Annotated in this window: 54 protein-coding genes and 1 riboswitch (1 of these 55 running past the window's edge); of the genes, 34 read left to right on the forward strand and 20 right to left on the reverse strand. The window is 50.4% G+C overall.

Features of this window, described 5'->3' with window-relative positions:
• Positions 1-71: 71 nt before the first annotated feature.
• Complete coding sequence (locus tag B3007_RS10685; protein WP_272969925.1) at positions 72-827, reverse strand: enoyl-CoA hydratase/isomerase family protein; 756 nt, start codon at positions 825-827, stop codon at positions 72-74.
• Positions 828-1,291: 464 nt separating this feature from the next.
• Here B3007_RS10685 and B3007_RS10690 point away from each other — a divergent pair, with 464 nt between their 5' ends.
• The 4 genes from B3007_RS10690 (at position 1,292) to B3007_RS10705 (ending at position 4,266) form a co-directional block, all read left to right on the forward strand.
• Positions 1,292-2,347, forward strand: coding sequence for a DUF262 domain-containing protein (locus tag B3007_RS10690; RefSeq protein ID WP_272969926.1), 1,056 nt, complete (start codon positions 1,292-1,294; stop codon positions 2,345-2,347).
• Between the two features lie 3 nt (positions 2,348-2,350).
• Entirely contained in the window at positions 2,351-2,977 is a 627-nt protein-coding gene (locus B3007_RS10695) for a hypothetical protein (protein WP_301377615.1), read from the forward strand.
• 57 nt (positions 2,978-3,034) lie between these two features.
• On the forward strand, positions 3,035-3,514 hold the full coding sequence (locus B3007_RS10700) for a hypothetical protein (protein ID WP_301377613.1): 480 nt from the start codon (positions 3,035-3,037) through the stop codon (positions 3,512-3,514).
• 95 nt (positions 3,515-3,609) lie between these two features.
• A complete protein-coding gene (locus B3007_RS10705) occupies positions 3,610-4,266 on the forward strand; it encodes a hypothetical protein (RefSeq protein WP_272969929.1) in 657 nt (218 codons plus the stop codon).
• 32 nt (positions 4,267-4,298) lie between these two features.
• Here B3007_RS10705 and B3007_RS10710 read toward each other — a convergent pair whose 3' ends face one another.
• Positions 4,299-4,787: a transposase gene (locus tag B3007_RS10710; RefSeq protein WP_301377610.1), complete on the reverse strand. Its 489-nt coding sequence runs from the start codon at positions 4,785-4,787 to the stop codon at positions 4,299-4,301.
• Positions 4,788-4,918: 131 nt separating this feature from the next.
• On the opposite strand from B3007_RS10710, the gene B3007_RS10715 reads away from it, so the two are divergent.
• Both B3007_RS10715 and B3007_RS10720 read left to right on the forward strand, forming a co-directional pair.
• Positions 4,919-6,018 (forward strand): IS3 family transposase gene (locus B3007_RS10715; protein ID WP_414716224.1). Its coding sequence is split into 2 segments (ribosomal slippage): positions 4,919-5,453 and positions 5,453-6,018, totalling 1,101 coding nucleotides; the frame shifts between segments, so codons are not numbered across the junction.
• 114 nt (positions 6,019-6,132) lie between these two features.
• On the forward strand, positions 6,133-6,549 hold the full coding sequence (locus tag B3007_RS10720; protein ID WP_301377609.1) for a GFA family protein: 417 nt from the start codon (positions 6,133-6,135) through the stop codon (positions 6,547-6,549).
• A 304-nt stretch (positions 6,550-6,853) separates the two neighbouring features.
• On the opposite strand, the gene B3007_RS10725 is transcribed toward B3007_RS10720, so the two are convergent.
• The 4 genes from B3007_RS10725 to B3007_RS10740 form a co-directional block, all read right to left on the reverse strand.
• Entirely contained in the window at positions 6,854-8,260 is a 1,407-nt protein-coding gene (locus B3007_RS10725) for a DEAD/DEAH box helicase (RefSeq protein ID WP_301377623.1), read from the reverse strand.
• 337 nt (positions 8,261-8,597) lie between these two features.
• Positions 8,598-12,218: an urea carboxylase gene (gene uca / locus B3007_RS10730; RefSeq protein ID WP_301377608.1), complete on the reverse strand. Its 3,621-nt coding sequence runs from the start codon at positions 12,216-12,218 to the stop codon at positions 8,598-8,600.
• A gap of 2 nt (positions 12,219-12,220) precedes the next feature.
• Positions 12,221-12,859, reverse strand: a complete 639-nt coding sequence (locus tag B3007_RS10735; protein WP_301377606.1) for an urea amidolyase associated protein UAAP2 — start codon at positions 12,857-12,859, stop codon at positions 12,221-12,223.
• A gap of 12 nt (positions 12,860-12,871) precedes the next feature.
• Positions 12,872-13,603 carry an urea amidolyase associated protein UAAP1 gene (locus B3007_RS10740; protein WP_301377604.1) on the reverse strand — a complete coding sequence of 244 codons (732 nt, stop codon included), beginning with the start codon at positions 13,601-13,603 and terminating at the stop codon, positions 12,872-12,874.
• A 139-nt stretch (positions 13,604-13,742) separates the two neighbouring features.
• A riboswitch (guanidine-I (ykkC/yxkD leader) is annotated at positions 13,743-13,874 on the reverse strand.
• A gap of 437 nt (positions 13,875-14,311) precedes the next feature.
• Between B3007_RS10740 and B3007_RS10745 the strand changes: the two genes are divergently transcribed.
• The 8 genes from B3007_RS10745 to B3007_RS10780 all read left to right on the forward strand — a co-directional run bounded on the left by B3007_RS10745 (position 14,312) and on the right by B3007_RS10780 (position 20,572).
• Positions 14,312-15,295: an ABC transporter substrate-binding protein gene (locus B3007_RS10745; RefSeq protein WP_068441409.1), complete on the forward strand. Its 984-nt coding sequence runs from the start codon at positions 14,312-14,314 to the stop codon at positions 15,293-15,295.
• 119 nt (positions 15,296-15,414) lie between these two features.
• Positions 15,415-16,377 carry an ABC transporter permease gene (locus B3007_RS10750; protein ID WP_068441389.1) on the forward strand — a complete coding sequence of 321 codons (963 nt, stop codon included), beginning with the start codon at positions 15,415-15,417 and terminating at the stop codon, positions 16,375-16,377.
• A gap of 12 nt (positions 16,378-16,389) precedes the next feature.
• Entirely contained in the window at positions 16,390-17,289 is a 900-nt protein-coding gene (locus tag B3007_RS10755; RefSeq protein ID WP_068441386.1) for an ABC transporter ATP-binding protein, read from the forward strand.
• Positions 17,289-18,059 (forward strand): creatininase family protein, encoded by a 771-nt coding sequence (locus B3007_RS10760; RefSeq protein WP_301377601.1) that lies wholly within the window; start codon positions 17,289-17,291, stop codon positions 18,057-18,059. Before B3007_RS10755 ends, B3007_RS10760 begins: the two co-directional genes overlap by 1 nt.
• 19 nt (positions 18,060-18,078) lie before the next feature.
• Entirely contained in the window at positions 18,079-19,449 is a 1,371-nt protein-coding gene (gene glnT / locus B3007_RS10765; protein ID WP_068441382.1) for a type III glutamate--ammonia ligase, read from the forward strand.
• A gap of 20 nt (positions 19,450-19,469) precedes the next feature.
• On the forward strand, positions 19,470-19,916 hold the full coding sequence (nikR, locus tag B3007_RS10770) for a nickel-responsive transcriptional regulator NikR (protein WP_068441379.1): 447 nt from the start codon (positions 19,470-19,472) through the stop codon (positions 19,914-19,916).
• Between the two features lie 75 nt (positions 19,917-19,991).
• Positions 19,992-20,192, forward strand: a complete 201-nt coding sequence (locus tag B3007_RS10775; RefSeq protein ID WP_301377600.1) for a hypothetical protein — start codon at positions 19,992-19,994, stop codon at positions 20,190-20,192.
• Complete coding sequence (locus B3007_RS10780; protein WP_301377599.1) at positions 20,165-20,572, forward strand: hypothetical protein; 408 nt, start codon at positions 20,165-20,167, stop codon at positions 20,570-20,572. Before B3007_RS10775 ends, B3007_RS10780 begins: the two co-directional genes overlap by 28 nt.
• A gap of 33 nt (positions 20,573-20,605) precedes the next feature.
• Here B3007_RS10780 and B3007_RS10785 read toward each other — a convergent pair whose 3' ends face one another.
• Positions 20,606-21,502 (reverse strand): DMT family transporter, encoded by an 897-nt coding sequence (locus tag B3007_RS10785; protein ID WP_084188840.1) that lies wholly within the window; start codon positions 21,500-21,502, stop codon positions 20,606-20,608.
• A gap of 150 nt (positions 21,503-21,652) precedes the next feature.
• On the opposite strand from B3007_RS10785, the gene B3007_RS10790 reads away from it, so the two are divergent.
• Positions 21,653-23,209 (forward strand): methyl-accepting chemotaxis protein, encoded by a 1,557-nt coding sequence (locus B3007_RS10790; RefSeq protein WP_301377596.1) that lies wholly within the window; start codon positions 21,653-21,655, stop codon positions 23,207-23,209.
• Between the two features lie 17 nt (positions 23,210-23,226).
• Here B3007_RS10790 and B3007_RS10795 read toward each other — a convergent pair whose 3' ends face one another.
• Positions 23,227-23,742 (reverse strand): glycine cleavage system protein R, encoded by a 516-nt coding sequence (locus B3007_RS10795; RefSeq protein ID WP_301377594.1) that lies wholly within the window; start codon positions 23,740-23,742, stop codon positions 23,227-23,229.
• Positions 23,743-23,928: 186 nt separating this feature from the next.
• Between B3007_RS10795 and B3007_RS10800 the strand changes: the two genes are divergently transcribed.
• The 4 genes from B3007_RS10800 to B3007_RS10815 all read left to right on the forward strand — a co-directional run bounded on the left by B3007_RS10800 (position 23,929) and on the right by B3007_RS10815 (position 27,722).
• Positions 23,929-25,233: a homoserine dehydrogenase gene (locus B3007_RS10800; protein ID WP_301377592.1), complete on the forward strand. Its 1,305-nt coding sequence runs from the start codon at positions 23,929-23,931 to the stop codon at positions 25,231-25,233.
• 148 nt (positions 25,234-25,381) lie between these two features.
• Positions 25,382-26,140: a substrate-binding periplasmic protein gene (locus B3007_RS10805; RefSeq protein WP_301377591.1), complete on the forward strand. Its 759-nt coding sequence runs from the start codon at positions 25,382-25,384 to the stop codon at positions 26,138-26,140.
• Positions 26,141-26,209: 69 nt separating this feature from the next.
• The gene (locus tag B3007_RS10810; RefSeq protein WP_297532311.1) at positions 26,210-27,145 is read left to right on the forward strand and encodes a LysR family transcriptional regulator; all 936 of its coding nucleotides are present in this window, start codon (positions 26,210-26,212) and stop codon (positions 27,143-27,145) included.
• A 148-nt stretch (positions 27,146-27,293) separates the two neighbouring features.
• The gene (locus B3007_RS10815) at positions 27,294-27,722 is read left to right on the forward strand and encodes a bacteriohemerythrin (protein WP_301377588.1); all 429 of its coding nucleotides are present in this window, start codon (positions 27,294-27,296) and stop codon (positions 27,720-27,722) included.
• Here B3007_RS10815 and B3007_RS10820 read toward each other — a convergent pair.
• A complete protein-coding gene (locus tag B3007_RS10820; RefSeq protein ID WP_301377586.1) occupies positions 27,706-28,620 on the reverse strand; it encodes a D-hexose-6-phosphate mutarotase in 915 nt (304 codons plus the stop codon). The genes B3007_RS10815 and B3007_RS10820 overlap by 17 nt on opposite strands.
• Before the next feature lie 61 nt (positions 28,621-28,681).
• On the opposite strand from B3007_RS10820, the gene B3007_RS10825 reads away from it, so the two are divergent.
• Both B3007_RS10825 and B3007_RS10830 read left to right on the forward strand, forming a co-directional pair.
• Positions 28,682-29,161, forward strand: coding sequence for a GreA/GreB family elongation factor (locus B3007_RS10825; protein ID WP_301377584.1), 480 nt, complete (start codon positions 28,682-28,684; stop codon positions 29,159-29,161).
• A gap of 192 nt (positions 29,162-29,353) precedes the next feature.
• Entirely contained in the window at positions 29,354-30,169 is an 816-nt protein-coding gene (locus B3007_RS10830; RefSeq protein ID WP_301377583.1) for a lipase family protein, read from the forward strand.
• A gap of 39 nt (positions 30,170-30,208) precedes the next feature.
• Here the strand turns inward: B3007_RS10830 and yghU are convergent, their stop codons facing one another.
• The 4 genes from yghU to pyrC form a co-directional block, all read right to left on the reverse strand.
• Positions 30,209-31,051, reverse strand: a complete 843-nt coding sequence (gene yghU / locus B3007_RS10835) for a glutathione-dependent disulfide-bond oxidoreductase (protein ID WP_301377581.1) — start codon at positions 31,049-31,051, stop codon at positions 30,209-30,211.
• Between the two features lie 117 nt (positions 31,052-31,168).
• Positions 31,169-31,525, reverse strand: a complete 357-nt coding sequence (locus B3007_RS10840; RefSeq protein WP_068441355.1) for a YacL family protein — start codon at positions 31,523-31,525, stop codon at positions 31,169-31,171.
• On the reverse strand, positions 31,525-32,175 hold the full coding sequence (gene rnt, locus B3007_RS10845; RefSeq protein WP_297532301.1) for a ribonuclease T: 651 nt from the start codon (positions 32,173-32,175) through the stop codon (positions 31,525-31,527). The genes B3007_RS10840 and rnt overlap by 1 nt, the downstream gene beginning before the upstream one ends.
• A gap of 22 nt (positions 32,176-32,197) precedes the next feature.
• The gene (gene pyrC / locus B3007_RS10850) at positions 32,198-33,235 is read right to left on the reverse strand and encodes a dihydroorotase (protein ID WP_076515854.1); all 1,038 of its coding nucleotides are present in this window, start codon (positions 33,233-33,235) and stop codon (positions 32,198-32,200) included.
• Positions 33,236-33,388: 153 nt separating this feature from the next.
• On the opposite strand from pyrC, the gene B3007_RS10855 reads away from it, so the two are divergent.
• Entirely contained in the window at positions 33,389-34,348 is a 960-nt protein-coding gene (locus B3007_RS10855) for a flagellar protein MotY (RefSeq protein WP_301377580.1), read from the forward strand.
• Here the strand turns inward: B3007_RS10855 and pbpC are convergent.
• Positions 34,335-36,737, reverse strand: coding sequence for a penicillin-binding protein 1C (gene pbpC, locus B3007_RS10860; protein ID WP_301390989.1), 2,403 nt, complete (start codon positions 36,735-36,737; stop codon positions 34,335-34,337). The two genes, B3007_RS10855 and pbpC, sit on opposite strands and share 14 nt — an antisense overlap.
• A gap of 1 nt (position 36,738) precedes the next feature.
• A complete protein-coding gene (locus tag B3007_RS10865) occupies positions 36,739-41,727 on the reverse strand; it encodes an alpha-2-macroglobulin family protein (protein WP_301377577.1) in 4,989 nt (1,662 codons plus the stop codon).
• Between the two features lie 232 nt (positions 41,728-41,959).
• On the opposite strand from B3007_RS10865, the gene B3007_RS10870 reads away from it, so the two are divergent.
• Positions 41,960-43,189: an argininosuccinate synthase gene (locus tag B3007_RS10870; protein WP_301377621.1), complete on the forward strand. Its 1,230-nt coding sequence runs from the start codon at positions 41,960-41,962 to the stop codon at positions 43,187-43,189.
• Between the two features lie 67 nt (positions 43,190-43,256).
• Here the strand turns inward: B3007_RS10870 and B3007_RS10875 are convergent, their stop codons facing one another.
• Positions 43,257-43,463: a hypothetical protein gene (locus B3007_RS10875; protein ID WP_301377576.1), complete on the reverse strand. Its 207-nt coding sequence runs from the start codon at positions 43,461-43,463 to the stop codon at positions 43,257-43,259.
• 137 nt (positions 43,464-43,600) lie between these two features.
• On the opposite strand from B3007_RS10875, the gene B3007_RS10880 reads away from it, so the two are divergent.
• Together B3007_RS10880 and B3007_RS10885 are read left to right on the forward strand one after the other, a co-directional pair.
• Entirely contained in the window at positions 43,601-43,915 is a 315-nt protein-coding gene (locus tag B3007_RS10880) for a hypothetical protein (protein ID WP_301377575.1), read from the forward strand.
• Between the two features lie 73 nt (positions 43,916-43,988).
• Complete coding sequence (locus tag B3007_RS10885) at positions 43,989-44,549, forward strand: CBS domain-containing protein (RefSeq protein ID WP_301377573.1); 561 nt, start codon at positions 43,989-43,991, stop codon at positions 44,547-44,549.
• 69 nt (positions 44,550-44,618) lie between these two features.
• Here the strand turns inward: B3007_RS10885 and B3007_RS10890 are convergent, their stop codons facing one another.
• Complete coding sequence (locus tag B3007_RS10890) at positions 44,619-45,563, reverse strand: hypothetical protein (RefSeq protein WP_301392227.1); 945 nt, start codon at positions 45,561-45,563, stop codon at positions 44,619-44,621.
• Positions 45,564-45,774: 211 nt separating this feature from the next.
• On the opposite strand from B3007_RS10890, the gene B3007_RS10895 reads away from it, so the two are divergent.
• The 4 genes from B3007_RS10895 (at position 45,775) to B3007_RS10910 (ending at position 51,591) form a co-directional block, all read left to right on the forward strand.
• Positions 45,775-47,250 carry an amidase gene (locus B3007_RS10895; protein WP_301377570.1) on the forward strand — a complete coding sequence of 492 codons (1,476 nt, stop codon included), beginning with the start codon at positions 45,775-45,777 and terminating at the stop codon, positions 47,248-47,250.
• Between the two features lie 31 nt (positions 47,251-47,281).
• Entirely contained in the window at positions 47,282-48,046 is a 765-nt protein-coding gene (locus B3007_RS10900; RefSeq protein ID WP_301377568.1) for a sulfite exporter TauE/SafE family protein, read from the forward strand.
• 148 nt (positions 48,047-48,194) lie between these two features.
• The gene (locus B3007_RS10905; protein WP_301377567.1) at positions 48,195-49,517 is read left to right on the forward strand and encodes a hypothetical protein; all 1,323 of its coding nucleotides are present in this window, start codon (positions 48,195-48,197) and stop codon (positions 49,515-49,517) included.
• Positions 49,518-49,926: 409 nt separating this feature from the next.
• On the forward strand, positions 49,927-51,591 hold the full coding sequence (locus B3007_RS10910; protein WP_301377565.1) for an ATP-binding response regulator: 1,665 nt from the start codon (positions 49,927-49,929) through the stop codon (positions 51,589-51,591).
• Between the two features lie 30 nt (positions 51,592-51,621).
• Here the strand turns inward: B3007_RS10910 and B3007_RS10915 are convergent, their stop codons facing one another.
• Positions 51,622-52,227: a response regulator transcription factor gene (locus B3007_RS10915; RefSeq protein WP_068440355.1), complete on the reverse strand. Its 606-nt coding sequence runs from the start codon at positions 52,225-52,227 to the stop codon at positions 51,622-51,624.
• 62 nt (positions 52,228-52,289) lie between these two features.
• Positions 52,290-53,174: a LysR family transcriptional regulator gene (locus B3007_RS10920; protein WP_068441306.1), complete on the reverse strand. Its 885-nt coding sequence runs from the start codon at positions 53,172-53,174 to the stop codon at positions 52,290-52,292.
• 147 nt (positions 53,175-53,321) lie between these two features.
• Between B3007_RS10920 and B3007_RS10925 the strand changes: the two genes are divergently transcribed.
• The 5 genes from B3007_RS10925 to B3007_RS10945 all read left to right on the forward strand — a co-directional run bounded on the left by B3007_RS10925 (position 53,322) and on the right by B3007_RS10945 (position 57,545).
• Complete coding sequence (locus tag B3007_RS10925; RefSeq protein ID WP_068441303.1) at positions 53,322-54,095, forward strand: ferredoxin--NADP reductase; 774 nt, start codon at positions 53,322-53,324, stop codon at positions 54,093-54,095.
• Positions 54,096-54,235: 140 nt separating this feature from the next.
• On the forward strand, positions 54,236-54,682 hold the full coding sequence (locus B3007_RS10930) for a hypothetical protein (RefSeq protein ID WP_068441300.1): 447 nt from the start codon (positions 54,236-54,238) through the stop codon (positions 54,680-54,682).
• Between the two features lie 68 nt (positions 54,683-54,750).
• Entirely contained in the window at positions 54,751-55,773 is a 1,023-nt protein-coding gene (locus B3007_RS10935; protein ID WP_068441298.1) for a phospholipase A, read from the forward strand.
• Between the two features lies 1 nt (position 55,774).
• Positions 55,775-56,890 (forward strand): ATP-NAD kinase family protein, encoded by a 1,116-nt coding sequence (locus B3007_RS10940; protein WP_068441295.1) that lies wholly within the window; start codon positions 55,775-55,777, stop codon positions 56,888-56,890.
• 124 nt (positions 56,891-57,014) lie between these two features.
• Positions 57,015-57,545: a cytochrome b gene (locus B3007_RS10945; RefSeq protein ID WP_297532247.1), complete on the forward strand. Its 531-nt coding sequence runs from the start codon at positions 57,015-57,017 to the stop codon at positions 57,543-57,545.
• Between the two features lie 78 nt (positions 57,546-57,623).
• Here the strand turns inward: B3007_RS10945 and B3007_RS10950 are convergent, their stop codons facing one another.
• Positions 57,624-57,671, reverse strand: partial view of a methyl-accepting chemotaxis protein gene (locus tag B3007_RS10950; RefSeq protein WP_301377560.1) — the final stretch only. It continues 1,812 nt past the right edge of the window; only the last 48 of its 1,860 coding nucleotides appear in the window; its start codon lies off the right edge, out of view; its stop codon occupies positions 57,624-57,626.

Here is a 57,671-nt window from a genome sequence, read left to right on the forward strand (position 1 = left end):
CCAAAACTGTGGGACAGCAGTGGCTCAATGAGCGGCTTTTTTGTTTCATGGCTATCACCAACAAGCGTGGCTTACTTACCACCCTTAAGAACGTGTTGAATACGCATCTGGGTTTCTGGCGTTGCCAGCAGATCAGTGAACGCATCCATCTCCGCTTTTACTGCAGTATTCAGACGCTCTTGATGTCCTTCTGCACGGCCGAGCGCCTTGATTGCCTTCAGTGACCCCTGGTGATTCTTCAGAAGCTCAGCAGCAGTGGCCATCGCAGTTTCAAGAGCTTTGCCATCCTCAACTGCGGCATTCAGGAGGCCCCATTTCTCAGCTTCAGCGGCAGAGAAGAAGCGACCGGTAAGCAGCAGGTCTGCCGCGTTTTTAGGGCCGATCGCTTCAGCCAGCATCACAGAAGAACCGCCTTCCGCAGCAACACCAATTTTGGCAAACGGCAGACTGTAGCGGATGCTCTTACCAGCGTAAGCCAGATCGGCGTGCAACAGCAGGTTTGCACCGATACCGACAGCAACACCTTCCTGCGCAAGAATCAGCGGCTTCTCCAGGCCACCCAGGGTATCGAAAATACCGGCGACACCATCGCGTACACCTTCGAGATCACCGTCGGTCAGCAGATCACGAAGATCATTGCCCGCTGTAAACTTACCTTCTGCGCCCGTCATCACGATGACAGACACAGCATCATCGGCATCTGCTGATTGCAGCGCAGCAATGATGTCCTTATAGGTCTGAACACGAATTGCGTTCAACACCTTAGGGCGATTGATCGAAATAACCGCGATGCGATCGTTAACCTGATACTCGATATCCTGATACATAAGAAACCCTGACAGAAAGACCTTAAAGAGTCTGGATCATGGCAAAGGGTGCTTGTAAGAGCAATGATCAAAGATAACATCAGAATGATCAAATGTGTCGATTATGTGCTGCCCTGCGGAGGCGTCTGAATGTAAAGAGAGTGTGGATATCCAAACAGTATATTTTGGACTTTTCGAGCAAAACTGGCACGCTTTACATTCGCGCTTGCACGTTTTGCCGGTGGGGGGTACTGTAATCCTCAAGCGAATCAGATACTTACAAACTTGGTTTACAAGTTTATGTGCGCACGAATATCGAAATAACAGGCGTGCGCGTTTTTCTGGAAGGGAGATTTGAGTTATGGAAGATTCTTCAATTGAGTCAAAGAGTTACCCTGGAAACCTCGAAAGCGTGTTCCAGGATAAACGCGCACGCACACTAATAAGCTGTTAAGTGGAAATTCTAAATAACATCAGGAAGCATAATGAAAAATTTTGATTCTAGAACATACAGTATTAATGACTTCCTGGAGTGGTCTGACAATGATCAGCTAGAGTTGTCGCCAAAGTTCCAAAGGCGATCGGTATGGAATGATACGGCGAGATCTTATCTTATGGATACGATTGTCAGCGGAAAACCAATACCCAAAGTATTTATTAGGCAAAAATTAAACCCTCAAACTAGAAAATCTATCCGAGAGGTTGTGGATGGGCAGCAACGTTTGCGCACAATCCTGTCTTTTATGAAAGATGGTTTCATGATTAGCAAACGACACAATAAAACATATGGCGGGCTTTATTTTAGCCAGCTGAGTGAGGTAGATGACGACATCCAAAGTCAAATACTCAATTATGAAATATCGGTTGACTTGTTAGTTAACATGTCTGACCCAGATGTTTTGGACGTGTTCAGTAGATTGAATTCGTATTCAGTTACATTGAACGAGCAAGAAAAGTTAAATGCCAACCACTTTGGACCTTTTAAGACTACTGCAGATAGATTGGCTCATTTAAACAACGCATTCTGGATAAATAACAAAATTATTTCCGAGCAAAATGTTCTACGTATGTATGACGTACAAATGACTGCGGATTTGCTTATTGCGATGATAGAAGGGATTCGCTCAAAAAAACAGATTAAGAAGTTTTACGAAACATATGAAGATAACTTCGATCACGATACAGAGGAACTTGAAGAGAAGTTCCAGAACATTATAAATATCATTATAGAGCTCTTTGATTCTAACCTTAAAAAAAGAGAGTTCCGACGAAATCATGTGTTTTATTCTCTTTTTGTATCCATCTTTCACTTGGAATATGGGATAGCAAATCTACAAGCCAATAGGATTCCCGTTGAACAAGTGGGATATGCAAGGGTCTCTCAAAAGTTAGAAAGACTTGATTACATTTTCGAAGAAGATGACAAGGATAGGTTAAATGGCGAGGAAAGACAGTTTCTTGAGGACTGCAGAAGGGCGACAACAGACACAGCCGTTAGAATACGTAGAAGCGAATATATTGCAAAACTGATAACGGAGTAAATGATGCCGCTGTCAAATTCAATAGCAGAATTCAGATCTGGTGTTTCTCAGATCAATGCAATAATACAGAAAGCTTGTGATTCAGATTCTTCTGGAAATGATATTTTTGATGACTCGCAGAAAGAATTTATTATTTCTTCTGCATTTTTAAAAATGTTCATCTACTGGGAGTCGTTTGTCGAAGAATCTTTCGCTAGTTACCTTATCGGAGAAGTCTCGACAAATGGGACTGCTGTGACGACTCATGTGACGCCTGCTGACAAAGATCATGCCTTAAAAATGTTAATTGGAACGCAAAAGTATGTTGATTGGGCTAACCACGAAATTGTCCGTAGGCTTGCTAATTTATACTTAGAAAATGGAGAGCCTTTTTCTTCCAATATCTCATCTATTGCTAGAGATTTATCTGATTTGAAGACTGTCAGAAATGCTGCGGCGCATCTTAGTAGCACGACGCAACATCAGCTAGATGCTCTAGCAAGCAGAGTGTTGGGTCATACGGTTAGTAATGCTACGGTTGCAAATTTTATATTGCGATTGCGTCCGGATGACGCTACAAAAACAATTCTACAAAAGTACCAAGAACTCCTGGATTTGGCAGCTGAAAATATTGCAGGCAACGTCACTTAACAAAGCATTGCAGCGGACAAGCCTCTGAATGCGGCGTTAGTTGCCAAGGAGGAAGCTGTGGAGATATTTTTTACGATACTAGCTGGTGTACTTACTTTTGTACTCGGTCAGGTAGTTATTAAACTTTTTATCGAGCCTGTACACTCTATGAAGAGGGTTGTCGCTGACATATCTCACAAGTTAATTTTGTATGCAAACCTGTATGCGAACCCAAAGCCATTGGGAGATGAGTCACAAGATCAAGCTTTGAAAGAATTCCGAGAACTCTCATCTCGATTACATGCTGCAATGAGCTTGATCCCCGTCTACCCTGTCACCTCATTTATATTTGGACTACCCAAAAGATCTGATGTAGTTAAAGCTTCGAGTAACTTAATTGGCTTGTACAATGGTCATGATCATACCTTAGCAAATCAAGGTATATTGAATTCATACTCTGCACAACACGTCCGCATGGCTCTTGGAATATACATTCCTGAAGGAGAGTGGCTAGACCCAGAAAAAGAAAGTCACTTTGTTAAAGCCAAAGACAACTAACAAGCGGCCGTTGAGGCCACTGAAAAGCGTGGCGGGACGCGCAAAAAGCACGCGCCCCAAGGCCGGGCGTTATAAGCAATGAGGAACCATTAACAGTGGAGCAAAATATTATTTTAGGTCTTCAGGTTCTTATCTTGCTTGGGGTCGGCAGTATCTTTTTGTTTAGAAAGTTTCTTTTTTCATACAGCTCGGAAAAAGGGAAAAACTTAGCCACAAAAGAAGATATTGGAGAAATTACGAGTAGGATCGAAAAAGTAAAGCTGGATCACGCCACACAATTAGAGTCAGCTCGAGCTGAGCTTTCATCTCAAATTAACACGCATGGCTTTAGGTATGAAAAAGAGTATCAGGTTCTTTCAGAGCTATCTTCGCTCCTTGTCGACGTAAGAGATGCCAGTATTAGTTTGCGCCCCATTATGGATTTCAGAGACCCGAATAAAACAGATGATGAAATAAAGCAGGAAAGGCTTACACGTTTCTACGAAGCGCTGAGAGCATTGTATCTAGTAAGGGAAAAGAAGCGGCCTTTCTTCCCTGAGGATATTTATAAGTCCATCCGTTCGATTGAAAAGGAAAGCCGTTCTGAGTCAATCGAATATCAGTATCACGATCCAGCGGACGGAGAAAGACACTTAGACTATTGGGAGAAAGCGGAAAGCAACCAAGAGAAAATCACTGAACTAGCAGAGGTGGCAATGAAAAAAATCAGAGAGCGAGTAACAAAGTGGGAAGCTCTATCTGATGGCTTATAACAAGCGACTGTGGTTCAACCGTAGCTAAATAATTATTCATAAGACCACTCCTGACCATTCCGGATCATCGCATTCAGGATGGTTAGAAACTTCCTCATTGCGGCCGTTAAGGCAACTTTCTTGTGCTTTCCCTGCTTAACTAGGTGGCGATAAAAGTCACCAATAATGGGGTTGCATTGCGTCGCGCTCAATGTGGCCATATAAAGCGTTGTACGGACGTTATATCGACCACCCTGAATGCGTCTTTTCCCTTGCGACTTCCCGCTGTCGCGATTGATTGGAGCGAGACTGGCAAGGGCACTGATTTGTTTGTTGTTCAACGTACCAAGTTCTGGCATCTCGGAGAGTAAGGTCCATATAAGGGCTTTGCCTACACCAGGCACGCTTTCAAGTAATTCTTTTCTCTCCAGCCAGGAGGGCTCAGCCTCAACTGATTTGGAGAGTCTGTCCTCAACCCATTGGATCTCTTTCTCAAGGGCTTTTAGTATTCGGTTGTATGACCGTTCCATTTGCTTGCCCATTACTTTACTGCGATTGGATTCTTGGGTTCGTATCTGGATCAGCTGACGACGCCTTGTAACCCTCCCCAAAAACTGGGCCATTCCAAATTAGAGGTTGTCCGGGATAATCAACGCAAACAGGAGATCATCTTATGCGTAAATCCCGTTATACCGAAACTCAGATCATCGCCATCCTGAAGGCTGTAGAAGCAGGCAGAACCGTCAAAGACGTCTGCAGGGAATATGGCATCTCGGATGCAACGTATTACAACTGGAAAAGCAAATACAGCGGTATGGAAGCATCCGATATCAAACGAATGAAAGACATGGATGCGGAGCTATCACAGCTTAAGCGCATGTATGCTGATCTTGCATTGGAAAACAGAGCACTAAAGGATGTTATCGAAAAAAAAGCTCTGACAACAGCTGAGAAGCGTGTTCTGGTTGATGCTCTTAAGGACGAATATCAACTGAGCGAACGCAGAAGCTGTAAGGCACTGAACATAGCCCGCAGTGCCTACCAGTATCGTCCAGATCCACATCGGGATGATGCAGTAATTGAGGCACTTCAAAGCATGGCTGAGCGGTATCCCAGATATGGTTTTCGCAAACTATTCATCAAACTCCGAAACCTGGGACATGAATGGAACCATAAGCGGGTGTACCGGGTATACCTTCAGCTTAAGCGAACATGAAGCGAAAAGGTAAGCAGCGTCTGCCGAATCGTTATCCGCAGCCATTGGCTGTACCTGCTTCAGAAAACCAGAGCTGGTCTATGGATTTCATGAGTGATGCCCTGAAGTGCGGAAGAAAGTTCCGGACGTTTAATGTGGTAGACGACTTCAATCGTGCAGCTCTGGGGATCGAAATTGATCTCAATTTACCGTCAAAGCGTGTTATCAGAACACTGGAACGTATAGCCGAATGGCGGGGCTATCCGTCTCAGATTCGCATGGATAATGGGCCTGAGTTTACGGCTCTGGTGTTGTCAGAATGGGCAGAAGAGCATGGTGTACTGCTTGAATTTATCAAACCTGGAAAACCAACACAGAATGGTTATATTGAGCGATTCAACCGCACTTACAGAACAGAGGTATTGGATTACTATCTGTTCAGTGATCTTGATGAAGTAAGAGATATTACCAGTCGCTTGGTGATGGAATACAATGAAGAACGACCTCACGAATCACTCGGTGATCTGACACCGGTAGAGTATCGTGAACAAAGAGCAACCTCCCCGGAAATGCTCTAATAATGAGTGGTCCTAATTAGGGGAGGGTTACAAAGGGTTTAATCTGCTAACGCTCAGTACTTTCGGCAAGTAGTGCTTAGTAAGTATTTACGGCTTTTAATTAAGGATAGAAGGATGTCAGACTATCAGGGCTCCTGCCTGTGTGGTGCAGTGACTTTTTCGATCAAAGGGCAGTTTGACAGCTTTTACCTGTGCTACTGCTCGTATTGTCAGAAAGACAGTGGCTCAGCTCATGCCGCTAATCTGTTTTCTCAGTCGGCAGTATTGCATTGGAACAGTGGTCTCAATGCCGTGACTACTTTTAATCTTCCGGGCAGTCGCCACTCTAAAAGCTTCTGCAAGCACTGTGGTTCTGCCGTACCGGGGAGCGAGATCCCAGGTGTGTTGATGGTGCCTGCAGGTAGCCTGGATTGCGAGATCGATATAACACCGACAGCGCGTATTTTTACGTCGCGCCAACATCGCTGGGTTAGTGATATTAACAGGGCGCTGGAGTACGCTGAGTTACCTGACGACTCATCAGACGCATAACTTCACTGCATCAGATATCCTGGTAACTAAGTTATGATATTTTTCAGGGTTATTTAAGGTCTTGTAGTGAGAGAGATCAGGCTACCCATCGTCGTGAGTGGTCATTTATCGTTAGAAAGTCCCCGGCCCCTAGCAGGTACGGGGACTTTTTTGTTCTCACTGACTTACTTACTGAATCCGCACTTCAAGCGAGTATGTCCCCATTCCAGGTTGAGCAGCCGTCCAAACATACACTTCGGTAGTCGCAGCCGGAACAGTGTAGGTAAGGCCGGTGCTCATTTCGTTCTCAGCTAAGAGTTGTAGCTCAGGCTTCGGCGGCCTTCTGGCGCTGGCTACGGCGAACCTTGATCTGCGGCTTCTTAGCTTCGCCATAAGGCGATGTGCTGGCAGTCTTACCGCTGTGTGCAGACTTATTCAGCGCTGGCTTACCTGACTTACTTCCCGAGCCTGGCTTGCGGTGACCGCCTGAGCGATTGTTGGCGTTACCCGGGTTTGCCTGCGACTGCTCTTTTGGCTTTTTAGGTTTCTTGGGCTTCTTGCTTTTAAGAGGCAGAATCTTGCGCGATTCAGGCAGAGGGTTCTGTGGTTTGAAGCCTTTCACTTCTTCGCGATCGATATGCTTCTGGATCAGTCGTTCGATATCCTGCAGCTGATCGATTTCATCTGCACTTACCAGGGATATGGCATGGCCTGTCATACTCGCACGGCCAGTACGACCAATACGGTGTACATAGTCGGCCGGTACATTCGGCAGGTCAAAGTTTACGACCTGTGGAAGCTGGTGGATATCGATACCACGTGCGGCAATATCCGTGGCAATAAGCAGCGTGATTTTTCCATCTTTAAAGTCGGCCAGAGCTTTAGTGCGCTGATTCTGGCTTTTATTACCATGAATGGCAGCGGCTTTAATGCCGTCTTTTTCCAGCAGTCGAACCAGTTTATTAGCACCGTGCTTAGTGCGACTAAACACCAGTGCCTGTTCCCAGTTCTCGGTACGGGTCAGGTGGCTCAGCAAACGTGTTTTTGCCGATTTATCGACCGGATGCAGTTTGTGCTCAATCTGAGTATTGGTGGTGTTTTCTTTTGCCACACTAACTTCGGCCGGGTTATCCAGCAGACCATGAGCAAGCTCACGGATTTCATCAGAGAAAGTCGCAGAAAACAGCAGGTTCTGACGCTGTTTTGGCAGGATTTTCAGAACACGCTTAATGTCGTGAATGAAGCCCATATCCAGCATGCGGTCGGCTTCATCGAGAACCAGAATATCGAGTTCGTCGAACTTAATGGCGTTCTGGCTATGCAGGTCGAGCAGACGCCCAGGCGTTGCGACCAACACTTCAGTACCGCTGCGTAGCTTCTGCATCTGCGGGTTAATTTTTACGCCACCAAATACAACGGTTGAACGGATTTTCGTGTGCTTGCTGTACATCTCGGCATTTTCGAGAACCTGAGCAGCAAGTTCGCGGGTGGGTGTCAGTACCAGCGCTTTGCATCGGTTACCGGATGCGCGAGGTTTATCGAGCAGCTGTTGCAGCACGGGCAGCGTAAAGGCGGCCGTTTTTCCTGTACCTGTCTGGGCCGAGGCCAGAAGATCGCCGCCTTGCAGAACAACAGGGATGGCTTTCGCCTGAATTGGCGATGGCTTGGTGTAGCCTTTTTCTTTCACGGCACGGGCAATCGGTTCGGCCAGCGCCAGATCATCAAATGTGATTTCAGTATTTGTATCAATAGTGTCGGACATAATATTCCAATAGATGCTGCCAGCCGCATACAGCCAGCAGCAATAAGTCGTCGCCCTTAATGGGCAGAAGCAGCAGTAGTCAGAACGAAATGTGTTCAGATCAGACTGAAGCCAGCGAGTTGGCCGTTTGTTAGAGAGTGGCCGGGTGCGGCATTCAGATATTGTCAGGATCGGACGGGTGTCGATGAAGAAGCAATAAGGGATGTCGCGACAGGATCGGTCAAATCAGTGTCAACCCGATGCTGTCGCGGCGAACTATAGCAGATTGTTTCACTAATCCCTAAGGATCAGTGTGTAAGTATTACGACTATTTCAGCACGACCAACACCTGCCCCGGTGCCACGCCTTTACCCGCTTCTTTCAGAAGCTCGACCACGGTGCCGTCTTTATGGGCGGTGACTTCGATTTCCATCTTCATGGATTCCAGCACCAGTAGAGGCTGACCGGCTTTTACGCCCTGTCCGGGTTCCACCAGTACCTGCCAGACGTTGCCAGAGACGTGGCTTTCTACGGCAAACTCACCATCAAGCAGTTCGCGTTCGTCGTTTTCTTCGGCAACACCTATATCCGATTCAAAGCGCAGTAAGCCTTTGGCCTTCCAGTCTTCCAGCTCGGTCTGGAAGGCTTGTTGGCGATGCGTCTGGAATTCGCTGATGCCTGCGGCGTTATCACTCAGGAACCGCTCGTACTCATCGAGATTGAAGGTGTCTTCTTCAATACGAATCGGGTACTGCCCATGAGGGAAGTGTTCACGGATGTCCGTCAGTTCATCGTGGCTGACTTCGTAGAAGCGGATTTTATCGAAGAAGCGCAGTAACCAGGGCTTGGTAAATTCTTTGGTTTGTTTGTATCGGTTCCACATCTGCAATGTGCGACCGACAAACTGATAGCCACCGGGGCCTTCCATACCGTACACACACATGTAGGCACCACCGATACCGACGGAGTTTTCTGCCGTCCAGGTACGTGCTGGGTTGTACTTGGTTGTCACTAAGCGGTGACGAGGGTCAACGGGCGTGGCTACTGGTGCGCCGAGGTACACGTCACCTAAGCCCATGACCAGATAGCTGGCATCGAAGACGATTCTTTTTACATCGTCGATGGAGTCAAGACCATTAATACGACGGATAAATTCGATGTTATCCGGGCACCAGGGGGCATCGGCGCGTACAGACTTAACGTATTTATCAACCGCTTGCTGGCAGGCGATGTCATTCCAGGAAAGTGGCAGCCAGACGGTACGTGAGGGCACCTCAGCATTTTTCAGATCACCCAGCGCGTCTTCTTCGTTGATCAGAAGCTTGAGCAGATCACTCTGCTTTAATGTCAGGCTGTCATAGTGAATCTGTAATGAACGAATGCCCGGTGTCATTTCGATAATTCCCGGTATTTCCCGACTTTGCAGAGATTCCATTAACGCATGTACACGGAAGCGCAAACGGATATCCAACTGCAGTGGGCCGTATTCAATCAGCAGATAATTATCACCGGCGGGGCGATAGACAACGCCGGTTGGATGACTTTCTGTATCAATGGTTTTTAGCACCGGTGAGTCAGGTAAATACTCACTTACTTCTGAATGTTGGTATTTAAGGGAGTCTAATTGCTTGAGCTGTTCATTACGAAGATTTACCGCTGTGTCGTGGCTTACCGGTGTAAAACGGATTTTATCCCCAGCTTTTAATTGTCCGAGTTTCCACAGGTCTGCCTGAATAACAGTGACAGGGCAGACGAAACCACCGAGGCTTGGGCCGTCAGGGCCGAGAATGACTGGCATGTCACCGGTAAAGTCCACGGCACCAATGGCGTAGGCATTATCGTGAATATTGGATGGGTGCAGACCCGCTTCACCGCCATCGTTTCGAGCCCATTCAGGTTTAGGGCCGATTAAGCGCACACCTGTGCGACTGGAATTAAAGTGAACCTCCCAATCGGCGGCAAAGAATTCATCAATATCACTCTGAGTGAAAAAATCGGGTGCGCCATGTGGGCCGTAGATAACACGCAATTGCCATTCATTGCCGATGGCAGGTAAGACATCTGCAGGCAATATATCGTCAGCTAATTTGACGTAGCTTGCAGACGTTGCTTCTTCAGTCAGATGTAATACATCACCAGGAAGCAGGGCGCGTCCGTTATGGCCGCCAAACTGCCCGAGCGTAAAGGTGGAGCGTGATCCTAGATACACAGGGCATTGAATGCCGCCAGCAACGAGCAGGTACGCACGGGCACCCGCGCCGGTCACCGTACCGCAATCCAGTTGGTCGCCTTGTTTCACTTCAACGATCTTATTAAATGGGATGCTGTAAGTCGTATTATCGCGACTCAGTTCAGCACTCGTTGCAGCGCCCGTAAGGATAATCTGCGTGGCTTTCTGAAAAACCAGCACCGGGCCTTTTAAGGTAATTTCAAGGCCTGCGCAGTCTTCGCTGTTGCCCAGCAGGCGGTTACCTAGGCGGAAGGAATATTCATCAAACGGGCCTGACGGTGGAATACCTACGTCCCAGTGGCCGATACGACCGGGAACGTCCTGCACTGTGGTTTGAGTGCCTCCGCTGATAACATCAATGGCCGGATCAGTGAAATGCATTTTGTTCAGTTTCTGCGTCCAGACCAATCCGGCTTTTACTTCTTCGTCTTTTAGAATCGACTTCAGATAAAGCAGGTTGGTTTCGATGCCGTACAGTTCAGATTGATCGAGGGTTTCTGCTAACCCGGTCATTGCCTGCTTGCGGGTTTCTGCCGTCACAATGACTTTTGCCAGCATAGGGTCGAATAATGCGGGCACCTGTGTGCCGCTTTCGACCCATGTATCGATTCTGGTACGCATTCCATTTTTAGTTGTGGCTTGCCAATCGACCCGGCTTAATAGACCAGCGCAGGGCTGGAAGTTTTTTACCGGATCTTCGGCATAAATTCGTGCCTGAATACTGTGGCCTTTCGCAGAACGTTGTTCGTTTAAGGGTAATGTTTCGCCAGCACCGAGCCGGACCATCCACTCCACTAAATCCACACCGAAGACTTCTTCGGTCACACCGTGCTCAACCTGTAAGCGGGTATTCACTTCGAGAAAGTAAAATGATTCGCTGCTTTCGTCGTAAATAAATTCCACGGTACCTGCACTGCGGTAATTTACGCTTTCACCTAAACGTTTCGCTGTCTCATGCAGGGCAGTACGGACGGCCTCTGAAATGTGGGGTGCCGGTGTTTCTTCAATGACTTTCTGGTTGCGTCGTTGCAATGAACAGTCCCGCTCACCGAGTGCAGCGACCGTACCTGTGCCGTCACCAAAAATCTGAACTTCAATATGGCGGGCGCGCTCGACAAATTTTTCCAGGAATACGCCATCGTTCGAGAAGTTATTGGCACTGAGGCGTTTTACCGAATCAAATGCGTTAATCAGTTCTGCTTCGGTGTAGCAGAGCTGCATACCAATACCGCCGCCACCGGCGGTGCTTTTCAGCATCAGTGGATAACCAATACGGTCAGCTTCTGCTTTGGCTTCGTTGATGTCAGTCAGAAGACCTGTGCCCGGCAGCATGGGTACATCGGCTTGTTCGGCCAATGCGCGGGCGCTGTGTTTTAAACCAAAGTCGAGCATCTGTTGGCCGGTTGGCCCGAGGAAGACTACACCTGCTTGTTCACAGGCATCCGAGAAGGTCGCGTTCTCGCTTAAGAAACCGTAGCCAGGGTGAATGGCCTGAGCACCACTTTCTTTCGCAATGCCCAGAATTTTTTCCTGATTTAGGTAGGTGTCGGCGACACTGCCATCACCCAACGAGTAGGATTCTTTCGCTTGCTGAACGTGCAGCGAATGCTTGTCCGCTTCGTGATAAATAACTACGGGGGTGACGCCAAGCTCATTCAGCGTGCGCATAATACGCACGGCAATGGCACCGCGGTTGGCAATCAGTACTTTAGAAAACATAGTTACTCCCAGATCAGTACATCGACTGGTGTCGGGTTATAGCCGTTGCAGGGGTTATTCAGCTGCGGACAGTTCGAGATCAGTACCAGAATATTCATTTCGGCTTTCATCTCGACGTATTTTCCCGCACCTGAAATACCGTCTTCAAAGGTCAGGCCGCCTTCCGGGGTAACAGGCACATTCATAAAGAAGTTAATGTTGTGAGTGATGTCAGACTTGCTCAGGCCATATTCTTCATTTTCGTTAATGGCCAGCATCCAGCTGTCACGGCAGGCATGCATGCACTTTTTCTCAAGCGAGTAACGCACGGTGTTCGATTCAGTCGCACAGGCGCCACCCAGTGTGTCGTGACGACCACAGGTGTCTGCAGTAATCGTTAGCATGGGTCGGTCTTCGTTGGAGCGCAGAACAGTGCCCGCAGTGAGATAAACGTTACCTTGGCCTCTAATGGTATCCATAGCGCTGTAGCGTTCTGAAACGTCATCGGCGTTATAGAACAGGGTGTCCGCGGCCTGATTACCTTCGAGGTCGAGGATGCGAAAGGTCTGGCCTTTTTCAATGCAGTGCAGAAAATAGTCGCCTGCTGGAACGGTTTCACGGAATACCGCATCGGCTTCGTTAAATTGGCTTTCTTTAATCATGATGCGTCCTCCTTATTGGCCCATAAACTGGTAAATCGCGTTGTTTTTAAAACCGCGCTGGTTTTCAGGGCGGGAGTTCATACACTCATCATCGTCAGTCACCGGCTTGGCCTGGGCCAGTGCGTAGTGCACCGGGCGCACCGGATATTCTTCAGCATTACTCAGTGGGTGAGGGCAGGTGTGGATGATGACTAAGGTATCCATCTCGAAGCGCAGCACGATTTTATCGCCTGCTTTTGAACCTTCGCTGTACTGCATGTTGCCTTCGGCGTCGGTGCTGACTTTGCTGAATAAATTCAGGTTGGCGGCCATGTCTTTGCGGGTCAGGCCGTATTTGGCCAGTTCGACCAGAAAGGCGTCGTAGCCATTCTGTGTCCAGCCGTTCAGGGCTTCCTGATAGGTTTTCAGCGACCATTTCTTTTGCAGCATGTCTTTGTTCAGGTTGCCGCACACGGTATCGTGCCAGCCGCAGTCGTCTTCAACGATGGACGCAAAAATACGGCCCATGTCTGAATACAGGCAATGACCACGGGTCAGCTTAAAGGTGTGCTGACCTTTTAATGTGTCGGGCGCGTTGTATTTTTCCAGGAGGTTTTCCGGGTTGTAAAACAGCATGCCCAGATTCGCGCCGCCTTTAACATCGGTGAGCGTCAGCAGCGTGCCTTTTTTAACTCTCATGGACCAATGACAGCCACCACCGAGAGTGTCTTCATAAATAGTGTCGCCAGACTGAAACTCAGACATAAAGGCCTCCTGTACGCGCAGACATCTTGGGCGCGGAAATCATTAATAAAAAGAAATTAGGTTTTGTCATGGTGCGGGCTCCTGCAAGTTCACGGATTCATAAACGCTGCTCATTAAAAGGTGAGCAGTACGTTGTCTGATCTCCCGGGCTTTTATCCCGCCGTGTAACCTGCCAGTACGCCGCTGGAGGTCGGTCACTCTCGGTCCAGTCGCTGGCTCTTTCCCTTAAGTTGATTGGGAGAGACCTGCCGGAACCCTAGTGCCCTTATTGTGGCAACGGCACATATTTACGTGCGCTGCCTTTAAATGCGTAAGTACATTCTGCTAAGCGATTGCTGTGCCAAATGCGTATATATAGTGATAACCCGCTGAGAGCGGGATTGCAAGTGCGGTTGTCCCGGCGAATTATCTGGAACTTGCACTCTTGGTGTGCCCGTTGCGGCACCTCGTGCTTTCTCTCGGTGCACACTCTGGTACGAGTTGATCACTCTTCTACCGCCTGCTAGTTCAGAATTCAGGCGTAGTATGCAAAGCGGACAAAAAATATCCAGGCCCCGAATTCCGTGCGTTTCAGCAAATTAAGAGGAAGGTTAGTTGCTCCTCTCAGGTGGTAAATGACGAAAAATGTCTAACCGTGGCACAACCAATGCTAGGTTCGATATTACGAAACGCAATTTCAGTAATACTAACAACCTTTGGGGAATACCTATGGCGATCAGAAAGAAGTTTATTGCAGGTGCGGTGTCTGTTGTGTGCGCAGGGTTGATGAGCGTTGCCAGTGCAGTGGCTGAGCCTCTCAAGATTGGTTACAGCGACTGGCCGGGCTGGGTAGCCTGGGAGATCGCGCTTGAGAAAGGCATGTTCGAAGAAGAGGGCGTAGACGTTCAGTTCGAATGGTTCGACTACGTGGCCAGTATGGATGCCTTCGCAGCAGGTCAGCTGGATGCAGTTTCGATGACAAACGGTGATGCGCTTGTGACTGGTTCAACCGGTGCGAAGAACGTTACCATTCTGATCAACGACTACAGCAATGGTAACGATATGGTCGTTGCCGCTGCGGGCATCAGTACGATTGAAGAATTGAAAGGCAAGAAGGTTGGCGTCGAAGTAGGCTTTGTTGGCCACCTGCTGCTGCTCAATGCTCTGGAAAAAGCCGGTATGACAGAAGCCGATGTTGAGCTGGTGAACGTGCCTACCAATGAAACTCCTCAGGTGTTGGCTTCAGGTCAGGTTGATGCGATCGTGGCATGGCAGCCAAGCTCAGGTCAGGCGCTGAATCTTGTGCCAGGTTCTAAGCGTATTTACTCCAGTGCTGACGAACCGGGCCTTATCTACGACGTTCTTGCAGTATCGCCACAGAGTCTTGCTGCTAACCGTGCTGACTGGCTGAAGGTTCTGAAAGTCTGGTATATGGCGGTTGATTACCTGAAAGACCCGGAAACCCGTGATGAAGCCATCAGCATTATGGCTGCTCGTGTGGGTATCCCACCTTCTGAGTACAAAGGCTTTATCGATGGCACCAAGATCTTGACGTTAGAAGAAGCGCTTCCTTTCATGAAGAAATCAGCAGGCTTCAAATCGTTGTACGGCTCCGGTGAAATCGCAGATGCCTTTAACCTGGCAAACGATGTATACGGCGATAAGCAGCCAGTCAATGAATACATCGATCCTTCACTGATGGAAGCTCTGTAACCGTCGGGGCTCAGCATAGCCGGCGCTATTAAATTAGCGCTGGTTTTTCTCTACCGATATTCAACATGTCCTGAAGGGCAGGGGTTACTTTGGCTCTCTTCTGCTAATTGGACATAACCATGGGGATTGAAATGCAGCTTATTGCCGTTAACAGAAAACTCGACAGAGGACCACGCAGAGCCGTGACTCTGGCCAGTTTCGCCTTGCCTATTCTGATTTGGGCACTGGTCAGTTATGTTCCTTTTCTGTGGCATCCACAAGTCGAAATCACACAGTCGGGTTCCGTTAGTTACTTCAGTGAAGGCTTGCTGGTTGACCGGGAAGTGTTCGACCGTGAGTACGATAAAGCGAGCGAAAATGGCACTGCGCTCCCAGAGGGCAAGCCTGCAAACCCTGTGTATCTTCCTGCACCTCATGAAGTTGCCGCAGCGTTTGTCACCTCATTTACTACTGAGCCTAAACGTCGAAGTGAGAACTGGCTGCATGAAAGCTTGTGGAGCAGCATTCAGGTCATCTTCTGGGGTTTCGTGCTTTCTTCCATCATTGGTATACCTCTGGGAATCCTGGCGGGCACTTATGACTTCTTCTCTCGTTTATTTGAACCTTTTATTGAATTTTTCCGGTATCTGCCTGCGCCAGCGTTTGGTGCTCTGGCCGTAGCCGTATTGGGTATTTATCAGGCACCTAAGATTGCCATTATCTTTATCGGCACTTTTTTTCAGCAGGTCTTAGTCGTTGCGAATACCACGCGTAAGCTTGATCCGAGTTTGTTAGAGGCTGCTCAGACACTGGGTGCCAAGAACAAGTCCATGCTGTTCCGTGTTGTGGTACCGGGCATTCTGCCTGATCTGTATCGCGACGTTCGTATTCTTTTGGGTTGGGCGTGGACTTATCTGATTGTTGCTGAGCTCATTGGTACCAGTTCAGGTATTACCTGGTTTATTACGCAGCAGGCGCGTTACAAGAACTTCGATAATGTTTTTGCTGCCATCATCATGATCGGGATTCTCGGTCTTACCATTGATTTGTTATTGGCATGGTTAGGGCGCCGCCTCTTTCCGTGGCAGAAAGAAACCAAATAAGCGGAGGTAACCATGACAGAGAAAGAATTACCCAGTTATCTCGACCAGTCGCCAGAGGTAAAAGACCGCTTCGACCGGCTTAAGCAGCGCCCGGTGACCATGGAGGTTAAAGGCCTGAATAAGCAGTTCGGTGAAGTAACTGCCTTAAAAGACATTAACCTAAAGATCCACAAGCGCGAGTTCGTTTGTGTGATTGGCCCTTCGGGCTGCGGTAAATCGACCCTGATACGGATTCTGGCTGGCCTCGAGCAGGCGAGCTCCGGGCAGGTGCTTCTTAACGGAGAAGCCGTGACAGAACCAGGCCCGGAACGCGGCATGGTATTTCAGGGCTATACGTTGTTTCCCTGGTTGACCGTAAAAAAGAACATTATGTTCGGGCTCCTTGAAAGCGGCTACGACAAAGGAACCGCAGAGTCAGAAGCCCGCGAGTGGATCAATCTTATTGGTTTAACCAAATTCGAAAACAGTTATCCGCATCAGTTGTCCGGTGGGATGAAGCAGCGCGTGGCGATTGCGCGCGCATTAGCGAACCGCCCGAAAGTACTGTTGATGGACGAGCCGTTTGGTGCACTGGATGCTCAGACGCGCGCGAAAATGCAGGCATATCTACTGGAAATCTGGAAGAACATCGACATTACTGTGTTCTTTATCACTCACGATCTCGATGAGGCTGTGTATCTGGCCGACCGAATTCTTGTGTTAAAGGCGAATCCCGGTGAAGTGCAGGAAGTTGTTGAGGTACCAGTGCCTCAACCACGTTCCCCTGATCAGTTTATGAACCCGGAATTCCTCGCCACTAAGCAGCATATTGAAGAGCTGATCCATCCGCCATCAGAGCAGGAAGAAGACGATGATCATCTCAACCTTGTACGCATGGTGCATGTTAATGACGACGTCGGGAGCGTCTTCTGATGTACCAACTCAGCCATATGACATGGGAAGAAGTCGCCTCGGCTGTCGAAGGCGGAACCGACACCGCCATTCTGCCCATAGGCGCCACTGAGCAGCATGGTCCCCACATGGGTTGTGGAATGGATACTGCGATTGCGCACCGGCTTTGCAGTGACGCTGCTAAAGCATCCGATGTCATTCTGTTACCGACTTTGCCATACGGGTGCTCAGTCGGACATTCCCAACGCTGGCCAGGCACTATGGCGTTAAATCCGAAGACATTAATAGATGTTATTTCAGACCTTGGCGACTGGGTAAAAAGCTCGGGCATCAGACGCCTGGTGCTGGTCAACGGTCATGTGACTAACGAAGCCCCGCTGCGCTGTGCGCTGGAAATCCTGCGTGCGCGTCATGATGGCTTTATGGTCGCTTTGGTAAATACTGCGCAGATTTCTGCACGGGTCAAAGACGCACATTTTGCTGATGCCGACGACTGGCACGCCAACGATGCCGAGACGTCATTGATGATGCATCTCTATCCGGAAATTGTACGCGAAAGCAAATTAGCGGAAGCCGATGATGAAGACAGAACCGGGAACTGCCTGTTCAGCCATCCGGTAAACCGCACCAGTAAAAATGGTGTGACCGGCACGCCATCAATCGCCAGCGCGGAAAAGGGCGCTGAATTGTACCAATGGATGTGTGAAGACTTTTCTTCACTACTGCAACAGGCCGTTAAGGAAGAGGCCCCCCTTAATCACAGATACTACGAGTCTGTACTTAAGATTTAATCCTGCAAAGGACAAACCAATGATCGACGTAAAATCTGACAGTGAAATTAACCGCATTCAGGAAGAACTGCAGAAGAAAGGCGTGAAATACTGCATGGGAACCTATGTAGACATTCACGGTATTCCGAAAGGAAAAGTCGTTCCTATTTCCCATCTTCATCATATGGCCCACGGTTCTGAACTCTACACAGGCTATGCTCTGGATGGGTTAGGGCAGGCACCCAATGACGATGAAATTGCCTCTGTGCCTGATCTCGATCACATTATTCAATTGCCATGGCAGCCCGAGGTTGCCTGGATGCCAGCGGATAATACTCTGTATGGCGAGCCCTACATGCTCAATACTCGTGTGTTGCTGAAGTCCGTACTTGAACAGGCAAAAGACATGGGTTTTGGTATGAACCTTGGTATTGAGGCTGAAGTCTTTCTGCTCAAGAAAAATGAAGACGGTAGCCTGGTTCCGCAAGACCCCAACGATAAACTGAAGAAGCCCTGTTATGACACCCAGTCATTCCTGAGTAATTTCAGCTGGCTCGATCGGATGGCAACTTCGATTAATGACCTCGGATGGGGGCTTTACTCTTTTGACCACGAAGACGCCAACGGTCAGTTTGAGTTCGATTTTAATTACGCCGATGCTGTTACCTCGTGCGATCGTTTTACCTTCCTGAAAATGATGGCGAAAGAATATGCGAAGCAGGAAGGTCTGCTGGCGACCTTTATGCCGAAGCCATTTTCGAACAAAACCGGCAACGGCGCGCACTTTAATATGTCGCTTTACGACCTCGATACGAAAGAGAATCTGTTTCAGTGCAAACCCTCTGACGATCCTCATGGTCTTGGCTTAACCGAACTCGGTTATCAGTTTATTGCTGGTGTTCTGAAGCATGGCCCAGCATTGTGTGCTGTGTTTGCACCGACGGTGAATTCCTATAAGCGCCTCGTGCGTCAGGGAGATATGCCGTATTTCACCTGGGCGCCGGTATTTAATTCTTACGGTTCAAATAACCGTACTAACTCGGTACGTGTGCCTATGGGCGGCGGCCGCTGTGAATCTCGTAATGCCGATGGAGCGACAAACCCATATCTTGCGTGCGCTCTGGTACTGGCCGCAGGCCTTGAAGGTATACGTGAGAAGCTCGAACCGGGTAAGCCTCAGGAAACCAACCTCTACGAGCTCACCGAAGAAGAGCGTGAAGCGCGCGGTATCGGATTTTTACCACGCACATTAGATGAAGCGATCACAGCGTTTGAGAGTGATCCGTTCGTTGAAGAAGTGCTGGGTAAAGAATTACGTGCGGAGTTTATCCGCTACAAGCGCGAAGAATGGAATGAGTATCATCGTTCAGTGAGCGAATGGGAAATCGAACGCTACAGTCATTTATTCTGAGATTAACGGAGTAACTAGCATTGAATAAAAAGGAACCTCTCAGTCGCATCAGTATCTCTTTGCCCGAGTCTCTTCTCAGTGGGCTGGATGAAATGGTTGCACGACGCGGTTTTGACAGCCGCTCGCAGGCCATCTGCGACATGATTAATCGCGACATTAACGAGCATCGCTCGCAGTCCGGTGATGAGGTCATGACAGGGACGTTAAATCTGGTTTATAACCATTCGATACCGGGGTTACATAAAAAGCTTTATGACCTGCAGTACAAGTACATTGACGAGGTGATCAGCAATCTGAGTGTGAACCTCACTGATACCCACACACTGGCAGTGCTACTGGTACAGGGCCCGGCTGACCGACTTCGTATGATAGGCGATCAGATGATCAGCCTGCGGGGTGTCGCGCATGGTAAATTGTTACTGAATTCATATCTGATCCCGCCCATTCATCCATTACCTGAGTCTTAGGCTCAGATTGCCGCCTTTCGAAACGCCGCTTTTAAAGTCCCCACGCTGCGTAATCTCAATTCTACCGCTCCCTACATGCATTCAGGGATCTTCTCTAGCCTGTCCGATGTTCTGAAGTGCTACAACCATCCATTGCAACGAGCCAACGACCATCTGGATATCTTACCGCTGGGTATGTTTCCACACGAATTACAACAACTTGAAGCCTTTCTGATGACTCTGGAAAGTGGTGTTGATATCGCCCCTGAATGGCTCAGACCACCGAACAAGCGATAGGCCTCGGACTCCAGCTGGTGGTTCTGGCGATTCACAACAAGTTGTACGAGCCCGCAGCAACGTATTTCTTTCTCAGCGAGCACCCTTACTATAATTTTCCGCAATACCTGGGGTGGACAGAATTCACGCATCTTCATTTTGCTCTGGCGGCAGGAGTGTTCGAAGCAGCCTTCGGCATTATGCTCATGCTCGGCCTTGCGACACGCTATGTACTTCTTGTTGTCAGTCTCTTCTTTGTTTCAACGGGTATTATTTCGGGGCTTGAAGAAGTGATGGGTCACTTGCCGATTTTCGGGGTCATCGCCGTCTTGTTTGTTGCCGGTGATCGGCGTTCTTCAGATACACGGCAGGGGCCGCTGCTCGCACCGAGCCCCGCTTAGAACTACTGGGGGCCTCAAGATCAGCTTATCGGGCTAGCTTTTCCGGGCTAGCCACATGCGTACAGCGCTCCAGCGGTTTACCACGAGTGACAGAAAAATCAGCGAGCAGCCGAAGAGTTGGCTGAGAGACATGGTTTCTCCGAACCAGAGCGCAGCGAAGGTCGCTGTCCAGACCGGTTCTACGATCATGATTACCGCGGCGTGCGAGGGCGTTGTCATACCCTGTGCATAGGTCTGCAGAAAAAAGCGCGCAGCCGTACCAACAGTGACACTCAGAAGGAGCCACCACCACATGTCTGCGGTCCAGGTATCCGGCCATTCTTCCACACCCGCTGACAGGGCGATAGCAACGATCCCCACAATCGATAGCTGAATAGCACTGAGTGCCAGCGCGGGCACGTGCGCCGCAGCCCTTCCGTTAAGGATAAAGGTCATTGATAGCAAAAGTGCAGCGGTGAAAAACAGCAGTTGGCTCAGTTCAGGTCTGAAACCATGCTGCAATGAGAGTAGCCCCATGCCTGCAAATGCCAGAGGCAGAGCAATCCAGCTGGCACGCGACATCGCATCACCGAAGAACAGCCAACTAATGAGCGGAACCAGAACAACGGCGAGGCTGGTAATAAAAGATCCTTCTCCGAGATGTGTGGCATAGAAGAGCCCCATGATCCAGGTACTCATAGCGATGCCGAACAGTATTCCTACGCCCGATGAGGCTTTCCATTGATGTTTGGTTAACTTCTTAAGCCCTGAATATCCGGGGATGGCCAAAAGCAAGCCCGCGAACAGGAAGCGAGTGCCGATAAACAACAGAGGAGGGAATCCGTCGAGTGCTTCTTTTGAAAACATCCAGCTGATCGCTGCAAGAACGGTCACGAGTAACAACATCATGTCGGCTTTGAAAACAACGGGGCTGGCGGAGGTGTGCGACACGAATATCACTTCTCAAAAACACGGATGGGGCGCGAGTATTCCACAGGCCGGCTCATTCGGACAGATGGGATTATGCCAATTCCCGAGCCTGACTTTCACAAATCAGAAACACTGCTACTATTTTTCATACAGGCCACCCGGACAAACATTATGCGTAAGAACTTACCCGTAACTGACAAGGAACGTACTTTCTCTGAAGATCAGAAGTTGATCTCCTCCACCGATCTGAAGGGCAAGATCGTTCACTGTAATGACGCCTTTGTTGAAGTTAGCGGGTATTCGCGTGAGGAGCTCATTGGCCAGCCTCATAATATTGTTCGCCATCCGGATATGCCCGTCGAAGCCTATGAATCGATGTGGAAGGAGCTGAAAGCAGGTTCACCCTGGATGGGGCTGGTGAAGAACCGTTGCAAAAACGGTGATTATTACTGGGTCAGCGCCTATGTCACTCCAGTCATAGAAGGTGGGGTTGCGGTCGGTTATGAGTCAGTGCGTACTGCACCTTCCCGGGATCAGATTGCCAGAGCTGAAGCCGCTTACCGTGGTCTGAATGATGGGTCGTGGCTCAGAAAGCAGCGCCTGAAGAAGATCCGACAGCAGATTACATTGCCTGTTGTTCTCCTTCTTATGATTTTTGCGGGCTTTCATATCAATGGTGTTAATGGAGCCATTGAGGGGGCGTCGTTTGGAGCGATTGGCGTGTTGCTCTTTTCTATCGCACGCCTGAAGCGCCGCTTGAGAGATCTGTCGGTTCAGTCTTCTGGTTTCTTTAACGATCCACTTGCTGCGCGGGTCTATCATAATCGCGATGATGCTGCTGGGCAGGTGGCGATGGCACTCACCAGTCAGAATGCACGCTTGGATACTATTCTCACCCGTATCGAAGATGCTGCTCAGGCCATGTCGGTAAAAACTGCTGAGGGATTGAGTAAGTCTATGAGTGCGCACGGCCAGATAGAAAAGCAGCAGGGTGAAAGCCAGCGTATTACTGAGGCGATGCGCGAAGTCAGTAATGCGATCGAAACAACGACCAAAAACATCCATGAAACGGCGGCTAACTCGGTTCAGGTTCAGACACTGGTTAAGTCAGGGACAGACCTGGCATCAAGTACCCACAAGGCCATTGAAGCCCTGAATGAGATCACTGAAAAAGTTACGGAGACGGTCCGGACCATTGAGTCAGAGACCTCACGGATTTCCGCCGCAGCTGGTGTCATTGAGGATATTGCTGAGCAAACTAATCTGCTTGCTCTTAATGCGGCAATTGAGTCGGCACGAGCCGGAGAGCAAGGCCGTGGATTTGCTGTTGTGGCCGATGAAGTACGGACTCTCGCTCAGAAAACTCAGGATACAACGAGCGATATCCACCGTGTGATTAACGATTTGTCGGTCAGCGTTTCTACTGCAGTCGACATGGCGGCAGGAGGTTCGGAGTCGGCAGCCGGTGGTTTGAGCAAAGTGAATGAAATGGAAGTGATGCTGAAGAGCATTTCATGCGCTGTGGATGATATCGCTACTGTATCGGACTCAATGGCCGAGTCGGCAGAGCGTCAGGCGGTGCTGACTAACGAAATGACGGAGCAGGTCGGAAATGTATCTGAGCTGGCTAAGGGGTCCCTTAGCCAGTCTACCGAGGCCGCGTCGACGATGCAGGACATTGGGCGTCTGTCTACTGGCCTGCGCGACCTCGTTCAGCGATTCCGCTGATCAGGGTGTTTAGTCGTTCAGTCGTTCTGTAGTTCAACCATCAGGTCGTCTGAGAGTGCTTCCAGGGCGTCACTGACGTCATCATGATCCAGGGTATCCGGTACACTGGCGCGAATTTCACTCCTGAACAGAGGAACCGCAGACATCTCTGCAGGTTCGCAACTGGTGCTCAGCTCGAGTACGTTTACGCCTATCTGCGCCAGGGCTTGAGATACCTCCCTGACAATGCCCGGGCGGTCATTCCCTACCACACTAAGGCTGACAATGTGAGTCGCCTTAGACGCGAGGGGAGTGGCCGGATTTTCAACCCGGACCAGAAGCCCGGAGTTGTCGAGGCTGGACAGAGCGGCGACTAACTTGCTCTTGTTCTCAGTATCAATACTGATGCGCAGGATACCTGCGAACTTGCCTGCCATCTGAGCCATGCGGCTTTCGAGCCAATTGCCGTGATGATCGGCAATCACAGAAGACAACTTCTCTACAATCCCTGGTTTATCGTCAGCAATGACGGTCAGAACGAGAAAGTCAGGCATGCTTGATCCTTACGAATTATTTTTAGATCAGAAACGTTATCACAGGCTTATGAGGCTTCCTATTCTAATGCAGTAATTTATACCCTCAGGGATTTCGTCCAGCCTCTAATATGATACATTTATGCCCCAAACCCTTATGGGCATGGTAACAAGCCATGTCTGATCGACCTGACAGGAGATTTGATCTTGAAACCGGTAAAAGTAGGTATCTGCGGTTTAGGTACAGTTGGCGGTGGTACATTTAACGTACTGACTAATAATGCGAAAGATATTGCACGCCGTGCCGGTCGGGACATTATTATCGAGCAGGTTGCCATGCGTCATCCAAACCCGGCGGTGGAAATCGGCTCGGTTAAGACGACAGAAGATGTTGCCGACGTCATCAGCAATCCTGATATCGATATCGTGGTCGAACTGATTGGTGGCTACACCGTAGCAAAAGACGTAGTGATGGGCGCCATCGAAAACGGCAAGCATGTCGTCACTGCGAACAAGGCTCTGATCGCCGTTTACGGCTCTGAAATCTTTGCTGCTGCGGAAGCGAAAGGCGTGTCTGTGATGTACGAAGCCGCTGTCGCCGGTGGCATTCCGATCATCAAGGCCATTCGTGAAGGTCTGGCGGCAAACCATATTAACTGGCTTGCAGGTATCATTAACGGTACCGGTAACTTCATCCTGACCGAAATGCGTGACAAAGGCCGTGATTTTGCCGACGTACTGGCAGAGGCCCAGGCGCTGGGGTATGCCGAAGCTGATCCGACGTTTGACGTTGAAGGTATTGATGCTGCACACAAGCTAACCATTCTTGCGTCGATCGCTTATGGTATCCCGCTTCAGTTTGAGCATTGCTATACCGAAGGTATCAGCAAAGTGGCTCCAGAGGACGTTGAATACGCAGAAGAGCTGGGTTATCGCATCAAGCACCTCGGGATCAGCAGCCGCACCGAGAAGGGCATTGACCTGCGTGTGCATCCGACTCTGATCCCTGAGCACCGTCCGATTGCCAAAGTCGACGGCGTACTTAACGCTGTGACCGTAAATGGTGATGCCGTAGGCGATACCCTGTACGTAGGTGCTGGCGCAGGCGCTGGACCTACTGCATCTGCCGTGGTCGCTGATGTGATCGATCTCGCACGCACACTCGAAGCACCTGCTTCTGCCAGTGTGAATCACCTGGCGTTCGACAGTGAAAGCATTGATAACTTGCGTGTATTGCCGATCGAACAGGTAGAAACTGCATACTACCTGCGCATCCAGGTTCAGGACCGTACTGGTGTACTGGCAAGCATAGCGACCACGCTGAGCGAGCACGACATCAACATCGAAGCCTTGATTCAGAAAGAGCCGCGTATGGAAAACGACCTGGCTCAGATCATTATTCTGACCCACAAAGTGGAAGAAGCGCGTATGAACGCTGCGATCGAGGCCGTTGAAAACCTCGACAGTACACATGGCAAGATCACCCGCATCCGTGTAGAGCATCTCGACTGATCTCTGTAACACCGCCATCTGTGACAGAAAACGGAGCCTCAGGGCTCCGTTTTTTTGTCCTCTCTGACTGTCTTTACAGACAAAAGAGAGGCGTTCTTATATGTTTAGCATATTCTTAACCAGTAGTTATTCATTCAGGACAGGGCTTATGTTGAGTCGGATTGTAGTTTCTCTGGCTTTTATGCTGGGAATGTCGTTCTCTGCGGTCGCAGAAGAAAAGGTCGTACGACTCGCTTCTCTGGAATGGGCGCCATACACCAGTAAGACACTCAAGAATCAAGGGGCGACTACAGAAGTAGTGCGTCGTGCCTTTGCAGCCATGGGATATGAGCTTCAGGTAATTTTTTACCCATGGGAGAGAGCCGTCAAAATGGGCAGCGATGGCAGTTACGGCCTGGATGGTTTCTTCCCGGAGTATTATCGTGAAGACGTCAATGAGGGCATCGTGTTTTCGGATCCGGTTGGATACGGGCCTCTTGGCCTTGCAGAGAGGGTTGATATGGTAGTCGACTGGAAAAAGCTCGAGGATCTGACGCCATACACCATAGGCACCGTTCAGGGGTATGCCAATACCATAGAGTTTGATGAACTGGTTATTGAACAGACCCTGAATGTCAGTGAAGCTATGACAGATGTTACCAATCTGATGAAACTCGTTTACGGCCGGGTTGATCTCTCGGTTATTGATCAACACGTATTCGCTTATTTACTGGCAACGAATCCGGAACTCAATGCAGTACAGGATCAGTTGTTGTTTCATCAAACGCTGCTGGAGATAAAGTCTCTCTACGTCTGTTTCAACGAGGGCAGCGCTGACCTTGCTGAAATCCTTAATCAAGGGCTCGCCAAAATTGACATACGAGCCACGCAGGACGAGATATTCTCTAACTATTACCCTAATCAATAGTTCTCTTTTTTTCATTCTTCAGATGAATAGTGTACCCTTCGCGACTATGTCCTATTGCGTTGCATTGCTATGAATCTTGATCGTATTGACCTCAATCTTCTCGTTTATCTTGATGTATTGCTTCGCGAAGGCAGCGTAACCAAAGCTGCTCAACAGCTGGGCATTACCCAGCCCGCTATGAGTAATGGATTACGTCGACTGAGAGACCTGTTTGGCGATCCTCTGCTGGTGCGAACTTCTGATGGTATGACAGCAACAGAGCGTGCTCAGGAGCTACAGCCAGTAATCCGTAAAGCCTTGGGCGAGCTACAGATGGCGCTGCAACCTCAAGAGGAATTCGACGCAAGAATCAGCCATCGCGTTTTCCGGATTATGGTGAGTGACTACGCTGAATCTACGTTGGTGCCGGAGTTGGTGAAGCGTCTGCGCAGTGATGCCCCCGATGTTATTCTCGATGTACTCACCCCTTCTGATGTGACGTTTAAAGATGTCGAAGCAGGTAAAGTCGATATGGCAATTAACCGCTTTGATGAGATGCCTCAATCCTTTCACCAGATGGCGCTCTGGCAGGATGACTTCGTCTGTCTGGTGAATCCAGACCATCCCAATGTTGACCGATTTGATCTGGACGCGTACCTGGCGAGTAAGCATATCTGGGTAAGTAAAACTGGTATGGGCGCAGGTGTCGGTATCGATCCGGAAAAGGTCGTGCGCCTGGGTTGGGTAGACAATGCATTATCTAAGTTGGGGCATAAACGAAAAATATCTGTATTTACCCGTCATTATCAGATGCCAGCGTTACTCGCGCTCAACAATGACCTGGTTGCTACTTTGCCTCGGAAGGTAGCCGATATGCAGGCAGAGTCAGCATCTCTGCAGGTGAAAGAGCCTCCGTTTAAGATTCCTCCGTTCGAGCTCAAGATGGCATGGTCCCCCTTGCTACAGCATCATCAGGCGCATCGTTGGTTACGGCGTACGATCGTTGATGTGGCGCAGTACTGTTAATTTGCTCATCTTACTTGTTAAGTGCTATTAGCCTGCTTTTGGCGAATTGTCCGGATTTGTCACGCTGCTTGATTCACATCAAGCCAATGCCCTCCAATTAGGACACAATAGAGCCTGTTGATAAGGGTATTAATTCGGGGGGGCAGTTATGTCCATGATGTTCTGGGATTACCCGCAGTTGTCTGTTCAGTTTATGAATCGTGAACACGAGACCTTTGTGGGACTCATGAATGATGCAGAACAAGCGCTTACGATGGGCACCTTCTCGATTCAGCACTTCAAACGGCTAGTTCAGCATTGCCAGGAGCATTTTGCACACGAAGAGCGTGAAATGCAGAGGACGCACTTTCCAGGTTTCGAATTACACAAGAAACAGCACGATCGTGTGTTGCTGGAGATGACTGAGCTTCTCAAGGGATATGTCGCGGCTCAGGACATTGAGCCATTGCTCAGGTACCTGCAGGACATATTACCTGAATGGTTTACTCAGCACATTCACACACTGGATCAGGTGACGGCGCAATACCTCACTGCCGCCTATGCCAAATCAAACCGTCGGGCTAAATTGATCGGTTAACCAGGGTCATGCGCAAAGTATGGCTTTCGCCAGGCTCAAGCGATACTGCGGCGTCCATAACATCCGCGGACTCAACGCAGAACATGTTTTTCCAGGCGTCATTCTCAAACTGACTCAGGCGTGCTCCTTTATCAATCCACGGGTTCCAGACAATCGCAGTGCGGTTATTTCCGCTTAAAATCATGGTTGAGCCGGGAGATTTCAGGGTGAGATCGCGGCTCACCGCGTAAATCCGGTCGGTTTCTTCGACGAATGCAACAGGTCCGTTCTGCGTTTTGGTTACCCAGCCATCGAGGGCATCGATATATGACTCATCTTCAAGTCCGGCGATGCTGGTCTGGTTAATATCGGTCGTAGGGAAATAGGTATGCAAGGCCTGAGAGACTGTGACCTTTTTCTGCCTGGCAGTTGTTGTGAGAGCCAGTGTCAGCGCGGAAGCCGACATGGTTATCTCAAGTTTAAGTGAGGCCTCGCCGTTCCAGGCTGGGTGTGCGGGATTCTCAAGAGACAGGCTGAGTACAATGTCTGAGTCAGATTCAGCGACAGAGGTCAAGCTCCAGTCCTGAGAGCGGGCGAAGCCGTGTGCTGGTGCATTGTCACCGGTGATATGTGCTGCCACAGATGACGGATTCTTAGCAGCATCACCGAACCAGGGCCAGCAGATGGGGATTCCACCACGCAGAGAGGTGCCGGTTTTATATTCTGCAGCCTCGCTTAGCCAGAGCCACTCTTCGCTCTGGACGGCAAAGCGCAGCAGCTGTGCGCCTTGTATCGCCAGATCTGCACTGAAGTCGGTATGGCGAACCAGGATCACTGGCAGAGCATCGCGCATTTCTACCGACAGGTATTGAGTATCGCTCAGTTGCTCGCGCAGTGCGTTATACTTCTGCAGAGTCATAAGGCAGTTCCGAATCTGGGAATTTACGTCGATGATGACACAGTGCTGGTGGGATAAATAGTTGAATAAACAATTACTTAAAGACGCGTTACTGAGATCACTCGACGAAGAGATCAATGCCGCATTAGCGGCCGCAGGTGAGGCACATGCAACGGCCTCGCATGGCGAAAATAAGCCCGAGAACCAGTACGATACTCTGGCGCTGGAGGCGGCTTATCTCGCCCATGGGCAGTCTGAGAGAATTCTCCAACTGCAACAGGCCAGAATAAACCTGAGCCGCTGGGTCGCTCCGGATTTCAGTGAGTATGACTCGGTGCGGATGGGCGCCTGTGTGGCACTGCTTTCTGAAAACGACGAGGAAAGAAACATATTTATTGCTCCTGTTGGTGGCCGGGAACTGGAATTTGAAGGTCAGAAGATACTGGTGGTTAATCAGGAAGCACCAATAACCCGGCGCCTGAGTGGCTTGCAGATCGGCGATGAAGTGGAGCTGACTCTGGGGGGGCGCAGCAGCCTCTGGGAACTGCTCGCTATTCATTAATTTCCCTTTCTTTTGGGGTGGTCGCAGCACGCCACTAAAAATAGTATGTCGCATTATTGGTGGTCAATGCAGGTCAATTGTCGTGTCTCACCTATTGAGTGGCTGAGCCAGAGCAGAGTGTCATAGACCTGTTATTCGCCGCTGTCATATATCTGCTCTTTGACTTATAGAAGAGCAGCTAAGGACAGTCCAATGCGAGCGATCTCACCGTATAACACCAAACTCGACAAACATAATGCTTACTGGATGGCGCGTATTGCTGAGGCAGTATACGAGTGCACTTCTGATTGTGATCAACTGCCTAATGAAGCCACGATTCTGGCTGGGCTTAAGCAAGATGATGACGGCTTTCGCTCTGTTATGGGAGTTGATAAGAACTCGGCGCAAGCTGCTCTCGTCGAACACGACGATTATCTGTGTATGGCGTTTCGCGGCACAAACGAATTAGCTGATTGGCTTGATAACCTTAATGCGTTTTCTACACCGCAGCTCTTTGGCGAATTTCATCGTGGTTTCTGGTTGTGTTGCGAAGATGTCTGGGCGCCTATGTTTGCGCGTTGTCTTGAGCTACAGAGTGAGAAAAAGCGCCCTGTTTTTCTGACTGGGCATAGCCTCGGGGGAGCCATGGCGACGATTGCTGCCGCGCACTTTGTGCAGATGGACAAACCCTTCACCAGTGTTTATACCTTTGGCCAGCCGCGGGCGATGACACGAGAGACTGCTCAGATATTTAATATGGAGTGCAAGTCGCGTTTTTTCAGATTCCACAACAACAACGATATCGTGACACGCGTGCCTGCCCGGGTGATGGGCTACAGCCATATTGGCAGTTATCTTTATATTTCTGAAGAAAAAGAAATTTATCGCGAATCAGGTTTCTGGTTTCGTTTTCTTGATTATGTCGATGGCGCTCTCAGCGATCTGCGTGAAGCTGGCATTGACGGAATCAAAGATCATGATATGGGCGAATATCTCCAGGCCATTGAAGCCTGGGATATTCGCGACTAAGAGTGCAGTCAGCAGAAGCCACTAACTACACGTACCAGCTCACTCTGGCATATCTTTGCTGGAGTGACGCTCGGGGATCTGCTCTGATGCCTCACCCCAGGTTCGGTTAATTTTGCGGCCACGTTCGACCGCTGGGCGTTGAGCAATTAGTTTCGTCCAGCGTTGCAGGTGCTCGTAGGACGTGACGTCGAGAAACTTTCCAGCCTCGTACAGGTTGCCCTGAGCGAGCTCGCCATACCAGGGCCAGATAGCGATATCGGCAATCGAGTATTCATCGCCTGCCATATAAGTATTGTTGGCGAGGTGTTTGTCCAGCACATCCAGCTGGCGCTTAACTTCCATCGTGAATCGTTCAATCGGGTATTCGTATTTTTCCGGGGCGTAAGCGTAGAAATGCCCAAAACCACCGCCAAGCATCGGCGCCGCGCCCATTTGCCAGAAAAGCCAGTTAAAGCATTCGGTCCGGGCAGCATGAGCTTCCGGAATAAAGCGTCCGAATTTTTCTGCCAGGTAGCGCAGAATTGAGCCCGATTCGAAAACCCGTACCGGGGTCTCACCTGACTCGTCTATTAATGCTGGAATTTTCGAATTAGGGTTTACTTCAACAAACCCGGAGCCGAACTGATCACCTTCGAGAATGTTCGTCAGCCAGGCATCGTATTCGGCGCCTTTTTCGCCGGCGGCAAGCAGCTCTTCCAGCAGAATAGTCACTTTCACTCCATTAGGTGTAGCCAGTGAATAAAGCTGTAGAGGGTGTTCGCCTTTGCTCAAAACCTTATCGTGAGTTGCACCAGAAACAGGGCGATTAATATTTGCGAACTGACCGCCGTTGCCTGGTTTCCAGGTCCAGACCTCGGGGGGCGTGTAGGTAGTGTCACTCATTGACCGGCTCCTGTTAGTAAATAATTTATTTCATACTAACGGGAAGACAGTGTGCTTAAAGGTGAGTTTCTGAGACAGTCTGTCTAATTAGGCGTTTAACCGGTTGTTTCCTGAGTATCAGTAACGGAACTGAATCCAGCTTTCAACAACGGCTTTTAAGTCTTCCAGGCCGCATCCTGACGTCAGCTCCATTGTGCTGAGCCCTGCGTCTTCATCCAGGTCGTCGTCACTGTCCGCGGTAAGGCGGGTGACATTGACTTCACCCTCGCTGAACATAACCTCAAATTTTGGCGTGGCCAGAAGCTTTTCGTTAAAGGTGCCACTTTCGAGATCATTAATCAGATCGAGCAGGGCAAACGTCATGTCCCGTTTGGGAATGATGTCGGTGTTCAGCCACAGGGCAGTGACTTCCTGCCCCATGTCGAGACGAACAACCAGTTCGCCTGATTCGTCGTAACAGAACTCGTGATCCATCAGGCGTCGTCTTCTGCTAATGGCCAGCCGCCAAGGTCTTTGTAGCGGTTAACGATGTAGCAGAACAGTTCAGCGGTTTTGAAGGTATCGTACGCCGCGCTGTGAGCTTCGTTGTTGTCGAACTCAATACCGGCGACCTTGCAGGATTTAGCCAGTACCGTCTGCCCCAACGCGATCGCTGCAATAGACGCAGTATCGAACGACGAGAATGGGTGAAACGGATCACGCTTGATGTCGTTGCGATCTATCGCTGCACGCAGAAAGCCGTGATCAAAGTGCGCGTTATGTCCCACCAGTACCGCTCGGTTACAGCCATAGTGCTTTATTTCACGACGTACGGTCTGCAGCATGGGCGTGAGTGCATCAATTTCAAATTCAGCATCCCGTTCTGGATCGAATGGATCAATACCGGTGAAATCGAGCGCTTCCTGTTCGAGGTTTGCGCCATCGAATGGGTGAATATTTGCACTCAGCGTTTCGTTCGGGTGCAGATAGCCATCGTCATCCATTTTCAGGGTAACCATAGCGATTTCGAGAAGGGCGTCGCTGTCGGCATTAAAACCACCGGTTTCCACATCGACTACCACGGGTAAAAACCCGCGGAAGCGTTGTGCCATCAACGACTTTTCCTGTTTCTCTTCAATTGTCATGTCGGTCCTTAGTTGTCCGGTGTCAGTAGTCGATTTTCCAGCGCAGGGTTTCGCCTGCACGAAGTGGAACGATGACATCGTCACCGAAAGGCAACTCATGTGGAGCCTGCCAGTCCTTTTTAATCAATGTAATTTCATCGGAGTTGCGTGGCAATCCATAAAAGTCGGGACCATAGTGGCTGGCGAAACCTTCAAGTTTATCCAGAGCGCCAAGGTCGTCGAAGATTTCTGCGTAGAGTTCGATCGCAGCATAGGCGGTGTAGCAACCCGCGCAGCCACAGGCACTTTCTTTTGCGCCCTTAGCGTGAGGCGCACTGTCCGTGCCCAGGAAAAATTTGCTGCTGCCACTGACGACGGCATCCTGCAATGCCTGCTGGTGGATGTTGCGTTTCAGAATAGGCAGGCAGTAGTAGTGCGGTTTGATGCCACCGACCAACATGTGATTGCGGTTATACGCCAGATGCTGAACGGTGATGGTCGCAGCAACATTGTCGCCCTGACTTTTCACAAATTCAGCAGCATCCTTTGTTGTGATGTGCTCAACGACCATATTCAGGTCAGGATTGCGACTGACGAGAGGCGACAGAATTTCATCCAGGAAGCGCTTCTCCCGATCGAAAATATCGACGTCACTGTGTGTCACTTCACCATGCACCAGTAACTTGATGTCATGCTCGGTCAGGGCATCAGCCAGCTCGTCGAGCTTGCCCAGATCAGTAACACCGGAAGCTGAGTTCGTCGTCGCACCTGCTGGGTACAGCTTAACCGCCACGATATGGCCAGCTTCTGCAGCTTCTTTAATCATCTCCGGCGTAGTGTTGTCGGTAAGGTACAACACCATCAGAGGATCAAAATTCAGCCCCTGTGGCACCTTCGACATGATGCGCTGACGGTACTCATGTGCTTGCTCAGCATTCATCACTGGTGGCTGCAGGTTTGGCATGATGATCGCCCGTTTCATGACCCGTGCGGTCGCCGGAACGGTGTACTGCAGGACAGGGCCATCGCGAAGGTGCAGGTGCCAGTCATCAGGGCGGGTAATTGTAAGACGATCAGTCATGGTCTCGACCTTGTTCTAAACTTAGGTGGGAAGATAAGAATGGCCGTTATTGTACCGGATTCCGACCGGCATTCTTAGAGCTGACATTCAACTTTTGGAGAATCGGGCCGATAACTTAACTATGAGTATGACTGACAAGCAGGTTCAACAACGGTGAGACGCCTAACGAAGATGTTGCTGGCATGCGGAGCCCTGATGCTTCCGGTGTTCGCTTTGGGGCAGACGATGAAGTTCTCGGGCGGGCCGGAGGATACGCTCTGGATGCTAAGCGGCAATGTTTTTGAGTGTCGCTTTGAACAACCGATACCCGGCTACGGTACGGCTGTTTTCCGGCAACGAGCGGGTGAGGATGTAACCTTTATGCTGGAAACCCGCCGTAACCTGATGTCGACAACCCCCGCACGGGTGAGTATTGCACCACCGCCGTGGCAGCCTTCGACGCGCTCAGAGCGACTGGGGCTGGTGCCGATGCAGAAAGCATCGCCGGTTCTGGCATTGGATTTTGGCCGCTCTAATCAATTTATGCATGCCTTGCGTGAGGGGCGGATGCCCACAGTCAGCCATGAGACTTACTACGACAGTGGTCGCTTTATTCAGGTGCAGGTATCAGCGGTCGAGTTTGAGAAGGCCTTTCAGGACTACATTCTGTGTTCGTCGCAGCTATTGGATGTGAATTTCGATCAGGTGGAGCGATCGAAGGTTCTGTTCAAAAGCGGACAGGAGGCTCTGGCTCAGGACGATCTGGACAACCTCGACCGCATTATTTACTACATCAAGAATGATCCACGGATCAGTGCTGTGTATCTGGATGGTCATACCGATAACGTCGGGCGTCGCTATGATAACCGTCAAATTTCCAAGCGACGTGTCGAAGCTGTAGAGCGCTATTTTCTGGTGAAAGGTATCGCGCCTGAGATTATTACCACGCGTTTTCATGGCAGCCGCTATCCCGTCGCTAACAATGCGACTGCTAAGGGTAGGGCAGAGAACCGCCGCGTCACCATTCGTCTCGAAATGGATAAAGATATGCCGTTGCCGGATGACCTTGTGTTCAAGTTGCCGGAGGACGCCTCGGTACTGCCTTCGATCAATCGCTCGGTCAGTGGGCGTTAGCTTGAACCGGCTTCAGTTCAAATCTGAATAGAACCCGGGCCAACGTCCCCTGAGAGTCGATAACAATGACTTCCTGCTCTCCGGGCTCTGTGAGCTTGATTCTGAATAACCCGGAATCGTCGGCATCGGAGTGGTACACGCCATTGAGATACAGAGCTTTGTTCCCCATCCCTCCCAGGGTATTCAGTAGCAGTTCCTGAGTCTTTTTAAAACTGGCGGGCATCAGTGTCTGGCCGTCTTCTATACCAATAATACGAAGCGGCGCAGTAGCTAATGAGGGTGGTTGGCAACTGGAGCGACCTACTGGAAGTTGTTCTGAGCGTCTGAGGTGCGGCGCTATCCAGGGTTCCAGGTTACCGGGCCAGACAGCGAGTGTTCTGGTTTCATATCCGGTTTCGCCATTGAGGTCAGTGCAATCCATACCTAGCATCTGCCCATGACTGTCCAGCCTGATTGTGAGAATACCCGGAGCGGTGCCGTCAGCATCCATATCGCGTAATGTCGGAGGTATCTGATCACGGATCAGAGTCGCGGTATGCGCCCGATGACAGTGGCCCGCCGGCGTTTCGCTGGCCAATTTTCCCGTTGGCCAGCATATGGTTTTGGTTGTCACATCCGCGGGTTGTGGAGGCCAGTCAGGGGAAGGGGCCAGGCGTTGCTGCAGGCGGAATAATAGTGGAAGAGCTGTGACGGCGCCGTATTGACCGGGGCTGGGCGTGCCGTCCGGGCGGCCAAACCAGACGACCATAGTGTATTGGGGCGTGACGCCCACCGCCCATGCATCACGGTAGCCGTAGCTGGTTCCAGTTTTCCAGGCCATCTGGGGGTGGCTACTCATCACTGCAGAACTGCGAATGCGTCCCGGGCGAGGCTGGCGCAGCATGTTAAGAGTTACCCAGGAAGCTTCAGGGCTCAGTAGCCAGCGTTTATCCTGATGCGTCGCTTCGGGCTCGGGGGCCTGAGGGTTAATCAGCTTCAGGGGCTGTACCTCTCCGCCGTTTGCCAGACCTGAATACAGGGTCGCTAATTTCCAGGCGCTGAAACCACCACCTCCCAAAGCCAGTGCAAGACTGGGTTTTCCATCACCGGGAACAACATAGGGCGTTCCGGCATTTTCCAGTGATGCTGAGAAAGATGCCGGGCCCAACGCTTCAAGAACCTGTACTGCAGGTAAGTTGAGTGACTGCCGTAGCGCCGTGGTGGCGTCGACGGGCCCGCTGAACGAATGAGCGAAATTCTCTGGTTGATAGCTGCGTAGATGTCGCGGAACGTCCCGCAACAGGCTGGCACTGTGGATCAAACCCTGTTCCATGGCCAATCCATAAATAAAGGGTTTGAGCGTTGAACCGGGAGATCGTGTTGCCTGAATCATATCGACGTGGGCGAAGCGGCTGTTGTCGGTAAAGTCGGCGGAGCCGAGGTAGGCTTTCACGCTGCGTTCATGATTATCGACCAACAGAATTGCCGCGGATTGATGCTCAGGAAAACGCTGAATTTCTTCCGCCAGCAGTGCCTGTAATTCGTGTTGCAGTTCACCGTCCAGCGTTGTCTTGATGACTGCATCATCGGGGTAATCGTCCACCAGTTGGCGACTTAACAGAGGCGCGAGCTGAGGTGTTGATAAAGGCAGGGCAATGATATTTTCAAGTTGAGCATAATGAAGTTGCTCCTGTGTGATCTGTCCTTGCAAAAAAAGACGCTGGAGAACTTTATCGCGGGCTGCTTTGGCTCGTTGCGGGTGACGATCGGGCCTCAGACGGGAAGGCGCCTGGGGCAGCACCGCTAGCAAGGCGCTCTCAGCCAGACTCAGCTGGTCGGCGGATTTACCAAGGTACATCTGGCTTGCCGCCGCGACCCCTTCAATCACACCGCCCATGGGGGCGTAATTCAGATAAAGTGTGAGAATTTCTTCTTTGCTGTAATGCCACTCCAGCTGTAAAGCTCTGAGCATTTGCTTAAATTTTCCACCGATGCTGCGATCGTGTGGAGACAGTCTTCGTGCGACCTGCATTGTAATCGTTGAACCACCGGAGACGATGCAGTCACACTGAGCATTCTGGATGGCTGCTCTTACCAGAGAGATCGGGTTAATACCCGGGTGATAATAAAACCAGCGATCTTCGTAACTGAGTAAGGTATTCAGATAATCGGGTGATACCTTATCCGGGGAGGTCGGGTAGCGCCACACTCCATTTTTATCGGGAAAGGCTCGTAAGATCTGATTATTTCTGTCGGTCACGACCTGAGTAAAGCCCTCGCCTGACGTTGCCGGGTCGGGTATTGGGAACAGCAGATCAAGAAGTAACGGAACGCCAATAAAAACAGCAAGAAAGAGGGAGACCCTCTTTCTTGCAGATAAATACAAGGCGTTTTTCGCTCTTCTTAACATCCTAGCGCGGCTGAACGACCAGCTCCTCAATGGTGCTGCCAACGGCGCGAACCTCCGGGTCGTACATGTCTTCAAGGAGCGGATTCGGGACTTTGTAAGTGCCCGGTGTCACTGCCCGTGCGATGTAATACATGCGCGCAGGACGCGTACCATAGTAGCGGCTACCACCGGTGCGAAGTGCCGCGACATAGCGGTCATCACGGAACTCTTCGTGAACCACGCCTGCACTCTGTAGGTGCTGACCAATCTTCTCACCATCGATAATAATGTCGGACAGTTTTGTACTGTCGGGCAGGTTCTGGTTTTCGATCTCCAGACCCGCGGGAAGAAGGTCGACCATCAGCAGGTCAGGGCGATACTTTTTCGAGTAAACCAGCAGCTCAACAATAACCATGTCTCCGGTATTCATGGTTAAAGTATTATCCGTACCGATTTTCTCTCCCTCCATGTTCCAGTAATTGCGGGTTACGCTGACATCGCCGGACGATTGTTTTTCCGGAGGCGTGGCCCCGTATCCTTGATAGGTCAGCGCCGCATAGAGATTTTTATCGCCGATATTGGTGAGGCTGAGGTCGGTAGCATCTTTTCCCCGTAATACTAGCCGTGTAGGCTCAGTGCCGGTCAGTGTCTGCTCTTTCCCGGCGCTCAGCAGCATCAGTTCCCACTTCTCGCCAGTGTGCTTCTGTTGTTCATCTGCCAGCTGCACGATGGCAATCTGCTCTTGCGTGCTCAGGTAGCGGCGGCTGCGTATCGCTTCTGCTACTTCGGACGTTAATTTAACAGGGCGGGCCTTATCCAGGTCGTATTTCCAGATCAGTCGGGCCTGTTGAGCTTTGTCGCGCAGTTCTGAGCCGTAATCACCGATGTATGGACGTATCGGCTGTTGTCTTTGAGATTGGTGGTAAAGCTCAGTTGCAAGGCGATTGTCTCCCTGTAGTTTTGCAGCGATTGCCAGATGCAACAGTGCCAGACCACCTGCATTCTCAGGCACGTAGGCCGCGGTCGTCCGGATATCCGCCAGTGACGCTATGTTGTGCTGCGCGAGAATAAAGTGTGCGAAGGCCTGATAGGTAAAGCGGTAAAGGTCGACGTCTTCGGCCCAGAGTTCGCGCAGCTGTGCCTTGTTACGCGAATATTCCCGAAGTCGAATCAATACTTTGCCCAAAACATCGTTATCAACCTGATAGCCCGCAGCCTGCACATCCGTCATAAACTGAGCAACGTAAGCCGCCAGCCAGTGCTGTTCGTCTGCATCTTCACGACGCCACAGACCAAATCCTCCATTTGGTTTCTGCCGTGTAGCGATGCGGGCAAGGCCACTGGCTATGGCATTGGCTCGGGTTAATTCACCGTCTATCGAGTCTTTCAGGCGCATGATCTGTTCGTCGCTTGCATAGAGCCATGGATAGGTTGAGCTGGTGGTTTGTTCGACGCAACCGTATGGGTAACGCAGCAGACGAGCCATGCGCTCTTCAGCATTCAGGTTTTCGGAGCTGCTTGCAGACACCGCGGCAACAATCGAATCACTCAGCCAGCCCGAGGATACGTCAGAGTTCATTGTCAGTAATGCGCCCGTTTCGAGTACATCGTATTCGCGGAAGGTCTGGGCCGGATACGGATATCGACTCTGAAGTCCCCACTCACGATCAATCACTATTTTGCCCTGATGCCAGACCTCTGTACGGAAGACAATGCGCCCGGCACCTGTTGCGGTGAAGGGGAAGAGCAGTGTAGAGCGCTGTTGTTCCTGCAACGAAAGTGTTTGCGTCAGTGCGTCGGCCTGCACCGGCCCCGAGGCTGACAGAGTGACCTCGAAATCGCTGCCTGCACCTGTCATATTCGTGATATCCAGTGCAACGCTGGATGTATCCCCAGCGCCGATAAATCTGGGCAGAGATAACTGTGTTACAACTGGCGCGGCCACCGTCACTTCTTTATCCGAGCTGCCGACTCTGCTCTCATCAAAGGCCAATGCCATCAGGCGAATCTGACCATTGAAGTCGGGCATGGAGACAGGGATAACGGCCTGTCCGTTTTCTACGTTTACCATGCCACTGAACAGGGAGATGATCTGAATCTCTGAACGTGCGAGATCACCACCGCGAGCCAGGTCTGCATCACCACCGTAGCGGATTTCTCCAGTGCGGTTATTGTTCAGGTCGATGAGCTTTCCGTACATGTCCTTTGCATCAACCGAGAAGCGGCGTGGGCCGAAGAAAAACTCGAAAGGCTCGGGTGTTTTAAAGCGGCTGATTGACAGAATGCCGCTATCGACGGCTGCCAGAGTCACCCAGGCGCGGCTCACTGGTTTCTCCGATGATATGTCGAGTGTGACCTGCTCTGTTTTCGCGGGCAGCCATTTCTCTGGTGTCTGAATTTCAATGTTCAGTCGTTCAGATTCTCTGTTGAGCGGCAGGTGAATCAATCCAACCGAGCGTGTAGGGGTGATTCTTTGTTGAGCGTCAGAGGGCTGTAAGTGGATGACTGACACATAGATGTCATGGCGCTGCCAGTCTTTGCTGACTGGAATATCCACCCAGCCGCCTTCTGCAGGAATATCGGCTTCCGTACGGAAGAGTAACTGGTCAGCTTCAATCAGCACCAGCGAGCGGCCGGCTGCGGGTGGTGTGATTTTCAGACGTGCGTTGTCACCGGCATTGTAACTTTCTTTATCGAAAGCGAGGCTGACCTGGTCCGGGCGTGCTGCCTGCTCCTGTGACTGCCAGTACCAGCGATGGCCAGCGTTAAAGTAAACGCGTGTACTCAGATTTGTATTGGTGTCGCGAATTTCGAGAAGGTATTCGCCCCACTGTACAGGTACCTGAACCGTCACCGGACCTTCACTATTGGTGGTTACTGGCAGACTCAGTTCGCGCACATTACGACGCTGCTCTTCGTAATGCCAGCCGCGGTTGTCGTCTCGCTTCCAGCGGGTTTCCAAAGTGATATTTGTCAGCGTCATCTCCAGTGATGTGCTGTCAACCAGTTCACCTTTACTGTTGGTGCTGATCAGTTCAAAGCTGGCGGGGGCGTTGGTGTTCGCTCTGTCTTTAAAAAGCGGGCGAATGCCGACAAGTTGCCCCTCTGGCACGATGCTTACGGTATGAGAGCGGACAACCGGGCGGCCTCCGCTTTCAAAAAGGCTGCCGGTGATTTTGAGGGCCAGTGGCACACGGGCCTCTTTCCAGGTGATTGCAGGGTGCAGTGTCAGCTCGCCCTTATCGCTTAATCTGGTTTCCCGCGCTGGCAGAGACTGAATCCAGTCGTCCTGCTTCGGATCTCCAAAATGGAATTCGGGCCATTGCTGAAATGGATGCGCCGTCGGACGTAAACTGAAATCGGCTTCAAAGTTGTTGCCGGCTGCCGGAGCGCCATACAGGTAGCTGCCGAGCACATCAATTTTTATCGGATCTTGTGTACTGAATACCGCGGATTTCTGATCGGGATTCCACTCCAGTTTCATGCGTTCTGGCATAAAATCTTCGACCTGAAAGTTATACCGGTGGGTGCTGCCATTCGGTTCTGTGACGTTAAAGCTCCACTGGCCCGTCGGGGCGTCGTCGGCCAGTGTCGTAGAAAATTCATAGACACCGGGAACCGTGCTGCGCCAGGTCACTTTATCGCTGCGGGTTCCATCAGGTCGGCGTAGGTAATAGGTCAGAAGACTGTCTGGTTGGGCTTTGCCATCGGCATCACGATAAAGCCCGTTGATGTATACGGTATCACCGCCGCGGTACAGGTCTCGTGGGCCGTACATGAATAGCTCGGTGTCGCGGTAGGGGCGGGTGCCGGAATCGAAGTCCGACATGTCCAGTGAGGCACTGTTGAGGTGCATCAGAGTCACCGCATCTTCGTCACGTGCGATCAGAATGGTGTTGTAAAAATCCTTCCGCGGATACTGAACGTATCCTTTGCTACCGCTCGAAAGTGTTGTCACCTTGGGCTCCTGGCTGCGATAGCCAGCCATCACGGTGAGTTCAACGTTGGATTTGCTGGCCCCTGAGTTGAGGTCCCTTGTGAAAATTCCGATATTCTTTCTGTACTCGCGGATATGCAGACCGATGTCGCTGACGGTAAACCAGGTGGTCGACAGCTTGGACTTGAATTGACCCGGTATCGTCATGACCGCGAGGTAGACTGCTTGTTGTTTCAGGGCATCAATCGATGCCAGCGGCAGATTCACTTTGCGCAGACGGTTTCTGTCACTCGTCAGAGCGATACGGCCATCGTAAACAAAGTCAGAGAACTCGTTCATATCCTCAAGTCGATAGATGTGCTCAAGGGCGTCAGATGATTTCCAGAGCAGCATCTGTCGCAGGGCTTCATTGTCATTGCGAACCCGGAAGAAACTGACGTTAACTTCGCTGGCGTTCATAACGTTGACAGGAAGACCAACGCTCAGGTCGGTGGTCAGGTAGTGGCCGTCGCTGGCAAACGTGGCTGACGGTGGCGCTGGGGGTAAGGTCACGCTGGCGCTATCTCCCTCCTTCAGGACAGTGCCGTTACGTGCTTTTAGGCCTTTGCTAACCATCACCTTGTAGGTGCGCTCGGGCTCTGGATCCGCGAGGTAAAGGGTCAGGCCGTCATCAGAGAGAATCCAGGCGGGCGTTTCTCCGCTGATGTGTACGTAATTCTGAAAAGGCTGATTGCTGCTCAGCGGCGCTGAAAAGCGAATGCCTACCGTCATTCCACCGTCGTAACTGGTTTCGTTTACTGAGGCGATTGTCAGTGGGATATCAGCGTACATCGCATCGTTGATCGGGGGAGGCGTGCTGGCGCTCTGTGTTTCTTTAACAACAGATGTTTGTGACGGCGCGCTTTCGGTTTTAGTACTTTCTGAACCAGAGCTTGCGCCTTCCTCTGGTTGGCAGCCGGCCTGGAAGGTACTGAATACAGCAAGAGAAAGCAGAAAGGCGGTTGAGCGCGCAAGTGAAGCCTTGCGGTGCGAGCAACGGTGTTTGGCGAACGGCCTGGTAAATATCTTAAGCATCCCTGATCCCTTGTTATTGATCGAGCAGCCGGAAGGAGACTGCTATGACATCGCGATTCTCCGATTGTACTCATAATTCTTTTCAATCGTGAGATTTCTGGAGGCGTTACTTCGGCGGCCTGCTGGCGTTATTGCTCACAATCAGTACAATATGCCCCCTTGAATTTTTGCCCCGGCGCTGTCACCACCCTGTACCAAAGTACGGGCAGACAGGTAGAAGCGTCGTTTATCTCTGGAGAAGCGCATGTCAGACATCAAGAAAGTCGTACTGGCGTATTCCGGTGGTCTCGATACCTCCGTAATCGCTAAGTGGCTGCAAACGGAATACAACTGTGAAGTCGTTACTTTTACCGCTGACCTGGGTCAGGGTGAAGAAGTAGAACCAGCTCGTGCGAAAGCCGAAGCTCTGGGCATCAAAGAAATCTACATCGACGACCTGCGTGAAGAGTTTGCCCGCGACTTCGTTTTCCCGATGTTCCGCGCTAACACCATCTATGAAGGTGAATACCTGCTGGGTACTTCTATTGCACGTCCTCTGATTTCTAAGCGTCTGATCGAGATCGCGAACGAAACAGGTGCTGACGCGATTGCTCACGGTGCGACCGGTAAAGGTAATGACCAGGTACGTTTCGAGCTGGGTGCCTACGCACTGAAGCCAGGCGTTAAAGTGATCGCGCCATGGCGTGAGTGGGATCTGAACTCCCGTGAAAAGCTGATGGCTTACTGTGATGAGCACAACATCCACGTAGAGAAGAAGAAAGGTAAGAAGTCTCCATACTCTATGGATGCCAACCTGCTACACATTTCTTACGAAGGTGATCTGATCGAAGATCCATGGGCAGAGCCAGAAGAAGACATGTGGCTGTGGTCTGTCTCGCCTGAGAATGCGCCAGACGAAGCAACATACCTGAACATCACTTTCAAGAACGGTGACCCGGTGGCTATCGATGGTGTCGACAAGTCTCCTGCGACCATCATGGAAGAGCTGAACAAGCTGGCAGGCGCTAACGGTATTGGCCGTGTCGACATCGTTGAAAACCGCTATGTCGGTATGAAAGCTCGTGGTTGTTACGAGACTCCGGCAGGTACTGTTTTGCTGAAAGCACACCGTGCGATCGAATCTATCACTCTGGACCGTGAAGCGGCTCACCTGAAAGATTCTCTGATGCCTAAGTACGCTGAGTTAATCTACAACGGTTACTGGTGGTCGCCAGAGCGTAAGATGCTGCAGGCTGCCATCGATGAGACTCAGTCCGTTGTAAATGGTGAAGTTCGCCTGAAGCTGTATAAAGGCAATGTGATTGTGGTTGGCCGTAAGTCTGAAGACTCACTGTTTGACGAAGCGATCGCTACCTTCGAAGACGATGCAGGTGCGTACGATCAGAAAGACGCGGAAGGCTTTATTAAGCTGAACGCTTTGCGCCTGCGCACGGCTGCTAAGAAAGGTCGCGACCTGCTGTAAGCTTTTTGCAGTAAGAAACGTCCGGAAAAGAGAGGCGCTCATTGAGCGCCTTTTTTGTGTCTGTCAATCAGTGATCCGCGACCATATTCATAAACCATGAAATCACCAGTTCAACCCGGTACGGACGTTGATCTGACTTTAACGATGAAATATAGATATCGTTGAGCAGAGGTTCGCTGTTTGCCTGCTCAAAAACGACCAGTCTCCCATCGTCGATGTGCTGCTGGACCCCATCGGGTATCTTCAGATCCGGCTGTGGGTGGCTGTATGGCAAGACATACAGGGAATTCGCTGGGAGTGGTTGATGCCGTCATGGGTAGATTCCTTTCTATTCGTTGACGGAAACTTACTGGTACAAACCAGATCTCAGGCATATATTGGAATCAGTCTTTTGAGTATTTAGGAGGTTGTATGCACTTTTCGCTAGTACCAGCGTTGCTGCTACTTCTGAATATCTCTCTTCCCGTTTCCGCTCTACCTTCCATAGATGGTGCTAAGAACTCCGGCATAGCGGATGCCGGCTCTGCTGCCCTGGTTGTAGAAAACCTCGCTGAAGCGCTGCTGAGCGCATGTGATAACGGCGCAGATGACGACGAAAAGTCCTCACTTTCAAGCCGCAAGCTATCGGGTGTTATCCTGCCTTCACAGGACGTTCCTTATGGTGTCTCTGCGGCGGTTCATTCTCTTGGCCAGTATTCCTTCATACGGGCTCCTCCTTCGCTCTGATTCTTCAGACTATTCAATCAAATATTCAAGAATCAGTACGGCACGATAAGTTGCGGTGCCAGGAGATCGTATTATGAAAAAATTGACCCTATATCCTGTCCAGAAAATTGATGAGTTGGTTCAGCCTGCAGATTTTAAAGAGAAAACTCTGCTTAGCCCGGCGATGGATTTCTTTACTGATTTCCGGGAGATTGAGCCTATGGTTATTGAGGGACATGTTTCTGCACCTGAAGCTCGTAGCCTGATGATCCGGACACACGTCAGGTTGAAGATTGTGGTTGATGCCACCGGGCATTTTGTGGGTGTGGTCTCAGCAGTCGATCTGTCGGAGCAAAATATTATTGCTGAAGCTGCGGCTTCAGGCGTTCCCCGTGATGAAGTGCAGGTCAGTGATCTGATGACCAGAAAACAGGATCTGCTGGCGCTGAATATTCATGAGGTCAGTTCATCAACGATCGGTGACGTGATTGACTTTCTGCAGGACAATTATCAGCAACACTGCCTGGTGATTGATGAGGATACACATCAGATTCGGGGTGTTTTTTCGGCCAGCGATATTTCTCGTAAGCTGAGGTTGCCGGTGAATATTCAGGAACAGTCGAGCTTCAGTAAGGTCTTCTCTGCCGTATCCTGACCGGATTCTATCCGGGCAAAGCAAACTGCCGTGTGCTCTAGCGCCGGCAGTTTCTTCGTTGGTAGGTATTTATTCTGATGTAGCGAAGGGCAGGCGAGCCGTCTTTTTAGGTTGGGTCGGAAAGCCCAGGTATTCTCTCAGAACATCGTCGAATTTATTCCAGTAATAGGCTTCGTCGCCAACCGGAACCAACCAGGCCGCGACGGCTCGGCGGTATGAGCGGCTATTGACGATATCTGGCAGGGCTTTATTTATGGCCTGAATGGCTTTTTTACCCTGTTCAGAATTCGTGCAACCTACCGCGCCCAGAATAAAATTGCCGCGGGTTTCACTGATAGGTAAGAAGCGGAGCTGCCCTGCTTGTTCAGCCGAGTCTACATGGTGATTAAGAACAAACTCGTAATCGATGATGAAATCAAAGCGGCCCTCATTCAGCATAGTGAGAATTCCACGGGTTTCTGTAGATCCCGCGCGAGCATTAATTTCAATATTGTGTCGGTAGCGCCGCAGCATCCTGTCGAGCTTTTCTCCGTAAGTACGGCCGCTGATGTGCCCCATACTGGTCTTCTGCTCGCTGATTATCGATTCCAGCGATACGCTGCCATCTTCATGAACGGTTAAGCTCTCAGCGAATGCGTTGGTGGTGATGATACCGTGGGGGAGGTACATGGCATTGGGCACTGAGAGCAGGTAGTCATCGCTCAGTGGTGCCTCATGGATCATGGTCGCGAAGCATAGTGGATCGTAAGGCTTCCAGCTCGATGACAACCGACTCAGCGGCACATGAAGAGTGTCATGTCGGTAATGATCCAAAGCACCTTCAATCTGAGTTTGCAATTGATCACCAAAGCCTTGCTGGCCATCTGATCTGATGATGTAGAAAGGGGGCGCGTCGTTTTTTACCCAATTCAGATTCTCGGGGGCTGATTCTTCAGCATGAACGACAAAACAAAACATCCATATCAGCACGGTAACCGTGCATTTGACTAGGTGTTGCGACAACTTCCGTCTCATAGACCCCACTCACCAGACTTCTGCATCCTTTCAACTGAGGGTATGCCGGTTCACAAACCAGGTCAATCCTCACTGATGCACGGCACATTTGCACATTGGCAGTCATGATTGTGTCCGGTAACCTGAGACGCTTTCCTGATTCAAAACCAGAAGTTGCTAGTAATAGAAGTCGCTAAAAATAATACCGCTAACAATAATATAGGGGATGACTGTGTCTAAAGAGTGGGCTTTCTGCGGCATCGCAGAACTTCAGGCAGCGCTGGCTGCTGGAGAGGTTACCAGCCGAGGGTTGGTAGAATACTTCCGTGATCGCATTGAAAAGCTGAACCCAGCACTGAACGCCGTCGTGGCAACGAACTTTGATGATGCATTATCTCGTGCCGATGCTGCCGATGAAGCGAGAGCAAAAGGCGAGTCATGGGGCCCTTTGCATGGTATCCCAATGACGATCAAAGATACCTTCGAAGTTGTCGGTATGCCTTGTACTGCGGGTTCCCGCTCTCTAGCCAAACATATACCAGCGGAAAATGCGTTTACCGTACAGCGCCTTGTCGACGCCGGTGCCATTCCTTTCGGTAAAACCAATGTGCCTTTGTTTGCAGGTGATCTGCAGAGCTTCAACAAGGTCTACGGCACCACAAACAACCCCCATGACACCAGTCGCACACCGGGCGGCTCATCCGGCGGTGCAGCGGCTGCGCTTGCTGCAGGACTTACCCCGATTGAACTGGGGTCTGATCTTGCGGGCTCTATCCGCACACCATCGCATTTCTGTGGAACCTACGGTCACAAGCCAACACATGGCATCATCGCCAGCCGCGGTCATATTCCTGGCCCACCAGGGATGCTTCTTGAACCAGACCTGTCGACCCCAGGGCCGATGACGCGTCATGCTGATGACCTGGATGTCATGCTCGATATTCTGGCAGCACCTGGTCCATTAATGGGTAATTCATGGTCACTGACACTGCCCGAGGCGCCTGAGAAAGACCTGAGTGGCTATAAGGTGCTGTTATGGACTCAGGATTCATTGAGCCCGATTGATGATGAGTTGCAGGCGGCCTACACAGCGTTGGCTGCACACCTGAAGTCTCAAGGTGTAGACGTTACCACAGGAGCGCCAGAAGGGATGTCGCTGGAGACCTTTGTCCCGACCTATATGAACCTGCTCGGTTCGGTGCTCAGTGGAACCCTGAAGCCTGCTCAACGCCGGGTGACGGCGGTGATTGGTAAGCTCGCCGGCAAGTTCGGTGCGAAGCTTAAACTCAGTGCTCATATCGATAAACTGCTGAAAGGGATGACACAGGTTCATGCTGACTGGCTGCAACAGCACGAGACGCGTCTGCGAATTGCGCAGAAAGCCGATAAGTTATTTGATCAGTACGATGTGATACTGACTCCTGTGGTTCATGTGCCTGCGTTCAAGCATCAACCAAAGCCTGCAATGCACAAGCGCAAACTCCACGTAAACGGTATGCCTGGCCCTTACACGGATATCTTTATGTGGATTGCTCCGGCAACATTAATGGGGTTACCCGCAACCAGCGCACCTGTGGGCTCAACAAAGAACGGCCTGCCGGTGAACGTGCAGATCCTTGGCCGCAAATATCATGATAAAACGACGATTAAATTTGCGTCTCTGTTAGAGAAATCATTCCGCGGTTTTGTTAAACCAGAAGGGTACTGACTTCTGTCTCAAGTGAACTCTGTGAGGGTACATGCTCGAACTGATACCTGACGGCCTGACCCTGACAGAGGCCCTGATACTTTTTGCTGCGTCATTCCTTGGCTCCTTTATAACGGCGGCTTTGGGAGTGGGTGGGGGCGCCTTTCTGATTACCGTGATGGCAAGCATCGTGCCGCCCATAGCTCTGGTGCCAGTGCACGGTGTGGTGCAACTGGGATCAAATGCGTCGCGCGCGTTCCTTTCCCGCCAGTACCTTGATCGCCCACGTCTGTTCTGGTTTGTCGCGGGCGCCATTATCGCTGTCGCCGGTGGTGTCTGGCTGGTCGGGCGCCTCGATGCCCAATTGATTCCTCTGTTTATCGCTTTGTTTGTTCTCTGGATTACCTGGCTACCGATGCCAAAAATTGGCCTCGGGCGCACTCGTGTCGGTTTAGCGGTCGGGGGCTTTATTACGACATTGGCGAGTTTTCTGGTCGGTGCCTCGGGCCCACTTGTCTCGGCCTGGCTGAGCAAAGATGCTCACAATAAGTGGCATTACACTGCGCTTTTCTCCACCGCGATGAGCATTCAGCATCTGCTTAAAATCATCGTATTCGGCGCTATCGGCTTCGCGTTCTCTGCCTGGATTCCGGTTATGGCGGGCATGATTGTTTTAGGTTATCTGGGGACAAAGTCAGGGCTTAAACTGCTCGGCAAACTGCCCGAAGCGCGTTTCAGACTGCTGTACCGCTGGTTTCTTAGTTTGCTGGCTGTGCGCTTGTTAGTTGCGTGGTGGTTGTCGCTTTCAGTAAGCTGACCTGACGGTCAGTAAAAGGTAAATAAGGCCTGAATGGCCGTTATCAGCAGCCTTCCCAAACTCTTTTCACCCAAACGGGTGAAGAAAGCCCGAATACCCTTCTGGTCTACTTCTTTCGTTGACAAAAATTAACGTTCGGGAGAGCAGAATGGAACTGAATAAATTAACACTGGCGGTACTTGCCGCGACTTCTATGACTCTGGTTGGCTGTGGTGGCGGTTCGTCATCTTCCAGTGATGATGAAACCGGTGACGACATCGTTACGCCTGATCCTCTTGCGGTGTATACCGATACAGCATGGTCTTTAGGTGCGGATGAGCTGGTTGGCCTTACTTACCCTCAGAATGCGACAAACGGTGACATGGTTGCGCTTAAGCGTTCGACCGGCTCTGACGACAGCATCTCCCACACCTTGATGGTAGCGCCTGCAGCAACAAAAGAATTTGTAGCAGTTGAGGGCGTAGCACTCGAAAAAGACTACTACCGTGATGTTCTGGCGTTGCCTGTGTCTGGTACTGTCGAAGGCGAAGAAATCGACACTGTTCTGATTGCGACTTGCGGATACGATGAGGCCAGCGCAATTGAAGGCGGAGAAGCCATTGATGGTGGCGAGGGCGGTGGAGCCAGCGCTCAATTGGTTGCCATTGAAGAAGAAACTCAGACTCCAGCAAGCCTGGAGATCTATCTGGCCGGTACAGACATCAGCGCATCGCTGGATATTAACGATGAGACCAAGAGTAACTTCTTCCTGGTTGACTGCCATTCGCTCGGCGGTCTATCGGCATCTGACCTGAGTGACGAGGAAACGCCAGCCTATGAGATTGATTTCTTTATTACTGGTAAGGATAGCACTGGTGAAGTCGCAGTTTTTAAAGCCAGCCTGATTTACGATTATGAGAACAATGAAGTAACTGAAAGTGACTTTACTGTGTTGGATGCTGACGCTGGTATTATTGTGACGGCAGTTGAAGAAGATCCTGAAGATGATTTCCTGGTTGCCATGACTGTTGAGGACAACACCTATCTTTTGAGTGCGCTGGAATCGGCAGGCATTGAACTGAATAATGATGGTAATCCATTTACATCTGATACTGAAAATGGGGTAGTTATCCTGGACCTGGTATACAGCGGCGAAAGCTTACTTGCTGTTTCAGCAGATGCCGGTCTCGCCGGTGCGGACTTCAATGGAGGTGAGTACGTATTGCTGAGCGGTGGTGATTTCACCCGATGCGTTGATCAGCTGGCTGTAAACGGCACAACGGTGTGGTGCCACGACTCTACTGACGAAGGCAAGCTCATTGAGTTTACGGCACCAACAGTACCGCAGTCTGACGTAGTCGAGGAAACTCCGGAAGAGTCTCCAGTGAGAGCAGTGTCTCCTGCTGCCTCTTCTTACAAAGCAAGTAAAGAAGAAGCCGAGCAGATTAAGGCGGAACTCGAAGGCGCTGGTGCTGAAGTCGAAGTGAAATAATCACTGACATTACTCATTCTTACCACACTCTTTTAGCCCTCTTTTCAGGGGGCTTTTTTGTCCTTTGATAGAGGTCAAGCTATGAATCTTAAGTTTCATATTTCACCTGTTTAGGTGAAGTAGTCACCAGAGTAGTCGTTTACTATTGATTCGTGCTTAAAGGTATACTCGTTAGAGCATTTGGAAGCTGAAGGTAAGGCAGATCGCCCAGTGCCAGTGTCTGAACAATGATCAGGGGTATAATCCGGTAATAGAATCATGTAGGCCTCTTCGGGTGTCAGAAGCAAAGTGATGTTAAGGAGTAATCGCGTTGGCAGGACTTCTAAAGAAACTTAAAAATGAGTTTCTCCCTCCTATAAGTGAACACCCGTTGGCGGAAGACCTGCAGTGGGAAAGGCACAACCTTTTTATGGCGGAAGTCGGTTCCCGGATGGTTGGGTCGGTCATTGTGGCCTGTATTGTTGGCTTGATGTTTTATTCATCGGCGACAGCTAATGCGCTCCTCACCTGGTTCTCTGGTATTCTTTTTGTTGCTATCAACTCCTGGGTACTGATACGTTGGCATTATCGCTCAGACCATGAAAATCGTTCTTTAAGTTACGTCCGTACCTGGCATTGGGTCAACCTCTATCTATCGGTGATATGGGGCATTTTCTGGGCTCTGACGCCTTTTCTGTTTTTTCCTGACGCCAGTCAGATTCAGATACTTTCGCTGTTGTTGCTGGTGGTGGTTGCTTCCTCCATGCCATCAGTCACTATGGGGTGTTATCCCGATATTTATATTACGTTTCTTACGCCTGTTTTTTTCAGCTTCAGCTGGCACCTTCTGTCAGTAGATTTTGGTGGTGAAATACTGCCCCTGATTATCGCACCACTTACCTGGATGATGTTGGTGCTGTTCAGTATCGTGATTCATCGAACTCATATGGAGTCGATCATTCTCCGTCTCGAGCACCGTAACGCGCAGGAATTAGCGGATGAGCGGACAGCTGCGAAAACACGCTTTATTGCTGTCGCCAGCCACGACCTTCGTCAACCTGTGCAGGCGGCTCGCCTGTACGCAGAAGCAATGCTTTCGAACCCTGATATGCGAAATCAGGAAACGTCTGAAAAGCTGGTAAGAAGCTTATCCTCTGCCAGTCACCTTTTGGACAGACTGCTGGATATATCTAAGCTGGATGCTGGCGTACTGGAAGTAAATCGCCAGACGGTGCGTGTTCAGAAAGTATTAAATGAAATATCCGCCGTTCACTCGGTACATGCGATAGAAAAGGGAATTCAATTGCGTGTTCAGGGCGAACAATGCATTGTTTCTGCAGACAAAAGCATTCTGATTGAAATCCTCGATAATGTGATTGGTAATGCCGTCAGGTATACGGACCATGGAGAGGTAACCGTGTCGGCGCATGCTTCAGGGGGCACTGTCTGCCTGACAGTAAAAGATACTGGGCAGGGAATTCCAAAGGCTAAACAGGCCATTGTATTTGAAGAGTTTGTGCAGCTGGATTCTGGCCCGGAGACGGTTACCGGAAATGCCGGCATGGGACTTGGGCTGCCGATTGTTAAGCGCTTATGCGAGCTGCATGCGATACCTTTCGAGTTCGAATCTGACGTAGGGCAGGGCACGTCTTTTCGGTTCTATTTACCGCGTGCTTTTGAAAGCGGTGCGGATACAACGGACGATAGCGTACCCAGAAAGCAGGCTTCTCTGCGTATTCTGGTAATCGATGATGAGCCTCAGATTACTGATTCTTTGTCGATGATTCTCGTAGCCGCTGGTCATGACGTTGAAGTTGCTCATAGCATGCAACAGCTTAAGCAGATCCTCAGGTCGGGGCGCTTTGTTCCCCAGCTGGTACTCTCAGATGACAGGCTGCCGGGTAATCTTGCATCCGGTGATATCATCGAAGAAGTTAATTCTCATTTGGGCAGGCCTGTCCCGGCGATCATTATGACTGGTAATACATCTCCCGAAAGAATTCAGGCACTTAAATCCAGTGGATACCCAGTACTGTTCAAACCCGTAAGCAACGCGGAAATTACGACTGCTATCACGCAGTTAGAGATCTCTTAAGAATAATGACAGGTGCATAACGGCCTGAGCTCAGAGCCCGAGTGACCTTGCTTTGTTGAGGCACTCAATCCGGCTGCTTACATTGAGAGTGTCGTACATAAGACGGACATGGGTTTTGATCGTGTTCGGGCTCAGAAATAACATGTCAGCAATTTCGCTATTGCTCATGCCTGACTTCATTAACATAAGAATGGCTTGCTGCCGTGGCGATAGCGGGTTTTCGTGAGTTGTCTTATTACCGGTTGGCGCATCACGGAACTCCGCCGGGTAGTAGCCCCCTTCAACGACGGCGATAATGGCTTCCTTTACTTCAGTTATGCTCTCGGACTTTCGTAAAAAGCCGCGCGCGCCAGCCGCTTTAATCTCTGCCATATTGTGTGGCGTGAGATTACCAGAGCAGACCAGTACAGGTATCTCAAGGCCATGCTGAGAAAGTATTTTCAGCATGTCTGTGCCCCCCATACCTTCCATTTCGAGGTCGAGAATAATCAGGTCAGGCTTTTCAGATTTCAGTTGTTCGAGAGCAGGGCGGGCGTCAGGGAAGACGCGGACGGTACAGTTGTGGCCAAAACCCTCGATAATATTTTTCAGGGCTTCAGCAAACATCTGATGATCATCGACAAGATAAAACAGCATCGGATTCTACAGCTGGAGAGCGTTTACGAAGGTTACCACAACCTCAGGTAAGTCAGAGTGTCTTATGACGACCATTTCTGGCAAAGATCCATCCAGGCCTGAATACCTGCACTCTGGTATTTCTGCTTGTGCAGTATCAGATACAGGCGTCGGTGAAGGTCGCGCTCCGGTGTATGTATACGTACTAATCGCCCACTCTGGAGTTCATCCTCAAGTGTCATTAATGACAGGCAACCCACTCCGAGGTTTTCCTGAACCGCGCGTTTAATTGCCTCTGTATGCTGCAACTCCAGTGCGATATTCATCTCCGGGAGCAGGCCACGCATTGCGCGGTTAAATGCCTGTCGTGTGCCCGAGCCGTTCTCACGAAGAATCCAGGAGGCCGCCATCAGTTGCTGATCGGTGACCTTATCAGAGTTCGCTAATTCATGCTCCGGGCTGCAGAACACCGTCAGTTCGTCACTGCGCCAGGGCTTAATATCCAGGTGAGGGTGCTGGAATTCGCCTTCGATCATGCCTACGTCCAGTTCAAAATTCAGAACGCGCTCGGCGATGTGTTCAGTGTTCTCAACGTCCAGCGTGATCGGAGCATCTGGATGCAGGCTCATATACTCAGCGACCATCTGCACTGCGAGATAATTTCCGATGGATAAGGTTGCGCCAATGTTCAGCGGGCCAGCGTCTGCGTTATTGAGCAAACTCTGCTCCAGATCATCGGCCATCCCCATCAGTCTCTCGGCAGCAGGGCGTAACTGCTTACCTCGATCGCTCAACTGCAGGCGTTTACCAACCCGGTCGAATAAGAGCACGTCGAATTGGGTTTCCAGATCTTTCAGAGCGCTGCTCGCCGCACTCTGGGACATGTTCAGTTCACTCGCTGCGCGGGTCAGGTTGCCAGCTTGTGCGATCGCGAGGAAGACCTCGAGTTGCCGCAGTGTATATCTCATTGGTTTGCGTCCCGGAATACTGTGATCGGTAAAATCGATTGATTATATCAAAATAAGTTGTTTTATCGAATTTGATAGTGGGCGTAACCTGTGCTCATTCTTTGAGCAACCAGCTCAACATCATTCTGAAACAACGGAGTCGCCAATATGAGCAACCTGATTCGTGAGACAGTTACCAGCGTACACCACTGGAATGACACTCTGTTCAGCTTCACTACTACCCGCAACCAGGGCCTGCGTTTTAAGAATGGTCATTTCACTATGATAGGGCTGGAAGTAGAGGATAAGCCGTTGTTACGCGCCTATAGTATTGCCAGTGCGAACTACGAAGAAGAGATGGAGTTTTTCTCAATTAAGGTGCAAGACGGCCCTCTGACCAAGCACCTGCAGAAATTGTCTGTTGGCGATGAGATCCTGGTGGGAACCAAGCCAGTGGGTACGCTGATTACAGATAACCTTCTGCCGGGTAAGAACCTTTATCTGTTGAGCACAGGAACGGGGCTGGCGCCGTTTATGAGCATCATTAAAGATCTCGATGTCTATGAGCAATACGACAAGGTCATCCTCACTCACGGTGTTCGGTATGTCTCTGAGCTGGCTTATCAGGACCGTATTGAAAACGAACTGCCAAACAACGAGTACTTCGGGGACATTGTGCGGGATAAGTTAATTTACTACCCGACCGTGACCCGGGAAGAGTACCGCAATACCGGGCGCCTGACGGACCTTATCCGTAGCGGTAAGCTGGCCGCAGATATTGGTCTGGAGAATATTGATCCGGAGAACGACCGCTTTATGCTTTGCGGCAGCCCGGCGATGCTGGATGAGCTGACAGACATGCTCGACGAGCTGGGCTTTAAAGAAGCCCGCGGCGGGCACGCTGGTCATTACGTTATCGAGCGTGCATTCGTCGAGAAGTAAGTGAAAAGTAGTCTCTGGCAGTGAGTAACACGTACCAGAGATTTACCCACACTGGCATTAAAACTGCTGCATAAATTCCGTAATGTAAGAAGTGTCGAAAAAGCGACGCTTTTCTAGCGGAAATTGTCGGGAGATTGACTATGCCAGTGCACGGTACTGTAGAAGCAGTGATGGATACCCTTGAAGGGGCGAAAGATGTAGCCAGGGCTATCCGCCAGTCGGGCTATCTGTTGGATAAAAGCGATCTTAAGCGTTTGCTGGCCGATCTGACTGCGTCGGTATCAGAAGCGAAAATGGAGCTGTCCCTGCTTCAGGATGTGATCGAAGAAAAAGACGCTGAATTGATTCGGATGCATGAGGCGATTGTCTATCGTGGCAATCTGAAGCGTCGTGGTGATGGTTATTATAAAACGCTCGATGGTCGGCCATTTGGTCAGCCTTACTGCTCCTATTGTTGGGAAAAAGACAGTCAGCTGTTTCACCTTCACAACAAGATACTCTCGCGTGATACCCGAACCTGTCCGCACTGCAAAAATGAATTTCAGGCTGTGCGAACACCGTTCCTCGAAGCTGCTCACGTGGCCTGATCAGGCGCCTTCAGGCGATTCGTGGTAATCTTGCCTGCTGGAAGATTACCAACCTGAAGGCTCCTGTTATGACGATTCTGAGAAGCGCTCTTGTAGCGTGCATTGCTGCTTGTGCGATCAATGTCTATTCTGCTGAAACAACTCCAGCTCAGCAGGAGAGGGAGCCAATCGTTCGTAAGGATATTCCTGCTGGTATTAAAACTGAGACCTTGGAAGTTCAGGTTGTCTCGGAAGATGAATTCCCCGACGAGGCTAAAAACTTACCCACCTTGATCGATAAAGTTCGCACTGAGATGCTGGCTTCTGAAAACCCCTATGTTCTTTTGCCTCATCGCCCCAACTACTTTCTGCCTCTGACCTGGCAGGCCAGGCCCAGCAACGACGAACTTGAGCGTGCTATTAACCAGTACGCTGATGAAAACGTTCCGCTTGAAGAGGGCTATGACCATCTGGAGGCTATTGTACAATTAAGCCTCAAATACATTATTGCGGAAGATGTACTCGGAAACTTCAGTCGCATTGAATTGGGTTATACCAACCGTTCATTCTGGCAAGTATATAACAGTGATATCTCCCGGCCCTTCCGGGAGACTAACCACGAACCAGAATTGATGGTTAGCTGGATGCTGAAAGATAAAATCGTAGATTATGTACGTTTGTCACTGAATCATCAGTCCAATGGACAGACCAGCACCTTGTCACGAAGCTGGAACCGGATTATCGCAGAAACGGCATTTATCGTAGGGAGTGGTGTGATCAGTCCAAAGGTCTGGTGGCGTATTCCGGAGGGTAAAGAGGCTGACCCTGCAGACCCCAAAGACAACGACAATCCAGATATGGATGACTATCTGGGGTACGGTGAGCTGCACTACGTTAAGTTGATGCAGAAGCACCAGTTCTCGATCATGGTACGGAATAATCTCGATTTTTCAGAAAACCGCGGCGCAGTTGAACTGGGCTACAGCTTCCCGTTGACTAAGAAGATCAAAGGTTATGCTCAGTATTTCAATGGTTATGGCGAAAGCCTGATCGATTACGATCGTTATCAGGAGCGATTCGGTATCGGCATCAAGCTGACTGATTGGTTCTGACATGTTGACGCTGGGATTTATTATCAACCCCTTTGCCGGGATTGGCGGGGCAGTGGGTCTTAAGGGTAGCGATGGCCCCGAGATTGTTAAAGAGGCATTCCGTCGTGGTGCGACTCAGAGGGCGCCTGACCGTGCCAGGGTTGCCCTGGAATTGCTGCGTCCCTATGCAGACCAGATTCAGTTTCTGTCTTGTCCGGGAGATATGGGACAGGCATTGCTGGATGAAATGAACTTCCGGTATCACCTCGTCGATTTTGAGCCTGCAGTGCCATCTACTGCGGCCGACACCATCACTGCGGTTCAGCACATTGCCGAAGCGAAGCCAGACGTTCTGGTGTTCGCAGGCGGTGATGGTACTGCACGGGATATCTGTGGTGTGATTGGTGACCGCGTGCCGGTTCTGGGTATTCCTGCTGGCGTAAAAATTCACTCTGGTGTTTATGGCATATCGCCGAGCGCGAGCGGTGAGGTATTGCAGCGTCTGGTGCAGGGGCAACTGGTCGATATCCGGGAAGCAGAGGTCAGAGACCTTGATGAAGATGCATTCCGCGAGGATCAGGTTCGCGCTCGGCAATACGGTGAAATGCGCGTCGTTCAGAGCGGGCATTTTGTGCAGTCGGTAAAACAGGGTGGTACCGAATCCGAAGAACTGGTGCTGGCCGACATTGCTGCGCATGTTATCGAAGAGATGGAGCCGGGTGTGCTTTACCTTTTTGGCTCCGGTAAAACGACCCAGGCCATTCTTGATGAGCTTCACTTGAAGTCTACCTTGTTAGGTGTTGATGCTGTCGTCGATGAACAGGTTATCGCCAGTGATCTGAGCGAGTCAGATATCTGGGCGCTACTGCAGGAATACGAGGAAGCCTACGCGGTAGTCAGTGTCATGGGCGGGCAGGGCCATATTTTCGGTCGTGGAAATCAGCAATTCAGCCCACGTATCCTTACTGCTCTGGGAAAAGAGCACTTCTACGTTGTAACGACAAAGACAAAACTGGTCGGGCTCGAAGGTCGACCGCTCGTAATTGATAGTAGTGACGTAGAACTTGACCGTCGCTGGGCGGGAACTCAGACGGTGATCACTGGGTATCATGACCAGGTGGTTTATCCGATCATCTGATACAGAGTGAGCTTGAAGAAAGTAAGCCTGATGACATTGTCAGCCACTCACGACGGTGACAAGATAGCGGCTGATGAGAGAAGGCCCTTCGCTGGCCAAAATTAAAAACAGGAAAGAATTAATAATGCGTAAAGGTGGAAAGTACTACAGTCCGGCAACCAAAATGATTCACTGGTTGATGGCGATTATCATCATTGGCCTGCTGGTCGTGGGGACACTGCTTGAGAATATGGCCAATGGCCCAGAGAAGTTTGAATTGATGGACTTGCATAAGTCAGTGGGTGTTCTTGCGCTGCTTCTCTTTTTCTTGCGTATTCCGTTGCGGATTATTAATCCGGTCAGACCTGTGAGTGGTGTGCCGAAGAGTACACAAATGGTAGCTGGCGCGGTGAAAGGTTTGCTTTATCTTTCAATGTTGTTGATGCCTGTGAGCGGTATCCTGATGAGTCAGTCTGCAGGCTATCCCGTGGCTATGTTTGGTTGGGAAATCCCCACCCTGATCGCAGAAAATGAACAGATCAATGAAATTGCAGGCTTGACCCACGGTATTGTTTCAAAAGTACTGATGGCTCTCATTGCTCTGCATATATTAGGTGCGCTTTACCACCACTTTATCCGTCGGGATGAAACGCTACGTCGTATGATTCGCGACTGAGACTATGTTCTGCGGCCTTCTGATATCACTCATGTCTGGCAGATATCGAAGGCCGCCGGTGCAAAGGACTACAAATCTCTAGAGCGTAAAGCGACTGATTTTCTGCGCCAGCTCTTTTGAAAGTCC

Origin of the sequence: Thalassolituus sp. UBA675 (assembly GCF_002297765.1) — a bacterium.
Classification (GTDB): Bacteria; Pseudomonadota; Gammaproteobacteria; order Pseudomonadales; family Oceanobacteraceae; genus Thalassolituus.

What these genes read in the sequence shown, in the direction of transcription:
- B3007_RS10915 (WP_068440355.1), bottom strand. Translation starts at nt 52,227, where the DNA reads ATGCTGTTTTATCTTGTCGATGATCATCAGATGTTTGCTGAAGCCCTG.
- yghU (WP_301377581.1), bottom strand. Translation starts at nt 31,051, where the DNA reads ATGAGTGACACTACCTACACGCCCCCCGAGGTCTGGACCTGGAAACCA.
- B3007_RS10805 (WP_301377591.1), top strand. Translation starts at nt 25,382, where the DNA reads ATGTTGAGTCGGATTGTAGTTTCTCTGGCTTTTATGCTGGGAATGTCG.
- B3007_RS10795 (WP_301377594.1), bottom strand. Translation starts at nt 23,742, where the DNA reads ATGCCTGACTTTCTCGTTCTGACCGTCATTGCTGACGATAAACCAGGG.
- B3007_RS10945 (WP_297532247.1), top strand. Translation starts at nt 57,015, where the DNA reads ATGCGTAAAGGTGGAAAGTACTACAGTCCGGCAACCAAAATGATTCAC.
- B3007_RS10710 (WP_301377610.1), bottom strand. Translation starts at nt 4,787, where the DNA reads ATGGGCAAGCAAATGGAACGGTCATACAACCGAATACTAAAAGCCCTT.
- B3007_RS10790 (WP_301377596.1), top strand. Translation starts at nt 21,653, where the DNA reads ATGCGTAAGAACTTACCCGTAACTGACAAGGAACGTACTTTCTCTGAA.
- B3007_RS10905 (WP_301377567.1), top strand. Translation starts at nt 48,195, where the DNA reads ATGGAACTGAATAAATTAACACTGGCGGTACTTGCCGCGACTTCTATG.
- pyrC (WP_076515854.1), bottom strand. Translation starts at nt 33,235, where the DNA reads ATGACTGATCGTCTTACAATTACCCGCCCTGATGACTGGCACCTGCAC.
- B3007_RS10930 (WP_068441300.1), top strand. Translation starts at nt 54,236, where the DNA reads ATGCCAGTGCACGGTACTGTAGAAGCAGTGATGGATACCCTTGAAGGG.
- B3007_RS10935 (WP_068441298.1), top strand. Translation starts at nt 54,751, where the DNA reads ATGACGATTCTGAGAAGCGCTCTTGTAGCGTGCATTGCTGCTTGTGCG.
- B3007_RS10750 (WP_068441389.1), top strand. Translation starts at nt 15,415, where the DNA reads ATGGGGATTGAAATGCAGCTTATTGCCGTTAACAGAAAACTCGACAGA.
- B3007_RS10880 (WP_301377575.1), top strand. Translation starts at nt 43,601, where the DNA reads ATGCACTTTTCGCTAGTACCAGCGTTGCTGCTACTTCTGAATATCTCT.
- B3007_RS10815 (WP_301377588.1), top strand. Translation starts at nt 27,294, where the DNA reads ATGTCCATGATGTTCTGGGATTACCCGCAGTTGTCTGTTCAGTTTATG.
- B3007_RS10865 (WP_301377577.1), bottom strand. Translation starts at nt 41,727, where the DNA reads ATGCTTAAGATATTTACCAGGCCGTTCGCCAAACACCGTTGCTCGCAC.
- B3007_RS10760 (WP_301377601.1), top strand. Translation starts at nt 17,289, where the DNA reads ATGTACCAACTCAGCCATATGACATGGGAAGAAGTCGCCTCGGCTGTC.
- B3007_RS10885 (WP_301377573.1), top strand. Translation starts at nt 43,989, where the DNA reads ATGAAAAAATTGACCCTATATCCTGTCCAGAAAATTGATGAGTTGGTT.
- B3007_RS10890 (WP_301392227.1), bottom strand. Translation starts at nt 45,563, where the DNA reads ATGAGACGGAAGTTGTCGCAACACCTAGTCAAATGCACGGTTACCGTG.
- B3007_RS10755 (WP_068441386.1), top strand. Translation starts at nt 16,390, where the DNA reads ATGACAGAGAAAGAATTACCCAGTTATCTCGACCAGTCGCCAGAGGTA.
- B3007_RS10720 (WP_301377609.1), top strand. Translation starts at nt 6,133, where the DNA reads ATGTCAGACTATCAGGGCTCCTGCCTGTGTGGTGCAGTGACTTTTTCG.
- B3007_RS10690 (WP_272969926.1), top strand. Translation starts at nt 1,292, where the DNA reads ATGAAAAATTTTGATTCTAGAACATACAGTATTAATGACTTCCTGGAG.
- B3007_RS10920 (WP_068441306.1), bottom strand. Translation starts at nt 53,174, where the DNA reads ATGAGATATACACTGCGGCAACTCGAGGTCTTCCTCGCGATCGCACAA.
- uca (WP_301377608.1), bottom strand. Translation starts at nt 12,218, where the DNA reads ATGTTTTCTAAAGTACTGATTGCCAACCGCGGTGCCATTGCCGTGCGT.
- B3007_RS10740 (WP_301377604.1), bottom strand. Translation starts at nt 13,603, where the DNA reads ATGTCTGAGTTTCAGTCTGGCGACACTATTTATGAAGACACTCTCGGT.
- rnt (WP_297532301.1), bottom strand. Translation starts at nt 32,175, where the DNA reads ATGACAATTGAAGAGAAACAGGAAAAGTCGTTGATGGCACAACGCTTC.
- pbpC (WP_301390989.1), bottom strand. Translation starts at nt 36,737, where the DNA reads ATGTTAAGAAGAGCGAAAAACGCCTTGTATTTATCTGCAAGAAAGAGG.
- B3007_RS10780 (WP_301377599.1), top strand. Translation starts at nt 20,165, where the DNA reads ATGGCTCAGACCACCGAACAAGCGATAGGCCTCGGACTCCAGCTGGTG.
- B3007_RS10695 (WP_301377615.1), top strand. Translation starts at nt 2,351, where the DNA reads ATGCCGCTGTCAAATTCAATAGCAGAATTCAGATCTGGTGTTTCTCAG.
- B3007_RS10900 (WP_301377568.1), top strand. Translation starts at nt 47,282, where the DNA reads ATGCTCGAACTGATACCTGACGGCCTGACCCTGACAGAGGCCCTGATA.
- B3007_RS10830 (WP_301377583.1), top strand. Translation starts at nt 29,354, where the DNA reads ATGCGAGCGATCTCACCGTATAACACCAAACTCGACAAACATAATGCT.
- B3007_RS10940 (WP_068441295.1), top strand. Translation starts at nt 55,775, where the DNA reads ATGTTGACGCTGGGATTTATTATCAACCCCTTTGCCGGGATTGGCGGG.
- B3007_RS10810 (WP_297532311.1), top strand. Translation starts at nt 26,210, where the DNA reads ATGAATCTTGATCGTATTGACCTCAATCTTCTCGTTTATCTTGATGTA.
- B3007_RS10910 (WP_301377565.1), top strand. Translation starts at nt 49,927, where the DNA reads ATGGCGGAAGTCGGTTCCCGGATGGTTGGGTCGGTCATTGTGGCCTGT.
- B3007_RS10820 (WP_301377586.1), bottom strand. Translation starts at nt 28,620, where the DNA reads ATGACTCTGCAGAAGTATAACGCACTGCGCGAGCAACTGAGCGATACT.
- B3007_RS10840 (WP_068441355.1), bottom strand. Translation starts at nt 31,525, where the DNA reads ATGGATCACGAGTTCTGTTACGACGAATCAGGCGAACTGGTTGTTCGT.
- glnT (WP_068441382.1), top strand. Translation starts at nt 18,079, where the DNA reads ATGATCGACGTAAAATCTGACAGTGAAATTAACCGCATTCAGGAAGAA.
- B3007_RS10745 (WP_068441409.1), top strand. Translation starts at nt 14,312, where the DNA reads ATGGCGATCAGAAAGAAGTTTATTGCAGGTGCGGTGTCTGTTGTGTGC.
- B3007_RS10735 (WP_301377606.1), bottom strand. Translation starts at nt 12,859, where the DNA reads ATGATTAAAGAAAGCCAATTTAACGAAGCCGATGCGGTATTCCGTGAA.
- B3007_RS10685 (WP_272969925.1), bottom strand. Translation starts at nt 827, where the DNA reads ATGTATCAGGATATCGAGTATCAGGTTAACGATCGCATCGCGGTTATT.
- B3007_RS10925 (WP_068441303.1), top strand. Translation starts at nt 53,322, where the DNA reads ATGAGCAACCTGATTCGTGAGACAGTTACCAGCGTACACCACTGGAAT.
- B3007_RS10775 (WP_301377600.1), top strand. Translation starts at nt 19,992, where the DNA reads ATGCATTCAGGGATCTTCTCTAGCCTGTCCGATGTTCTGAAGTGCTAC.